At 31.9% G+C, this 57671-nt stretch carries 44 protein-coding genes (1 of these 44 running past the window's edge); 11 read left to right on the top strand and 33 right to left on the bottom strand.

All coding sequences use genetic code 11. The features are described from left to right. Window positions 1-306: 306 nt before the first annotated feature. The 4 genes from pnpS to HMPREF3241_RS04140 all read right to left on the bottom strand — a co-directional run bounded on the left by pnpS (window position 307) and on the right by HMPREF3241_RS04140 (window position 5561). Window positions 307-2004 carry a two-component system histidine kinase PnpS gene (gene pnpS, locus HMPREF3241_RS04155; RefSeq protein ID WP_002446656.1) on the bottom strand — a complete coding sequence of 566 codons (1698 nt, stop codon included), beginning with the start codon at window positions 2002-2004 and terminating at the stop codon, window positions 307-309. Then, window positions 2004-2714, bottom strand: coding sequence for a response regulator transcription factor (locus tag HMPREF3241_RS04150; protein ID WP_001830897.1), 711 nt, complete (start codon window positions 2712-2714; stop codon window positions 2004-2006). Before HMPREF3241_RS04150 ends, pnpS begins: the two co-directional genes overlap by 1 nt. 414 nt (window positions 2715-3128) lie before the next feature. After that, a complete protein-coding gene (gene icd / locus HMPREF3241_RS04145) occupies window positions 3129-4397 on the bottom strand; it encodes an NADP-dependent isocitrate dehydrogenase (protein WP_002495721.1) in 1269 nt (422 codons plus the stop codon). A gap of 42 nt (window positions 4398-4439) precedes the next feature. After that, a complete protein-coding gene (locus HMPREF3241_RS04140; RefSeq protein ID WP_002446658.1) occupies window positions 4440-5561 on the bottom strand; it encodes a citrate synthase in 1122 nt (373 codons plus the stop codon). Window positions 5562-5908: 347 nt separating this feature from the next. On the opposite strand from HMPREF3241_RS04140, the gene HMPREF3241_RS04135 reads away from it, so the two are divergent. Continuing rightward, on the top strand, window positions 5909-7267 hold the full coding sequence (locus tag HMPREF3241_RS04135; RefSeq protein WP_002446659.1) for an amino acid permease: 1359 nt from the start codon (window positions 5909-5911) through the stop codon (window positions 7265-7267). Window positions 7268-7716: 449 nt separating this feature from the next. Here the strand turns inward: HMPREF3241_RS04135 and pyk are convergent, their stop codons facing one another. The 8 genes from pyk to HMPREF3241_RS04095 form a co-directional block, all read right to left on the bottom strand. Beyond that, the gene (pyk, locus tag HMPREF3241_RS04130; protein WP_002446660.1) at window positions 7717-9474 is read right to left on the bottom strand and encodes a pyruvate kinase; all 1758 of its coding nucleotides are present in this window, start codon (window positions 9472-9474) and stop codon (window positions 7717-7719) included. Window positions 9475-9497: 23 nt separating this feature from the next. Next, entirely contained in the window at window positions 9498-10466 is a 969-nt protein-coding gene (gene pfkA, locus HMPREF3241_RS04125; RefSeq protein WP_002446661.1) for a 6-phosphofructokinase, read from the bottom strand. 176 nt (window positions 10467-10642) lie between these two features. Beyond that, complete coding sequence (locus tag HMPREF3241_RS04120) at window positions 10643-11587, bottom strand: acetyl-CoA carboxylase carboxyltransferase subunit alpha (protein WP_002446662.1); 945 nt, start codon at window positions 11585-11587, stop codon at window positions 10643-10645. Further along, entirely contained in the window at window positions 11587-12444 is an 858-nt protein-coding gene (gene accD / locus HMPREF3241_RS04115; RefSeq protein WP_001832673.1) for an acetyl-CoA carboxylase, carboxyltransferase subunit beta, read from the bottom strand. Before accD ends, HMPREF3241_RS04120 begins: the two co-directional genes overlap by 1 nt. 97 nt (window positions 12445-12541) lie before the next feature. Continuing rightward, a complete protein-coding gene (locus HMPREF3241_RS04110; RefSeq protein WP_002446663.1) occupies window positions 12542-13771 on the bottom strand; it encodes an NADP-dependent malic enzyme in 1230 nt (409 codons plus the stop codon). A 303-nt stretch (window positions 13772-14074) separates the two neighbouring features. Then, a complete protein-coding gene (locus tag HMPREF3241_RS04105; protein ID WP_002446664.1) occupies window positions 14075-17272 on the bottom strand; it encodes a DNA polymerase III subunit alpha in 3198 nt (1065 codons plus the stop codon). 23 nt (window positions 17273-17295) lie between these two features. Then, window positions 17296-18234 (bottom strand): DHH family phosphoesterase, encoded by a 939-nt coding sequence (locus HMPREF3241_RS04100; protein WP_002457815.1) that lies wholly within the window; start codon window positions 18232-18234, stop codon window positions 17296-17298. A 34-nt stretch (window positions 18235-18268) separates the two neighbouring features. Further along, window positions 18269-19567, bottom strand: coding sequence for a DRTGG domain-containing protein (locus HMPREF3241_RS04095; RefSeq protein ID WP_002446666.1), 1299 nt, complete (start codon window positions 19565-19567; stop codon window positions 18269-18271). 197 nt (window positions 19568-19764) lie between these two features. On the opposite strand from HMPREF3241_RS04095, the gene HMPREF3241_RS04090 reads away from it, so the two are divergent. After that, the gene (locus HMPREF3241_RS04090) at window positions 19765-20178 is read left to right on the top strand and encodes a universal stress protein (protein WP_002446667.1); all 414 of its coding nucleotides are present in this window, start codon (window positions 19765-19767) and stop codon (window positions 20176-20178) included. 261 nt (window positions 20179-20439) lie between these two features. Here HMPREF3241_RS04090 and HMPREF3241_RS04085 read toward each other — a convergent pair whose 3' ends face one another. Further along, window positions 20440-21129, bottom strand: coding sequence for a metal-dependent hydrolase (locus tag HMPREF3241_RS04085; RefSeq protein WP_002446668.1), 690 nt, complete (start codon window positions 21127-21129; stop codon window positions 20440-20442). A 171-nt stretch (window positions 21130-21300) separates the two neighbouring features. Here HMPREF3241_RS04085 and HMPREF3241_RS04080 point away from each other — a divergent pair, with 171 nt between their 5' ends. Continuing rightward, a complete protein-coding gene (locus HMPREF3241_RS04080; RefSeq protein WP_002474995.1) occupies window positions 21301-22356 on the top strand; it encodes a M24 family metallopeptidase in 1056 nt (351 codons plus the stop codon). A 62-nt stretch (window positions 22357-22418) separates the two neighbouring features. On the opposite strand, the gene ald is transcribed toward HMPREF3241_RS04080, so the two are convergent. After that, window positions 22419-23534 carry an alanine dehydrogenase gene (gene ald, locus HMPREF3241_RS04075; RefSeq protein WP_002446670.1) on the bottom strand — a complete coding sequence of 372 codons (1116 nt, stop codon included), beginning with the start codon at window positions 23532-23534 and terminating at the stop codon, window positions 22419-22421. Between the two features lie 147 nt (window positions 23535-23681). Here ald and HMPREF3241_RS04070 point away from each other — a divergent pair, with 147 nt between their 5' ends. Next, window positions 23682-24182 (top strand): universal stress protein, encoded by a 501-nt coding sequence (locus HMPREF3241_RS04070; protein ID WP_002457820.1) that lies wholly within the window; start codon window positions 23682-23684, stop codon window positions 24180-24182. Window positions 24183-24319: 137 nt separating this feature from the next. On the opposite strand, the gene HMPREF3241_RS04065 is transcribed toward HMPREF3241_RS04070, so the two are convergent. From HMPREF3241_RS04065 to ezrA, 7 genes are all read right to left on the bottom strand, one after another. Continuing rightward, window positions 24320-25573, bottom strand: a complete 1254-nt coding sequence (locus HMPREF3241_RS04065; protein ID WP_002496778.1) for an acetate kinase — start codon at window positions 25571-25573, stop codon at window positions 24320-24322. 88 nt (window positions 25574-25661) lie between these two features. After that, the gene (locus HMPREF3241_RS04060; protein ID WP_002474990.1) at window positions 25662-26609 is read right to left on the bottom strand and encodes a class I SAM-dependent methyltransferase; all 948 of its coding nucleotides are present in this window, start codon (window positions 26607-26609) and stop codon (window positions 25662-25664) included. Between the two features lie 128 nt (window positions 26610-26737). Beyond that, on the bottom strand, window positions 26738-27232 hold the full coding sequence (gene tpx, locus HMPREF3241_RS04055) for a thiol peroxidase (RefSeq protein WP_002446674.1): 495 nt from the start codon (window positions 27230-27232) through the stop codon (window positions 26738-26740). Window positions 27233-27471: 239 nt separating this feature from the next. After that, window positions 27472-28236 carry a TSUP family transporter gene (locus HMPREF3241_RS04050; RefSeq protein WP_070853478.1) on the bottom strand — a complete coding sequence of 255 codons (765 nt, stop codon included), beginning with the start codon at window positions 28234-28236 and terminating at the stop codon, window positions 27472-27474. Between the two features lie 39 nt (window positions 28237-28275). Continuing rightward, window positions 28276-29499, bottom strand: coding sequence for a tRNA uracil 4-sulfurtransferase ThiI (thiI, locus tag HMPREF3241_RS04045; RefSeq protein WP_002446676.1), 1224 nt, complete (start codon window positions 29497-29499; stop codon window positions 28276-28278). Further along, window positions 29499-30638, bottom strand: a complete 1140-nt coding sequence (locus tag HMPREF3241_RS04040) for a cysteine desulfurase family protein (protein WP_002457826.1) — start codon at window positions 30636-30638, stop codon at window positions 29499-29501. Before HMPREF3241_RS04040 ends, thiI begins: the two co-directional genes overlap by 1 nt. 329 nt (window positions 30639-30967) lie before the next feature. After that, on the bottom strand, window positions 30968-32662 hold the full coding sequence (gene ezrA / locus HMPREF3241_RS04035) for a septation ring formation regulator EzrA (protein WP_070853477.1): 1695 nt from the start codon (window positions 32660-32662) through the stop codon (window positions 30968-30970). A gap of 134 nt (window positions 32663-32796) precedes the next feature. On the opposite strand from ezrA, the gene HMPREF3241_RS04030 reads away from it, so the two are divergent. Together HMPREF3241_RS04030 and rpsD are read left to right on the top strand one after the other, a co-directional pair. After that, window positions 32797-33267 (top strand): GAF domain-containing protein, encoded by a 471-nt coding sequence (locus HMPREF3241_RS04030; protein WP_002474952.1) that lies wholly within the window; start codon window positions 32797-32799, stop codon window positions 33265-33267. A 220-nt stretch (window positions 33268-33487) separates the two neighbouring features. Continuing rightward, on the top strand, window positions 33488-34090 hold the full coding sequence (rpsD, locus tag HMPREF3241_RS04025) for a 30S ribosomal protein S4 (protein WP_001830798.1): 603 nt from the start codon (window positions 33488-33490) through the stop codon (window positions 34088-34090). A gap of 270 nt (window positions 34091-34360) precedes the next feature. Here the strand turns inward: rpsD and HMPREF3241_RS04020 are convergent, their stop codons facing one another. After that, window positions 34361-35107, bottom strand: a complete 747-nt coding sequence (locus tag HMPREF3241_RS04020) for a glycerophosphodiester phosphodiesterase (protein ID WP_070853476.1) — start codon at window positions 35105-35107, stop codon at window positions 34361-34363. Between the two features lie 77 nt (window positions 35108-35184). On the opposite strand from HMPREF3241_RS04020, the gene HMPREF3241_RS04015 reads away from it, so the two are divergent. From HMPREF3241_RS04015 to serA, 3 genes are all read left to right on the top strand, one after another. Continuing rightward, window positions 35185-35625, top strand: a complete 441-nt coding sequence (locus HMPREF3241_RS04015) for an SACOL1771 family peroxiredoxin (RefSeq protein ID WP_060545911.1) — start codon at window positions 35185-35187, stop codon at window positions 35623-35625. A gap of 126 nt (window positions 35626-35751) precedes the next feature. After that, complete coding sequence (locus tag HMPREF3241_RS04010; protein WP_070853475.1) at window positions 35752-36915, top strand: pyridoxal-phosphate-dependent aminotransferase family protein; 1164 nt, start codon at window positions 35752-35754, stop codon at window positions 36913-36915. Beyond that, window positions 36905-38500, top strand: coding sequence for a phosphoglycerate dehydrogenase (gene serA, locus HMPREF3241_RS04005; protein ID WP_070853474.1), 1596 nt, complete (start codon window positions 36905-36907; stop codon window positions 38498-38500). The genes HMPREF3241_RS04010 and serA overlap by 11 nt, the downstream gene beginning before the upstream one ends. Window positions 38501-38579: 79 nt before the next feature. Here serA and HMPREF3241_RS04000 read toward each other — a convergent pair whose 3' ends face one another. The 3 genes from HMPREF3241_RS04000 to HMPREF3241_RS03990 all read right to left on the bottom strand — a co-directional run bounded on the left by HMPREF3241_RS04000 (window position 38580) and on the right by HMPREF3241_RS03990 (window position 42105). Beyond that, window positions 38580-39704 carry an HAD family hydrolase gene (locus tag HMPREF3241_RS04000; RefSeq protein WP_070853473.1) on the bottom strand — a complete coding sequence of 375 codons (1125 nt, stop codon included), beginning with the start codon at window positions 39702-39704 and terminating at the stop codon, window positions 38580-38582. A gap of 95 nt (window positions 39705-39799) precedes the next feature. After that, window positions 39800-41272: an N-acetylglucosamine-specific PTS transporter subunit IIBC gene (nagE, locus tag HMPREF3241_RS03995; RefSeq protein WP_002446686.1), complete on the bottom strand. Its 1473-nt coding sequence runs from the start codon at window positions 41270-41272 to the stop codon at window positions 39800-39802. A gap of 209 nt (window positions 41273-41481) precedes the next feature. Further along, window positions 41482-42105 (bottom strand): lysophospholipid acyltransferase family protein, encoded by a 624-nt coding sequence (locus HMPREF3241_RS03990; RefSeq protein ID WP_002446687.1) that lies wholly within the window; start codon window positions 42103-42105, stop codon window positions 41482-41484. 279 nt (window positions 42106-42384) lie between these two features. Here HMPREF3241_RS03990 and HMPREF3241_RS03985 point away from each other — a divergent pair, with 279 nt between their 5' ends. Then, entirely contained in the window at window positions 42385-43623 is a 1239-nt protein-coding gene (locus tag HMPREF3241_RS03985; protein WP_002446688.1) for a S1C family serine protease, read from the top strand. Window positions 43624-43813: 190 nt separating this feature from the next. Here the strand turns inward: HMPREF3241_RS03985 and tyrS are convergent, their stop codons facing one another. After that, window positions 43814-45079, bottom strand: coding sequence for a tyrosine--tRNA ligase (gene tyrS, locus HMPREF3241_RS03980; protein ID WP_002446689.1), 1266 nt, complete (start codon window positions 45077-45079; stop codon window positions 43814-43816). 390 nt (window positions 45080-45469) lie between these two features. On the opposite strand from tyrS, the gene HMPREF3241_RS03975 reads away from it, so the two are divergent. Next, window positions 45470-46375, top strand: coding sequence for a transglycosylase domain-containing protein (locus tag HMPREF3241_RS03975; protein WP_002446690.1), 906 nt, complete (start codon window positions 45470-45472; stop codon window positions 46373-46375). An 89-nt stretch (window positions 46376-46464) separates the two neighbouring features. Here the strand turns inward: HMPREF3241_RS03975 and HMPREF3241_RS03970 are convergent, their stop codons facing one another. The 7 genes from HMPREF3241_RS03970 to HMPREF3241_RS03940 form a co-directional block, all read right to left on the bottom strand. Then, window positions 46465-48132, bottom strand: coding sequence for a formate--tetrahydrofolate ligase (locus HMPREF3241_RS03970; protein WP_002446691.1), 1668 nt, complete (start codon window positions 48130-48132; stop codon window positions 46465-46467). Window positions 48133-48549: 417 nt separating this feature from the next. After that, window positions 48550-49539 (bottom strand): catabolite control protein A, encoded by a 990-nt coding sequence (ccpA, locus tag HMPREF3241_RS03965; protein ID WP_002446692.1) that lies wholly within the window; start codon window positions 49537-49539, stop codon window positions 48550-48552. Between the two features lie 255 nt (window positions 49540-49794). Then, the gene (locus HMPREF3241_RS03960; RefSeq protein WP_001830908.1) at window positions 49795-50886 is read right to left on the bottom strand and encodes a bifunctional 3-deoxy-7-phosphoheptulonate synthase/chorismate mutase; all 1092 of its coding nucleotides are present in this window, start codon (window positions 50884-50886) and stop codon (window positions 49795-49797) included. A gap of 434 nt (window positions 50887-51320) precedes the next feature. Beyond that, window positions 51321-52544 carry a YtxH domain-containing protein gene (locus HMPREF3241_RS03955; RefSeq protein WP_002495713.1) on the bottom strand — a complete coding sequence of 408 codons (1224 nt, stop codon included), beginning with the start codon at window positions 52542-52544 and terminating at the stop codon, window positions 51321-51323. A 77-nt stretch (window positions 52545-52621) separates the two neighbouring features. After that, window positions 52622-53113: a DUF948 domain-containing protein gene (locus HMPREF3241_RS03950; RefSeq protein WP_001830868.1), complete on the bottom strand. Its 492-nt coding sequence runs from the start codon at window positions 53111-53113 to the stop codon at window positions 52622-52624. Window positions 53114-53187: 74 nt separating this feature from the next. Further along, window positions 53188-54501, bottom strand: coding sequence for a UDP-N-acetylmuramate--L-alanine ligase (gene murC / locus HMPREF3241_RS03945; RefSeq protein WP_002446694.1), 1314 nt, complete (start codon window positions 54499-54501; stop codon window positions 53188-53190). A gap of 20 nt (window positions 54502-54521) precedes the next feature. Next, window positions 54522-57671, bottom strand: partial view of a DNA translocase FtsK gene (locus HMPREF3241_RS03940; protein WP_070853472.1) — the 3' portion only. It continues 360 nt past the right edge of the window; the window shows 3150 of its 3510 coding nt (coding positions 361-3510); the start codon falls outside the window, past its right edge; the stop codon is at window positions 54522-54524.

Raw genomic sequence — 57671 nt, 5'->3', positions numbered from 1 at the left:
TACGTAACCTCCAGAACAGATTTACATATATTTTAGCATATATACAAATACATAACGAGTAAGCGAGTTTAGTACTCACTACGCATTAACTATTACTAATAGTTAACTTATAAATGCTAAAAAAATATTAAGTTAAATGCTTCTTAAAAATTTCCCATCTATGAGTTTGCACTCATCTTATGTCTGTCAATGACAATATGTATTTTGATTTTAATTAATAGCATGAGTCTTAACATTATATTTCTAAATAATCACTACAACAAAGGACACCACTTTGTCTGTACCAACAATGTAGTGCCCTCAAATTTAATTATCATTAAATAGAACTTTGAATATCGAACCTTTGCCAGGTTCACTTTTAACGTCTATTCTACCATTGTGTGCTTCAACAATATGTTTTGTTATAGAAAGACCAAGTCCTGTACCGCCTGAATCTCTACTTCTAGCTTTATCTACACGATAGAAACGTTCAAATATACGCTTTTGATCTGTTTCACTTATACCAATACCATAATCTTGAATCTCTAAATAAACTTTATTGTCATTTCTATATACTCTTACTATTACCTTATTATCTTCTGAGGAATAATTTATAGCATTTGATAGTAAATTAGTAATAACTTGCGCTATTTTATTTTCATGTGCCTCAATGATGACATCTTTTTCGATTTCAGATTGTATTTTGATTCTCTTATTTTGTGCTTGTGTTTGCAAATTATCTATTATATTAATAGCTAATTCAGACAAATTCATGTAATTTATTTCAAGTTCTTTTTGCTGTTCAATATGTGATAAATCTAATAAGTCTGTAACCAATGACTCTATTCTATTAGATTCTTTTAAAATAATATTTAAAAACATATCAAGCGATTGTTCATCATTTTTAGCACCTTCAATCAGAGTTTCTGCAAAACCTTTGATTGAAGTAATCGGTGTTTTGAGTTCATGTGACACATTAGCAACAAATTCCCTTCTAAGGTTTTCTAATTTCTGCAAATTAGTAATGTCATGAAGCACAACCACCATACCTTGTAAATTTTTTTTAGATTTAGTTAAAATGGGGATGCAAGATACATCGAAATATTTAGTATGTACGTTATTAATATCAACTTCTAATTGTTCATAGATAACTTTTTCAGTTCTAAAACTTTCAATAATCAATTTTTCGATACTATCATCTATGAAACCAATGTAACTTTTATTTTCTACCATTTGATCAGGGTTAAACACCTGATAATAAGCATGATTAGCAACTACAATTTCTCCATGTTTATCAATCATCAGTACTGAACTCGGTATATTTTCTAAGGTAGTTTTTAATCTATTGGATTGAATTTTTTGACTATTGTTTAATTTTTGCAATCGTCGCGCTAAGTCATTTGTAGTCACAAATAATGCTCTAGTTTCCTTCACATTACTTTCTGGAACACGAACATGGTAATATCCATCTGCAAGAAGTGATGTAGCATAAGTTACTTCATTGATAGGTCTAATATATGTTCGATTGATACTTCTACTTGCTAAATAAACCGTAAATAATACAATGACTCCAACAATAGACAAATATTTCCATAAATCCTTTTGTAAATCAATAATTTCATTATTAATTCCACTTATGTATATTGTTTTATTATCTATTGTATTCTTATAGGTGTAACGCATACCGAGTTTTGTATTTTTATTGATTAATTTCGAAGGATTAGCTTCATTATCAATTCTATGGTCAATATTTTTAATATTTCCACTTGAGTAAATAATTTTATCTTTATCGTTCTCTTTTATTAATATGATATTTTTTTCATTATGAGCTATATTAGTGATTTCTTTCTCTTTATTATTATTAAAGAGATTAATATAATTACGAGCTTCACTATCTAAGCTTTTAATTTGATTACTAGTTAATGTTTGATAAATTGTGTTGTGAATGATAGCGCCTAAACCAATAAAACTAATGATTGTAATAGTACTAATTAATAGTAATAAACGCAGATGAAACTTCAACATTAAGCTTTAGGTCTCTCCAGTTTATAACCTAAACCTCGTACAGTCTTTATCAATTTAGGTTGCTTAGGATTTTCTTCCAATTTATCTCTTAAGTGGCTTATATGTACATCAACAATTCGAGAATCTCCAGCGAATTCATAATTCCACACTGAATTCAACATATGTTCTCGGGTAATAACTCTTCCTTGTCTTTCAATTAAATATAATAACAATTCAAATTCTTTTGGCGTCAATTCTAATAATTCATCTTCTTTATAGACTTCAAAGAATTCAGGTCGTATTCTAATTGAACCAATGATAATATCTTCATCATCAACATCTTCTTTTTCAATTTCATTAACAAATTGAGAACGTCTTAATATTGCTTTAACTCTGGCAACTACCTCTCTAGGTGAAAATGGTTTTGTCATATAATCATCAGCACCTAGTTCTAGTCCTAAAACTCGATCAAATTCATCGTCCTTTGCTGTCAACATTAAAATCGGTACTAAATTTTTATCAGACCTGATTGTTTTACATACTTCTATACCATCTTTTTTTGGCAACATAACGTCTAATACAATTAGTTCCGGTTGTTCGGTTTCAACTTTTTTCAATGCCTCTTCACCATCATAAGCGACTTCGACTATATACCCTGCTGTTTCTAAATTATATTTTAGTAAGGTCACGATGGATTGCTCATCATCAACCACTAATATTTTTTGTGACATAGTGTGCCTCCTAATCTTTTTATACATTTATATTATAACTGATATTTAAATGGAAATAATATAGCTATACATCAAATTTACATAATCTTAATAAAAGTTATAATTTTACCCGTAAAAATTATACATGATAGTAACGTCGACTTATATTTTCTTGAAGGAAACTTTATTAAAAGAAATATGAAATTTAAACAGAGTGATTGTTCAAGATAAGAAGTGGGTTAAATTTGTATTAAATAAACATTTCTATCCCAATTCCAACTTGCTGTGTTTGTACAATTTATTGATGATATTCTATCTACTGGGTCGCAATGAAGTAAAAAAATGTTAGGATTATTTTAAATTCATTGATCATACAAAAAAACCTGAGACACTAATATTTTATGTCTCAGGTTCTTTGAAATTTTTATAAAAAAGTTATCTAATATTCTTAATTAGTTCATCAGCAAAATCAGATGTTGAAACTTTTTTTGCACCATCCATAAGACGTGCAAAATCATATGTTACGATTTTTGAAGCAATTGTTGCTTCAATAGAGTCAGTGATTTTATCTGCGGCTTTTTGCCAACCTAAATGTTCCAGCATTAAAACTGAACTTAAAATTTCTGATGACGGATTAACCTTATTTAAACCAGCATATTTAGGTGCAGTACCATGTGTTGCTTCAAAAATAGCATGTCCAGTTTCATAGTTAATGTTAGCACCAGGCGCAATACCAATGCCTCCAACTTGAGCTGCGAGAGCATCAGAGATATAGTCACCATTTAAATTCATAGTTGCCACAACATCATGTTCAGCTGGACGTGTTAATATTTGTTGTAAGAAGATATCAGCGATAGAGTCTTTAATAATAATTTTACCTTCTTGTTCAGCTTTACTTTGTGCTTCATTCGCAGCATCTTTACCCTTTTGTTCAACAATTTCATCATATTGTTGCCATGTAAACACTTTATCACCAAATTCATTATGAGCTAAATCATAGCCCCACTGCTTAAATGAACCTTCAGTAAATTTCATAATATTACCTTTATGAACTAAAGTTACTGATTTACGATCATTATCAATTGCATATTGAATAGCCGCTCTTACTAGACGTTCTGTACCTTCTTTGGATACTGGTTTTATACCAATACCAGAAGTTTCAGGGAAACGAATATTTGTTGCTCCCATTTCATTTTGTAAGAAATCGATAACTTTTTTTACTTCTGATGTACCTTGTTTAAATTCTATCCCTGCGTATATATCTTCGGTATTTTCACGGAAAATAACCATATCAACATCTTCAGGTCGTTTAACCGGTGAAGGAACGCCTTTGAACCAACGTACCGGACGTAAACAAGTAAATAAATCTAACTCTTGTCTCAGTGCTACGTTTAACGAACGAATTCCACCACCAATTGGAGTTGTTAAAGGACCTTTAACAGCAATTAAATATTCTTTAATTGTTTCTAACGTTTCTTGTGGCAACCATTCTCCAGTTTCATCGTAAGCTTTTTGACCTGCTAAAACTTCTTTCCATTCTATACGTTTTTCTCCATTATACGCTTTTTCAACAGCTGCATCGATTACTCGGCTAGCTGCTTTCCAAATATCAGGTCCAATACCATCACCAATAATAAACGGAATAATAGGTTCGTTAGGTACATTTAAACCATCTTTACCCTGTGTTATTTTTTCTGCAGACATACAATTAACCTCCATATTTTTAAGTTATAATACTAATTTATTTTATGATCTTTCTTCAATAGGCACATATTTACGATTTTGTTCACCTATATATTTAGCTCTTGGTCGCATAATTCTATTGTCTCGATATTGCTCTAAAATATGAGCAATCCAACCAGAAGCACGACTTACTGCAAATATTGGTGTGAATAAATCATGTGGAATATTCATACTATGATAGACTGTAGCACTAAAGAAATCGACATTAGGAATAAGTCCTTTTTCTTCTTTCATTCTCTTCTCAATGGCTAATGACATTTCAAACAGTTCACTTTGCCCTGTTTCTTCAGTGATTTTACGGCTCATTTCTCTTAAATATTTAGCTCTTGGATCACCATCTTTATAAACACGATGACCAAAGCCCATAATTTTATCTTTATTTGCAAATCTTTCATCTAAATAGTGATCAACATTATCAATGCTACCTATTTCTTTAAGCATTGACATCACTCGTTCATTTGCGCCACCATGTAATGGTCCTTTTAATGAACCAATAGCTGCAACAACACCTGAATACATATCTGATAACGAAGATACTGCGCAACGTGCTGTAAATGCAGATGCGTTAAGTTCATGATCAGCATGTAAAATTAATGCCTTATTAAATGCTTCAACTTCAACTTCTGTTGGTAGTTCTCCCCTTAACATATATAAGAAATTTGCTGCATAACTAAGTTCAGAATTAGGTTTAACAGGTTCTTTACCGTCTCTAACTCTAGCGAAAGCCGTTACTAAAGAAGCGATTTTAGCTTGAATACGAATAGCTCTATCATATTTATTCTCATCAGATTCATTTTCCGCTTCTGGATCAAAATGAGCTACATAAGATACTGATGTACGTAGAGCAGTCATTGGATGGACATGATCTGTCACATACTCCTCAAAATGCTTGTATACTCTAGTGTTAAGAGTCATATAATCAAATAATTTTTCTTTTAATTCACTTAGCTCTTTTTCATTAGGAAGTCTATAATTCCATAGTAAAAAAATTATTTCTTCAAATTGCGCGTTTTCTGCGAGATCGTCAATATCATAGCCCGCATATGTTAACTGACTGTCAATTATTGAGCTAATTTTAGTTTCAGCTGCAATAACCCCTTCTAAACCTCTTTTTAATTCTGCCATGATAAATTTCCCCTTTACTGTTTCTTTATGAAATGGCTTTCAATAAATATTATAGCTAAATTCAAACAATTTGTGAAACATTAAAAACATTCTCATATCAGTACAAGAAAAATCACTAGTCACCACTTATAATATTTGCCTTCTAAAACCCCTAACAACACAGGTTTCCCCATACTTATCTCCTCCAAAAAATCACAATTGATTATGTCTTTTCGTTTAGTTATCAAGAATGATTAAAAAATATTAATAATAATTATGGTGAATTTTCACACTTTTTTTCGAAAAGAATTGTATAAATTGCATTATAAGTGCATAATATATATATCTTATAGTAAGGGAGTTGTCTTATGGCTGAGAATTTACAAAGAGAATTGAGCAATAGACATGTTCAATTAATTGCCATCGGAGGTGCTATAGGAACTGGTCTGTTCCTAGGTGCCGGACAAACTATCGCAATGACTGGTCCCTCAATATTACTTACTTATATTATTATAGGGTTCATGTTATTTATGTTCATGCGTGGATTGGGAGAAATTATTATTCAAAATACGAACTTCAAATCTTTTGCTGACGTGACCAACACATATATAGGACCGTTCGCAGGATTTGTAACTGGTTGGACTTACTGGCTATGCTGGATTATTACTGGTATGGCTGAAGTGACTGCAGTTGCCAAATATATAAGTTTTTGGTTCCCAGATATACCTAATTGGATTAGTGCTTTATTTTGTGTACTTATTCTAATGTCTTTCAATTTATTAAGTGCAAAGTTGTTTGGTGAGCTTGAATTCTGGTTCGCAATCATCAAAATAGTTACAATCATTGCATTAATCGTTATAGGTGTAATCATGATTTTATTCGCATTCAAGACACCATTTGGTAACACAAGTTTAACTCATTTGTATCAACATGGAATTTTTCCAAAAGGAGCTTCTGGATTCTTTATGTCATTCCAAATGGCATTGTTCTCATTTGTTGGTATTGAAATGATTGGTGTTACTGCAGGCGAGACAAAAGATCCAGAAAAAACTATACCTAAAGCTATCAATAGTGTACCTATTAGAATTTTAATCTTTTATGTAGGTGCATTAGCAGTCATCATGTCTATTATTCCATGGGATAAAGTAGATCCAGATAATAGTCCATTCGTTAGATTGTTTGCATTAATTGGTATACCATTTGCAGCAGGAATAATTAATTTCGTTGTTTTAACAGCTGCTGCCTCTTCATGTAACAGTGGTATTTTCTCAAACAGCAGAATGCTTTATGGACTTTCAAACCAAAATCAAGCACCACCAACATTTGCTAGTACTAATAAACATGGTGTGCCACATAAAGCGATCATTGCATCATCAGCTTTATTGTTAATTGCAGCGCTACTGAATTACATATTCCCTGATGCAACACTTGTATTTACTTATGTAACTACGATTTCTACAGTATTATTTGTTGTGGTTTGGGCATTAATTATTATTGCTTATATTAACTATAGTCGTAAAAATCCAGAACTTCATAAGAAAGCAACATATAAACTACCAGGCGGTCAATACATGGGATACCTTATTCTTATTTTCTTTGTTTTTGTATTTGCCTTGTTATTTATTAATGTTGATACAAGAAGAGCGATTTACTGCACGCCTATTTGGTTTATTTTATTAGGTTTAATGTACTTAAGATACAAAAAAGCTAATAAAGAAGCACGATAAAATTTACATCGACACTTAGTAATTTCTGATTACTAGTGTCGATTTTTTAATTTGTTTTAGTGATATACTTTTCTTACTTTTTACTAATTGATGTCATCTAGAAGCCTCTGATCTTATCTTGTTAATTTCTTCAATTTTTATTTTTCAATGAATCATTCTTCTATTACTTTTATTAGTCAAACATAGAAAAATCCCTATATATTTAATTTTTTATAATTTGTTTTGTAAGTTATAAAAAGAATAAATTAGGATACAGATGACATTTGATTTTTTACCTTAAAATCGATAACTAGTATTGAAAAAGGTTGATTTAATCATTTTTAATTTCAATAATTAACTACCCTAATAATAAGAGCCTGGAACATAAATCAATGTTCCAGGCTCTCTTATGAATAGCTTTAAAGCTTTGTGATTATCAAATCTTCTTTTTTAATTTATCATTTGTTAAATTAAAGAACGTTAGCATAACCTTCAAACACTTTACCTTGTGACGCATCTAAAGTCACTAACATATCATTTTTAATTTCTTTAGTTGCTTGTTCTACACCAACAACAGTAGGTATACCTTTTTCTAAACCTATAATTGCGCTTGGTGAAGTAATACCATTTTCTTCTGTAATTAGACCTATAGCTTTTTCAACATATGGTACTAATGTTTCATCAACAGAATTTGTAATGATAACTTTATCAGATAAATCTTTACCTTCTAAGTCACTTGCACTATCTGCAACAATTGCGTGGCCTACAACAGATCCTCTACCAACACCTTGGCCTTTAGCAATCTCATCACCTACTAAGTGGATTTTCATCATATTTGTAGTTCCTTTTTCTCCAGTAGGTACACCAGCAGTAATAATAATTAAATCTCCGTTTGAAACTCTACCAGTTTCGACTGCTGTTGCTACAGCATTATTTAGTAAAGCATCAGTTGTTTTACGTCCTTCTTTAACTACAGGATTTACTCCCCATACAATTGCACATTGTCTAGCAGTTTTTTCACTAGGTGTTACAGCAATGATATCTGAATGTGGACGATATTTAGAAATTGTACGTGCTGTTGAACCACTTTCAGTTGCTGCTACTATAGCTTTTACATTTAAGTTTAAGGCAGTATGTGCAACAGAAACACCAATTGCATTGACTAATGATGTTTCAACTAATTTAGTACGATCACTTAATAATTTTTTATAGTCTTGCGCTGCTTCAGCAGAAACTGCAATATTGCGCATAGTTTTAACAGCTTCTTCTGGATATTGACCTGCTGCAGTTTCTCCTGATAACATTACCGCGTCAGTACCATCGTATATTGCATTAGCTACGTCACTTGCTTCTGCACGTGTCGCACGTGGATTACGTTGCATAGAATCAAGCATTTGAGTCGCAGTAATTACAGGTTTTCCTAATTTATTACATTTTCTAATTAAATCTTTTTGAACCATTGGTACGCTTTCTGGCGGAATTTCAACCCCCATATCACCACGTGCTACCATTAATCCATCAGATACTTCAAGAATTTCTTCAATATTATCGATACCTTCTTGGTTTTCAATTTTAGGGAAAATTGTTATTTCTGCTTTTTCTTCTTCAAGAATTTGACGGATATCTAAAACATCACTTGGACGTCTTACAAAACTTGCAGCTATAAAGTCTACATTTTCCTTTATACCAAATCTGATATCATCGGCATCTTTATCAGTGATACCAGGTAAATTAACTTTAACACCAGGTAAGTTAACACCTTTTTTATTTTTTAATTCACCAGTATTTAAGATATCACATTTAACTTCGCCTTTATCTTTATTAATTTCTTTGACTTGAAGTTCAACTAGACCATCATCTAATAGTATATATGAACCAATATTGACATCATTGATTAGATTTTCATATGTTACAGAGAATTTTTCAGGTGTTCCTTCAACTTCATCCATACTTACAATGACTTCTTTGCCTTTTTCTAAAACAATAAGCCCATCTTTCATATTGTGCGTACGAATTTCTGGCCCTTTAGTATCCAATAACAAGCCAATTGTTTTATTTAAACGTTTAGCAACTTTACGAATTGTATCAATTCTTGCTTTATGTTCTTCATGACTACCATGTGAGAAATTTAAACGCGCAACGTTCATTCCTGCATTCATTAATTTTTCGAGCATTTCCTCTGATTCTGAAGCTGGTCCTATTGTACATACAATTTTAGTCTTTCTCATTTTTATAATCCTCCCAAATAAATTTAAATTGATAATTCTTTTGCTAATTCATACATTTGACTATTAAATTTGCGATCATTTTCAGCAAAAATTTCATCAAACGGTGTAGAAGTTAATTGATTATTCCTAATGCCAACACCTTTAGCTGTCTCGCCTTGTTTTAAAAGTTCAATAGCATATCCGCCAAGTCGAGAAGCTAATACTCGATCAGCACCAGATGGGCTACCGCCACGTTGAATGTGACCTAACACTGAAACTCGTGTATCAATGTTAATATACTTCGTTAACTCATCTGCACATTCTTGGCCGCTCATACAACCTTCTGCAACCATAACGATAGAATGTTTTTTTCCTCTTTTGATACCCTGTTCAATCTTTTCAGCTACATCTTTAATATCTGTATTGACTTCTGGTAAAACAATCGTTTCAGCTCCTACAGATAATCCAGCCCATAATGCTAAATCTCCACAATCACGCCCCATAACTTCAACAATAAACGTTCTTGCGTGACTTGATGCCGTATCTCTAATCTTATCGACTGATTCAATAATAGTGTTTAATGCAGTATCAAAACCAATTGTAAAATCCGTACCATTAATATCATTATCAATTGTACCTGGAATACCAATTGTTTGAATTTCTTTACATTCCTCACTAATTCGTTGTGCCCCTCTATAGCTGCCATCTCCTCCAATGACAACTAAACCTTCGATACCACGCTTACGTAAATTCTCAATAGCTTTCTTACGTACATCCTCTTCTTTGAATTGAGGGCACCTTGCGGAAAAGAGAAACGTTCCTCCTCGTTGTATTGTATCCCCTACTGAACCCAATTCAAGCTTATGAATATCATCATCAAGTAAACCTTGGTAACCTTGATAAACACCATAAACTTCAATATTATTGTAAATTGCTGTTCGAGTCACTGCACGAACAGCAGCGTTCATACCCGGAGAATCTCCTCCGCTAGTTAAAACTGCAATCTTCTTCATGACGACATACCTTTCCTTAACTAGATTTATCTTCAACTCTAAATTACCATAAATTTTTTTAACGTTCCATTAAAAGAAAGACAATTCATAGATGTAAACGTTTTAAAAATGTAATTTTTATTACAACATAAAAAAAGAGCTAAAAGCCTAACAATTAGACTAATAGCCATACAAAATTACTCCACAACCGAACCAATTTGTCTAAATTTTTCAAAACGATCATTTGCTAATTCTTCAGGTGTGAGTTGCTTCAATTCATTTAAATGTTTAAGGAACATTTTCTTAATTGATAAGGCTTGCGCTTCTTCATCTTTTTGTGCACCACCAAGAGGTTCATTAATCACTTCATCTATGATACCTAAATCTAGTAAATCATGTGCAGTGATTTTCATAGTTTCAGCGGCAATTTGAGCTAAGTTACTATCTTTCCATAAAAGTGCAGCTGCACCTTCAGGTGAAATAACTGAATAAGTACTATTTTCAAGCATCAGAACACGATTTGAGATTCCAATACCTAAAGCACCGCCACTTCCACCTTCACCAATAACAATAGCAATAACTGGTACAGTTAATGAAGCCATTTCCATCAAATTTTTTGCAATTGATTCACTTTGACCTCTTTCTTCAGCTGCTTTACCCGGATAAGCACCTTTAGTATCTATAAAAGTAAATACTGGACGATTAAATTTCTCTGCTTGTTTCATTAAACGCAAAGCTTTTCTATACCCTTCAGGGTGAGCCATACCAAAATTACGATAAATATTATCTTTCGTGTCTTTACCACGTTGTTGGCCTATAACTGTTACTGGCTTACCATCTAGATAACCAATTCCACCAATCATTGCTGGATCATCCCTATAAGTTCTATCGCCATGTAACTCAATAAATGAATCAAAAATATAGGAAATATAATCTAATGTGGTTGGTCTTTCTGGTAAACGAGCGATTTGAACACGATCCCAAGGTTTCAGATTAGTATAAACTTTTGTTGTTTCTCTTTTTAATGATGCTTCCAGCATATCTATTTCATCTTGAAGATCAACTTCGTTTTTTTCTTGAGATTCTTTTAAAGAATCAATTTTATTTCTAATTTCAAAAAGTGGTTTTTCAAAATCTAACATTAGTTACTCACCTCTTGATGGATTTTTAAAATATTTGATAAAGTCTCACGCATATCTTTTCGATGAATGACTTTATCAAGTTGACCATGCTCTAGTAAAAATTCAGCAGTTTGGAAATCATCAGGCAACTTTTCATTAATTGTTTGTTCTATAACACGTCTACCAGCAAATCCGATTAGTGCTTTAGGTTCACTTAAATTAATATCCCCAACCGAAGCAAAACTTGCAGAAACCCCTCCAGTAGTGGGATTAGTTATGTAAGAAATATATAATAGTCCTGCATCAGAATGTCTTTTTAAAGAAACACTAGTTTTCCCCATTTGCATTAAAGAAATAATTCCCTCTTGCATTCTAGCTCCACCACTCGCAGAAAACAGAATAAATGGCAAACGATGTTCTGTACAATAATCAATAATTCTACATATTTTTTCACCAACTACTGAGCCCATGCTTCCCATTCTAAAACGAGCATCCATAACTGCAACACCATATTGTATTCCATCTAATTTCGCAGTACCAGACACTAACGCTTCATTAAGTCCAGTCTTCTGCTGATCTTTTTCAATTTTTTCTTCATATCCAGGAAAGTCTAATGGGTTAGCAGATGTCATACCTCTATCAAATTCTATAAATGACCCTTCGTCTGAAATTGCTTCTATTCTTTTATATGCGGTTAAAGCTATATGATGATCACAATTAAAGCATACATTTAAATTTTCATTCAATTCTTTTGTATACATTATTTTTTTGCATTTAGGACATTTTGTCATTATACCAGCAGGTACATCATTTTGTTTAGAATCTTGAACTGTTAAATATTTCTTTTTCTTACTTCGATTAAAAAAATCTTTAAACATTGGTAAACCTCCAAATATCCTCTGTTACTTCATTTAAAAAGACTTTACATATTTTGTAAAAGTCGTAATAGTACTAAAATATAGCTATTCGTTTAATCTATTTTAAGTCAGTAAGTTTCATAGTTTTATCAAATATTTCTTGTGTATCAATTTTAATTCTTGCTACACCGGATTCCATAGCAGCTTTAGCTACATTTTTGGCTACTGATGGAGCTACTCTTTTATCAAATGGTCCTGGTATACAATAATCGGGATGTAACTCATTTTCGTCGATTAAATGAACGATAGCTTCTACAGCTGCCTTTTTCATATGTTCGTTAATATGAGTAGCTTCAACGTCCAAAGCGCCTCTAAAAATACCTGGAAAAGCTAATACATTATTAATTTGGTTCGGAAAATCAGATCGACCAGTACCCACAACCTTTGCACCTGCCTGTTTGGCTTCATTGGGATTAATTTCAGGATTAGGATTAGCCATAGCAAAAATAATTGGGTCATCAGCCATTGTCTTCACCATATTTTGCGTCAATATATCCGCTACAGATACACCTATAAAAACATCTGCATCTTTAATCACTTCTTCAAGTGAACCTTCAACTTTATCTTTATTCGTCCACTTTGCTACATATGTTTTTGTATCATTCATACCTAAATTTCTGCCAGAATAAATAGCACCTTTTGAATCGCACATAATCATATTATTCACGCCATAAGCATGAAGTAACTTTACTATAGCGATACCTGCTGCACCTGCACCATTTAATACAACTTTTATATCCGTTAACTCTTTATTTACAATTTTTAAAGCATTGATTAACCCAGCCATAGTAACGATAGCTGTACCATGTTGATCGTCATGGAAAATAGGTATATTGGTCTCTTTCTTTAAGGTTTCTTCAATTTCAAAACAGCGAGGAGCTGATATATCTTCAAGATTAATTCCACCATAGTTGGGTTGAATAAGTTTAACTGTTTTTATGATTTCTTGAGTATCCGTTGTATCTAATGCTATCGGCACACCATTAATACCCGCAAAACTTTTGAACAGTGCTGCCTTTCCTTCCATTACTGGAATACTTGCTTCTGCTCCAATATTCCCTAAACCGAGAACAGCAGTTCCATCCGTTACAACAGCAACTGTATTTCCCTTAATAGTGTACTCATACACTTTTCTTGGATCTTCATGGATTTCTTTACAAGGTTCAGCAACGCCAGGTGAGTATGCTAGGCTTAATTGTTGCTTATTTGTCACTTTAACATTTGGTGTAATTTCTAGTTTACCTTGGTTCTCTCTATGCATTTCTAAAGCGTCATCTCTTAAAGACATTTAATCAACCCCTATTTTATTTTGTGAGAAGTCATTGAACTATATGTATTCAGTACATAAATCAATCCATGAATAGAAAACTGAATCATTTTAAATATACACGATTTACTAGTAAATATGTAGAACAATAGTACAATCATTGAAAGTAAATTGATTTTTAGATGTTGCAATTCAAATTATTTCTTCTGCTGATAAAACAGATTTAGTGTGTTAAATCAGAACAAAAAATAATTATAAAAGAAAAACTGATGATTAAGAAATAATCATCAGTTAACTATATCATAATTTAAAAATCGTTAAAAGTTAAATAAACCTAATATCAGCTGGTGAATAAGTTTGTATTAATAGATCAAAATTTTGAGGTTGACGTTCAATTTGTCCCAACATTGTCATCTTATTTGCACATTCGTCAAAACCATAAATATTTAATGCATGTTGTTTATTAGATTGCACTTTTGAATGTTCAAATTGTGGTTCAAGATGGGTTACATTACGTAAAATAACTTTTTTCGAATTAGACAATTTTGTTTGTTCATACGCTTCAACTTCAAAAAGTTGATTGATGATAAGTTGCATTTGCTGATTACGCTTTTCAAATTTACCCAATACGATATACATCTGTTCCTTTGAAATAGAAGTTTCGTATTTTTTAAACTTATCTGGGAAAATCACTCCATCCATCATCGTTCTTCCATCATTCATAGTTACAAATGCCATATTTTGACCATTCTTCGTTCTTATTTGTTTGATATGGTCAAATTGAACAAGTATAGGTTGATAGTGACTTCCATTAGACAATTGAAATATACCTAAATATTGTTTCTTTTCAAATTTCTTTTCAACTGGATGTTTACTAATATAGAATCCTAGGTATTCTTTTTCATAATCACTTAATAATTGATCAGGCAGTTCCTCTTTTTCTTCATATGATTGTTTAGGAGTTAAAAGATCGAAAAGCATATCATCTTGTTCAACATCAGAATTTAAATCTAATACTTGATCAATTGCTTGTAATAATGTCGCTCTAGTTTTGCCAAAAGTGTCGAATGCGCCTACTAAGATAAGAGACTCAAGTAATTTTCTATTTTTCACCCTTTTAGGTATACGTCTTGAAAAATCAAAGAAATCTCTATAAGGTCCATTCTGCTGGCGCTCATCAATAATTAATTTAACGCTTTGATATCCAATTCCTTTAATTGTACCTAAAGACAAATATATTCCTTTATTACTTGCCTTATAATACCAATGACTTTGATTAATATTGGGAGGCAAAATGCTAATTCTTTGATGCTTAGCTTCGTCAATTATAGCTGCAGTCTTTTTTTCACTTCCTATTACATTACTCAAGATATTTGCATAAAAATAATGAGGATAGTGCACTTTTAAATAGCTCATTATGTATGCAATTTTTGAGTAACTAACAGCATGGGCACGTGGGAACCCATAATCAGCAAACTTAAGTATTAAATCAAAAATTTGCTTACTTATCTGTTCACCGTAACCATTATTTTTTGCACCATCTATGAAATGTTGACGCTCACTCTCTAAGATTGCACGATTCTTTTTACTCATTGCTCTTCTTAAAATATCTGCTTCACCATAACTAAAGCCAGCAACTTGACTTGCAATCTGCATAATTTGTTCTTGATAAATGATAACACCATATGTGTTTTTTAAGATTGGTTCTAAATCAGGATGTAAATAAGCAACTTGGTTAGGATTATGTCTACGGGTTATATAAGTTGGTATTTCTTCCATTGGCCCTGGTCTATATAATGATGTGACAGCTACGATATCTTCAAAATGTTCAGGTTGCAATCTTTTTAATACGCTTCTAACGCCTTCTGATTCCAATTGAAAAATACCTGTAGTGTCCCCATTTGATAATAAATCAAACACTTTTTTATCATCATAAGGAATGGCTTCTATATCAATATTTATATTTAAATCCTTTTTAACTTGTAAAATAATTTGATGAATAATTGATAGATTGCGTAATCCCAAGAAATCAATTTTTAATAATCCTATACGTTCCGCTTCTGTCATAGTCCACTGCGTTAATAATCCTGTATCACCAGTTGTTAATGGCGCAAATTTGAATAATGGTTGATCATTGATAATGATACCTGCAGCATGTGTCGACGTATGTCTTGGTAAGCCTTCTAACTTTTTACTTACTTCAAACCAACGTTCATTTCTATGATTACGATGAACAAATGCTTTAAACTCTGGCTTCTGGTATGCTTCTTCAAGAGTTATACCTAATTTATGTGGAATAAGTTTTGAAATCTCATTTAAACTCGTTTCATCAAAACCCATTATTCTTCCTACATCTCTAGCAACAGCACGGGCTAACAGATGTCCAAATGTCACAATACCTGATACATGATGTTCACCATATTTATCTTGTACATACTTAATTACTTTTTCACGTCTCGTGTCTTCAAAATCAATATCAATATCTGGCATAGTTACACGTTCAGGATTAAGAAATCTTTCAAATAAAAGATTATATTTTAACGGGTCTATCGTAGTAATACCTAATAAATAACTTACCAATGATCCCGCTGATGAACCACGACCTGGCCCAACCATCACTTCATGTGTTTTAGCAAAATGAATCAAATCACTTACAATAAGAAAATAATCCTCGAAACCCATATCAGTAATAATTTTATATTCATGTTTCAACCGATCGAAATAAGTTTTGTCATTAAGTTCCCATTTTTGTAACCTATGTATAAGTATTGTCCAAAGATAATCTTTCGAAGTCTCACCATTAGGTGTCACAAATTGTGGCAACAGTGATTGATGGTATGCAATTTCTGCTTGGCATAATTTTTCAATTTCATTCGTGTTAGCAATCATATCTTCACTAAGATTTAGTGTTTGAAGTTCTTCCATACTAGGAAAATGTTCATCAAGTGTTTCTTTCTCATGTATTAAATCTAACTTAGTATTATCTCTTATGGCATGTAAAGCTGGAATGGTTTCAGCATCATCTTCATTTAAATATCTTGCAGATTGCATCCATACACGTTTGCCAGTCAATGTATTATTACTATTATGATTTAAATACAATTCTTTCTTACCTTCAAACGCATCAATGATTTGCTTATGAGACAACTCAGCCTCTTTAAATATGATAATTAAATGTTTATCATATTTTTTTAGCCATTCAATAGGTACTTCTTCTTTATTTTTCATCATTATAGCAGAAGAAAGTTGGTATAATGACTTGAGTCCTTGATTATTTTTTGCTAAAACAACTGTTTCAATAGTATAGAGACCATCCGTTAAATATATAGTCATACCAAATATGGGATGTATGTGGGCTGCAATACAAGCATCATAAAACTTTGGATAACCGTACAATACATTTGTATCGGTTATTGCAAGCGCACGGTATCCTTCTTTTTTAGCTTTATCTATTAATGCATCAATTCTCAAACTAGAATCTAACAGGTCAAAAGAAGTATGAATATTTAAATGTGCTTCCATGGTCTCTTACCTCCTTTTAAAAATTATAACTTGTCGTTTAAAGCTTCGGCGAGTTGCTCGAATTGCTCCCAACTATTTACTGAAACTCCAGATGCATTTGGATGTCCACCACCACCAAATGTATTAGCGACATCATTAATAATAATATGACCTTTAGAACGCAACCTACATCTGATTTGATCTCCTTCATCAACGCCAAACATCCATATTTTTAATCCTCGAATATCGGCGATTGTATTTACAAATAAAGACGCTTCATTAGGTTGTATTTGAAATTTTTCAAGTATGTCTTTAGTTATTTTAACTTTGCAGAATCCCTTATCATTTAAATCAAAATTTTGCAATATATAGCCTTGAAATGGTAATAGTTTCGGATCTTTTTCAGACATTTTGTTTAATTCTTGGTTGTGATCAAAAGGATATGTAAGTAATTTTCCAGCAATTTGCATTGTCCGTGGTGTAGTATTATTAAATAAAAAACGTCCAGTATCACCGACGATGCCAAGATATAACAATCTAGCAACTTGTTCATCAATGATATGTTCATCGTTGAAATGTGAAATGAATTCGTAAATTATTTCACTAGTGGAAGAAGCTTTGGTATTAACATAGTTTATATCTCCATACTGATCAGTAGCAGGATGATGATCAATTTTTAAAAGTTTGGTACCTGTATCATAACGTTGGTCATCTATTCTTGGTGCATTTGCCGTATCACATACAACTACAGTCGCTTTCTTATACATATCATTGTCAATTTCATCCATCAAACCTATAAATTTCAAAGAATCTTCATTAGTTCCTACAGCATAAATTTGTTTATCTGGAAACTTCTTTTGCAAGTAATATTTCAAACCTAATTGCGAACCATATGCGTCTGGATCAGGTCTTAGATGTCTGTGAATAATAATTAACTCACTTTGTTCTAATGCTTCCATTATTTCATTCATTTTTACTTCCATTTTAATTACTCCCTTTAAATTTCTAAATATTATTTTAAAACCCATCAAACATTTGACAAATTACTAAGGCATTAGCAACTTTTTCACCATTATTAATCATAGTAACTTCTAATTTAGCAAAATATCGTCCAACATCTAACATTTCATAATGTACTTCAATAGAAGATTCAATTGGTACAGTCTTAATATAGATAATACTCATACTTTCTATCATGACATTACCTTTTTTATACTTTCTCATTTCGTGACGAATCGTTTCCTCAATAATTCCAACAAATACTGCTTTACTTAAAGTACCGTAATGATTTGTAATGAGTGGAGATACGTCGACATTTATTCCTTGTTGATGTATTGAAATATGTTTAGCAATTTGATCATTCACTGTTTCACCAATTTGAGGTTGTCTACCTAATAATTGCATTGATTTTAAAACATCCTGTCTGTTAATTACACCGACAGCTTTTTTATTATTATCAGTTACTGGTAATAATTCAATCCCTTCCCAAATTAATAAATGGGCACAACTAGCAACCGTATTTGTTAATTTAACACTCAATGGATTTTTAGTCATAACCTTACCTAATAGATCTTCTTCGTTCATATTGATGATTTCTCTACTTGTTACTATACCTACTAATTTAAATTCTTCGTTTACTATAGGAAACCTTGTATGGCCAGTTTCATTTGCTATTTTTTTGTAATCATGAATTGTCATTGAATCAAATAACACTGATAATTCATTGATTGGTTTAACTATATCCTCAACCACAAGTATTTCTTTGCGTATTTTCTGATTAAACATTGCTTTATTGATGATATTAGCAACTAAGAATGTATCATAACTTGAAGAAATAATTGGCAATTCATGCTCATCTGCATATCGTATAATTTCAGCACTTGGACGAAAACCACCTGTGATGAGTATTGAAGTTTCTCGTTTTAAAGCTTCAATCTGTACATTTTCTCTATTTCCAACAATTAATAATGTGTGTTTGCCTATATATTTCAGAATATCATCAAATTGCATTGCTCCTATTGCAAATTTTGAAACTGATTTATTAAGTCCAGCTCTACCGGCAAGTATTTGACCCTCAACAATATTTGCAATTTCATTAAACGTTAAGTTATCTAAATTTTCTCTATTTCGTTTCTCGATTCTAACAGTACCAACTCTGTCAATAGTTGCTACAATTCCAAGTTGACTCGCATCTTTAATTGCTCTGTACGCAGTACCTTCAGACACATTAAGATCTTTAGCAATTTTTCGCACAGAGATTTTAGAGCCTATTGATAAAGATTCAATATGTTTAATTATTTGTTCATTCTTTGTCATCCCGTTACCTCTTATATCTTTATAACAGTCTTTTTATCATTATAACTTTTAATGTACAAAAAATCATTGTTCAATCATTCTAAAATACTAAATATTAATCAATATAAATTACCGTTAAAGATTATATTCAAAATATTTAAATATTAATGGAAATCACACTAAAACTTTACTAAAATAAAGTTGAGGAGGGATGATTTATGTATAAACATATTCTACTTGGGGTAGACACTCAAATTAAAAATGAGAAAGCTCTTAAAGAGGTGTCTCGTTTAGCAGGTGAAGGTACTATCGTCACAGTTTTAAATGCCATTAATGAGCAAGATGCTCAAGCGTCAATCAGAGCTGGCGTACATTTAGATAAGCTAACCGAAAAACGTTCTAAAGGTTTAGAAAGTACACTTAAAACTTTAGAAGACTACGGCATTGATTATGATGAAGTTATTGTGAGAGGCAATGCTAAGGATGAGCTATTAAAATTTGCGAATAGTGGTAAATATGAAATTGTTGTTCTTAGTAACCGAAAAGCTGAAGACAATAAGAAATTTGTTTTAGGTAGCGTAAGTCATAAAGTAGCTAAACGTGCTACTATTCCTGTTTTAATAGTTAAATAAACGACATACTCGTAACCTAAAATACCAAAACTATAATAAATGAGTTAGTATTTGTATTAAAAGGTTTGATATAATTTCAATTTTTATTCAGCAATCGACTTGCCACAACATTAGGAAGCCTGAGACATTATGTGTGTCTCAGGCTCTTATTTATATTTCTTAAATTCAAAATATCAACTTACTACTGTTAAATTTTAATTAACGTTGTACTTTTAGAAAATGACTTAAAAACCAAAAGCTATATGTCATTTAGACAAATAATTAAAATTCCACTGATTCTCCTGGATTGAGAATTTGCACTTCCCCTACCTGAACTGCATCCTTAAATTGCTCTGGATCTTGTTCAATTAACGGGAATGTATTGTAATGAATAGGAACACTGATTGTAGGCTTAATAAATTCATTAATAGCGTAACTAGCATCTTCTATTCCCATGGTAAAGTTATCTCCAATAGGAACAAAACATACATCAACTGGGTGTCTATCTGCTATCAATTTCATATCACTAAATAATCCTGTATCCCCAGTATGATAGATAGTCTTACCTTCAGCTTCGACAATTATTCCCATAGGCATACCTAAATATACGGGCACACCATTTTCATGTGTAAAACTAGAACTATGGAATGCTTGAACAAATTTGACTGTTCCAAAATCAAATTTAGCTTTCCCACCAATGTTCATGCCATGAACATTTTCGACTCCGTGATAAGTAGATAAATATCCTTGTAATTCTGCCGAACCAATCACAGTTGCATGGTTACGATTGGCCAATTCAACTACATCACCAAAATGGTCAGCGTGACCATGTGTTAAGATAATGTAATCTACCTCTAACGTTTGTTCATCTAGGTCACATTTATCGTTGCCAGAGATAAATGGATCAACTATAACTTTCTTGCCGTTACCTTCAAAATAAATTGTTGATTGACCATGAAATGAAAGTTTCATAAGAGTTTCCCTCCTAAAAGTAATATCTTTTAACAGTATACCCTAACAGTCACATTTATAACACTAGTGAGCTATTTAGCTTGTTTAGTTCAATCAATAACTCTTACTTTTTGAAAACTATATCTTATTAGCATAGAATTAATATATCATCACATGATGGAGGTTCATTATATGACTAAAATAGAAGAAATCAAAAAAGTTTTACAACAAGAAGATGCTGATGCAGCATGGATTACGACACCCTTAAACATCTTTTACTTTACTGGGTATCGAAGTGAGCCACATGAAAGACTCTTCGCTTTGCTCATTCCATCAAATGAAGAGCCTGTTTTATTTTGTCCAAAAATGGAAGTTGAAGAAGTAAAACAATCACCGTTTAAAGGTAAAATCGTCGGTTATTTAGATACTGAAAACCCATTCGACAAATACTCTAAAACTTTCTCTAAAATGCTCATTGAAAGTGAACATCTTACAGTTAAACGTCAAAGAGAATTAACAAAAGCGTTTAATATAGAACACTATCAAGATGTTGATCAATCAATCAAGGACTTACGTAATATCAAATCAGAAGATGAAATTATCAATATAAAAAAGGCAGCTGCGTTAGCTGATAAATGTATTGAAATTGGTAAATCCTTTCTTAAAGAAGGTGTAGAAGAAAGAGAAGTTGTCAACCATATCGAAAATGAAATAAAAAAATATGGCGTTAATGAAATGAGTTTCGACACGATGGTACTCTTCGGTGACCATGCTGCTTCACCACATGGTACACCCGGTGACAGAAAATTAAAGCAAAATGAGTTTGTACTATTTGATTTAGGTGTTGTATACCATCATTATTGCAGTGATATGACACGCACAATTCATTTTGGCAAACCTAATAAGGAAGCACAAAATATATATAACATTGTTTTAAAAGCAGAAACGGAAGCAATTAAATCTATTAAACCAGGAGTTACCATCAAAGATATTGATAAAATAGCAAGAGATATAATCCAAGAAGCAGGTTATGGTGATTACTTTCCGCATAGACTAGGTCATGGATTAGGCCTTGAAGAACATGAATATCAAGATATATCAAGTGTAAATAATAATAAACTTGAAGCAGGAATGGTTATTACTATAGAGCCTGGCGTATATGTCCCTCATGTGGCTGGTGTTAGAATTGAAGATGATATTTTAGTAACTGAAAATGGTTATGAAATATTAACTCAATACGAAAAATAACAAAACCACAATAAGCCCCAAGCTTCATTCACATGAATGAAGCTTGGGGTAAATTTCACGCATTATTTCAATGCATCTTCAATTGAAGTATATTCAAAATTAAATGTATCGGCTACATTCTTATTAGTCACGTGTCCATTAAATGTATTTAGACCTAAAGATAATGGATGATTTACTTTGAATGCTTCACGATAACCTTTATTAGCCAATAATTGCGCATAAGGTAATGTTGCATTGTTCAATCCAATTGTAGATGTACGTGGAACGGCGCCTGGCATATTAGCCACAGCATAATGCACGACACCATGTTTAGTATAAGTTGGGGCATCGTGCGTTGTAATTTTATCAGTAGTCTCAAAGATTCCACCTTGATCTATCGCAATATCTACAATCACTGATCCATCTTTCATTTCTTTTATCATATCTTCAGTCACTAAGTTTGGCGCTTTAGCACCTGGAATCAGAACTGCTCCAATGACTAAATCACTTTCTTTTACATACATTTCTATATTTAATGGATTGGACATTATTGTTCTTACTCTGCCATCAAACAAGTCCTCTAATTCTTCTAAACGTTTAGGGTTAACATCTAAAATTGTCACTTCAGCACCTAACCCTAAAGCTATTTTAGCTGCATTTGTTCCTGCTTGACCGCCACCAATAATAGTGACTTTACCTTTAGGCACTCCAGGTATGCCACCTAGTAAGATACCCATACCTCCATTAAATCTTTGTAAAAATTCAGCTCCCACTTGTGCAGACATTCTACCAGCCACTTCACTCATTGGTGTTAATAACGGTAAAGAACCGTCTGGTAATTGTACAGTTTCATAAGCAATAGATATAACCTTGTTGTCCACAAGTGCCTGAGTTAATTTCTGTTCATTCGCAAGGTGTAAATAAGTAAATAAGATTAACTCTTCTTTAAAGAATTTGTATTCTGATTCAAGTGGTTCTTTGACTTTGATGACCATATCAACATCCCAAGCTTTTGACTGCTCATCAACAATTTTGGCACCGGCTTCTTGATAATCACCATCTTCAAAGTAAGATCCTAGACCAGCATTTGTTTCTACTAAAACTTCATGTCCTTGGTCTACAAGTGCATGTACACCACTTGGTGATAACCCCACTCGATTCTCATTATTCTTTATTTCTTTAGGAATCCCAATTTTCATATTATCTACCTCCAACCTTATCGTATCGTGTCCTTATCAAAACGGCAAACGATAACATATAATGACATAATTTTGTAATTATTATTAATTAAATATTCTGTTTATTGTGTTAAAATAGAATTAAGAAAGATAAAGGGGGCAATAATGATGATTTCTTATAAAAATATATTAATCGCAGTCGATGGATCTCATGAAGCAGAATGGGCTTTTAACAAAGCTGTCGGTGTTGCTAAACGTAACGATGCTCAATTAACTATTGTGAATGTAATTGACTCACGTACGTATTCTTCTTATGAAGTATATGATGCTCAATTCACAGAAAAATCAAAGCATTTCTCCGAAGAATTACTTAAAGGTTATAAAGAAGTAGCCACAAATGCAGGTGTAAAAAATGTTGACACACGTTTAGAATTCGGCTCACCTAAAGCAATTATACCTAAAAAATTAGCGCATGATGTTGGTGCTGATTTGATTATGAGTGGTACATCAGGTTTAAATGCGGTAGAACGTTTTATTGTTGGCTCTGTATCAGAAGCGATTGTTCGACATGCACCTTGTGACGTATTAGTTGTACGTACAGAAGAAATGCCTGAAGATTTCCAACCTCAAGTAGCAACATCTCAATTACGTGAAAAATATCAAGATTAGTCACTGTTATAGATAAAATAAAAAATACTGCCGGTTGTAGTTTACTAACTTAACCGGCAGTATTTTTATATGTACTAAAATTTTTTAATACATATAGAAAAAGATACTATTTGAATTCATTAATCCTATTTTTAAAATTAATTCACTTCGATACTTTCGTTGGTATTAAATTCTTCTTTTTTGGGTGTATTATCATTAAGTTTACCATATTTAATCACGTCACGAGATATCATTACTTCTTCATCAGTAGGTACAACAAGTACTTTTACAGGTGAATGTGGATAATTAATATAACCTTCTTCACCATGTAAACTTTCATTCTTCTTAGGATCCCAATAAACACCCATAAACTCAAGTCCTTCTAAAACTTTACCACGAATAATATGTGAGTTTTCACCTATTCCTGCAGTAAATACAATAATATCTACACCATGCATTCTAGCTGCATAAGAACCAATATATTTGTGAATTTTTGAAGCAAATAAATCTAGTGCAACACGTGAACGTTGACGTCCATGTTTTGCTTCTTCAGTTAAATCACGCAAATCACTTGATGTCCCAGTAAGACCTAATAATCCTGATTCTTTATTAAGTATTTCTAATACTTCATCAGCTGTTTTACCTGTTTTTTCCATAATGAATGGTATTAAAGCTGGATCAAGATTCCCCGAACGAGTCCCCATTGTTACACCAGCAAGTGGTGTGAATCCCATAGATGTATCAATAGATTCTCCACCGTCTATAGCTGCAATAGATGCACCGTTACCGATGTGACAAGAAATAATTCTTAAATCTTCAATTGGTCTACCAACAATTTGAGCAGCTCTACGAGATACATATTTATGACTTGTGCCGTGGAAACCATACTTACGTATACCATAGTCTTCATAGTAATGATATGGCAAGCTATATAAATAAGCTTGTTCAGGCATAGTTTGGTGGAAAGAAGTATCAAACACCGCAACATGTGGGATTTCTGGTAATAACTTTCTAAAAGCTCTAATACCCATTAAATTAGCTGGATTGTGTAAAGGTGCTAATTCACTTAATTCTTCAATTTGAGATTCTACATCATCAGTAACAACAACTGATTTAGGGAAAGTTTCGCCACCGTGCACAACACGATGACCTGTTCCTTGAATATCAGTGATGTCTTTAATCATTTCATGTTCTTTAAAACTATCTAACATTATATTAACGGCTTCTTCATGATTATGGATATCTCTGATATCAGTAAGCTTCTCGCCATTAACATGAATGGTGAAAATAGAATCGCTTAAACCAATACGTTCTATCACACCTTTAGTTACTAGTTTTTCTTCAGGCATCTTAATTAGCTGGAACTTTAAAGATGAGCTACCAGCATTTACCGCCAAAATTAATTTTGACATAAGACATTGTCCTCCATCATTTGTTTAGTTATATTTTTCACATAATCATTTTATCATTAATACAGTTTGAATACTATATTGTTACAGACTATTTTTTTGTATGATTTGTGACTATCCACTGATTCAATTCAGAAATGAAACCTTGAAATTGTTGAGGATTTTTAAAATCAGGGATATTTGCTAATAAGACTTCAACTGGTCGAGTTTCTCCTGATTTTTTCTTTTGTAAAATCAATATAGATTTACGTGCTTTTTCATTTTTAAATAAAGTTTTAGGTAAATTTAAAAATGCTTGCATCTCAGTCTCTGTAGCAATGAAATTTTCCAACTGTTTCACTTTATCATCTTCAAAGAGATGACTAGGAACAACTAAAAATGCATAACCTGCCCCTTTTAGCGCATTAATAGATTGTTCGATTAACAGATGATGGGAATAACTGTGTCCCTCTTCGAAACCTAACTTCATTTCTCTACTACGTTCATCTAAAGGATAGTATCCTATTGGGAAATCTCCAATCACGACATCTGCCTCTTCCAATGGTAATGGCATAATCGCATCTTGAGGATAAACGTCAAATGGTATCTCTAAAAAATTGGCCAAATGCACACTTACACGTGATAGCACTGGATCGACCTCTATCAGATGGTGCATAATTGTTTTATCAGAAAGTACTTCTTTCACTGCTGCACTTAGATGACCTGCCCCACTTGCAATATCTACAATGTGCATTTCCTCTTTATGTTCTAAAAAGCGTTGAACAAGAAAACCGAGAATGAGTCCAATAGAATCAGGCGTAATCTGATGATTAGCTTGAATATTTTCTTCTTGTAATAAACTTAAATATGCAAATTGAAAAGCTTTCCTTCTATCTTGAAGCGTTGCTTGCTCTAAAAGTTCTCTTTGGTTTGTATATATATCTTCCATAGCTAGCCCTAAATTTTCGATAAAACTTTGTCCATTTTCTTTGTTTAAGACTTTAGCTTTATCGTCTAATGTATGAAATAGACGTTCCATTATAGTGTTTTCTTCAGACATAAAATATCCCTTTCTATTTAAAAAAGTGTCCATCCGTGATTGATAGTATGAATTAACTCTAAATAATTAATTTACTACTCGAACAAGTATGGACACTAAAACTTTTTACTGTCAATAGTTCAATATGACTAAATATTTCTATATGCTTTTAATGCGGCTTCAAAATCAGGGTAATTCGTACCTTCACTGACAATTTCCTTATATACTACTTTATTGTTTTCGTTTAACACAAATACCGAACGTGCAAGTAAGCGTAATTCATCCATTACAAGTCCATAATTTCGACCAAAAGATAAATCTTTATGGTCACTTAAAGTAATTACATTTTCTAATCCGCTTGATGCACACCATCTTTTTTGGGCGAAAGGTAAATCTACTGATATCGTTAAAACTACGCCATCTTCAGCTGAAGCTTCTTCATTAAACTTTCGAGTTTGACTATCACATACTCCTGTATCAATAGATGGTATAACACTAATTAATTTCTTCTTGTTTTTATAATCATCTAAAGTAATTTGATTCAAACTATTATCAAGAACTGTGAAATTTGGTGCGATATCACCTTCATTAACCTCAGAACCTGATAATTTAATGGGATTATTTTTAAATGTAATTTGAGTCATCGTAACGACCTCCTATCAACTTAGTTAATTATAATGATACGACAAAGAACGTATGGTTTTCAATTTTTTTAGCCATTATCTATTAAAAAATGAAAACCTTTCCAAAAAAATCGTTGTTTGTAATATAGTAATAAAAGAGGCCAAACAAATTTGCAAACATTAACTCGACAAGATAAGCAATACACACTCATTTAAAGTTTGTCTACAATTTCATTTGAACCTCTTAATCTAACAATTATTTACTGCACAATAAAATCGTAGAGATTTTTTATAATTAATATTGCAGTAACTACTATAAATAAAGCTTTTACATACCTTACCCCTTTTTTCAAGGCAAATTGAGCACCTAACAAAGCACCTATCATCATGCTAAAAGCCATAATAATACCATAAAAATAATTGACCTGACCTAAAATCATGAAAAATAATAACGCACCACAATTAGATGCAAAATTTAAAACCTTTGCATTACCAGCTGCGCTTAAAAAGTCAAAGCCAAATAATAAAAGTGTAAATAGCATAAAGGAGCCCGTACCACCACCTAAAAAACCATCATAAAATCCAATAACAATAAATATTAATGTAAATAATACTGCTTTTGTAAAAGTAAAATCGGTAAATGTTCTTACATTTCCCCAATCTTTTTGTATGATGGTATAAATAAGAACTAATGACAGTGCTATAATGATTAGCGGTTTTAAAATAATTGCTGGTATGTATGTCGCAATGATAGCACCACCACCGGAAGCAACAAATATTAATGGAAACATCTTTCCTACTATTTTCAAGTCAACTTTACCTGAACGTAAAAATTTTAATGCACTTGTTAATGTACTAAAAGAACTCGCAAATTTATTTGTACCTAAAGTAACAGATGGTGGCAAGCCAACTGCAAGTAATGCAGGGGTTGAAATTAGTCCACCCCCACCAACTACAGAGTCGACGAATGAAGCGATAAAACCAAAGGCAACAATCATCAACATAATCGATAAATTCCAATCCATACTAAGCCTAACCCCTTTGTTTTTATTACATTACGAATTTTAGAATAAATCTTTAATCAATGAATCTGTAGATTGTTCTTTCGCACTCTTATAATTTTGATCTATTGTTAATGTTTCAATATTTTCAACTGCATTTTCTATCATTTCATCAAAATTAAATACACTTTCATATTTTACTACTTTGTCAAAATCCGGTTCAGTTACAGGATTTTTCGGAGTAAATATTGTACAACAATCTTCATAAGGTTGAATAGATGTTTCAAATGTACCGAGTTCTTTTGCTTTCTTAATAATGTCTTCTTTATCTAACGTTAATAGAGGTCTTAAAACAGGTGTAGCTGTGACATGATTAATAGCGTACATACTCTTTAGTGTCTGACTTGCTACTTGACCAAGATTCTCTCCATTTACGATGGCATTAGCATTTATTTGATGTACAACTTTATCAGATATACGCATCATCATTCTTCTTGTAGAAGTCATTGTATAACGAGGATGTACAACTTTATTAATTTGCTTTTGTATTTCTGTAAATGGTACGAGATGCAGCTTAATAGGACCAACACGTTCCGCTAAAATTCTTGTTAATTCGATAACTTTATCTTTAGCTTTTTCACTCGTAAATGGTGGACTATGAAAATGTATTGCTTCAACAGTTACGCCACGTTTCATTACTTCTATTCCTGCTACAGGAGAATCAATACCACCACTTAACATAAGTAATGTCTTACCTCCTGTACCGACTGGCAGTCCACCTGCACCAGCGATTACTTTTTCATAAATATAAATAGTATCCATTCTTACTTCTATTTTAATTTCATAGTCAGGATTTTTAACATTCACTGTTATATTATTATTTTCTTTTAGTATTGCTCCACCGACTTGACGTTGCAATTCATACGTATCCAATCGAAATGACTTATCAACGCGTTTTACATCTACCTTAAAAGTTGAACCTTTTACAAAGTCTTGAGATAACTGTATCGCTGATTGATTAATTTTCTCTTCGTTTTTATCAATTTTTATGACTGGACTGATTGATTTTATACCATAAACTTTAGATAAGCGGTGAATGATCTCATTTATGTCTGCTTCAGGGGATAATTCTATGTACATTCTATCCCTCTTTCCTTTGAGATGATAACCACGCAATGGAATAAGTGCGCGTTTCACATTGTCTTTAAGTTGATTAACAAACATTTTTCTATTCGTACCTTTAAGCGTAAGTTCTCCATATCTAACTAATAAATGATCAAATTGCATTACTTTAACAGCTCCTTAATTTCCTTATATACAGTTTCAAATGCATTCATAAAACTTAATATATCGTTTTCAGTCGTATGTGCCCCTAAAGAAATTCTTATACTACCTTCTATTTTTGACTCTGCAATTTCCATAGCAAGTAAAACCTCATTTAATTTATTCATCTTAGAAGAACAAGCACTTGTAGTTGAAACCATTACGTTTTGTTTGGAAAAAGCATTAACAAGTACCTCACCCTTAACACCTGGAAATCCTATATTTATAATGTGGGGTGATGCATTTTGAGGAGAGTTGATAAATACATTTTTGTATTCTGCTAAAAATGAAAGTAATTTATTTTTATAATTGCTTAAACGTAAATTAAGCTCGTATGTTTGATCAACAGCATTCTTTATAGCTCTAACCATAGAAATAGCCATTGGTAAATTAACTGTACCACTTCGTAAACCATATTCTTGTCCACCACCATGGACAATAGGTTCTATGTTTTGAATATTTTTTAAAAGTAATAGACCCTGACCTTTGAGTCCATTAAACTTGTGACCACTTAAACTTAAACTATCAACATGATTGATCTGCATAGGTACCTTACCTAAAGCCTGGACTGCATCAACATGAAAGTGTGCACGTGGGTAATTTTTTACAATATTTGCTATTTCTTCAATAGGTTGAATTTGTCCCATAATATTATTGACATACATACATGTCACAAGTCCTACTTTATCTGTCATTAATAATTTTAAGTGTTCTGTGTCCAACTTACCTTCTTTTGTCACATCAACATATTTTAATTTAAAACCTTTTTCCCTTTCCAAATACCTCATTACTTCCAAAACTGAGGGATGTTCTAAGACTGATGTGATAATCTCATTAGCAGTTTCTTTTTTCATATACGCAATACCTTTTAGCAGTATATTATTCGATTCAGTTGCGCCACTTGTGAAAATGATATCAAACTGATTATTTAAGCTTAATATACGATTGATTTCACTTTTTGCTTTCAATAATAATTGTTCGGCTTGAACCCCTGCATGATGAGGACTATTTGGATTGAAGTATAATGTTTGGTTCACTTTTACGAATGAATCAACAACATCTTGATCAGCTTTGGTAGTGGCTGCATTGTCTAAATAAATCACTGATAACACTTCTCTTTCAAATTTTAATTAAATCTTGTTTTAAAAATGAATTGCTTCACTATAAATTTACAAATTAAGATACTCAAGCATTATACTATTTTCTCACAAAATTAAAAGAGTGTGACCATGAATTTTAATTCACTACTAATAGAACACTAAAAAACCTGAGACATTCATTATTGTCTCAGGTAATTCTGATGCATGGAGAGTCGATGACTGCAGAAAGTTACATTTATACTAATCTTTGACTCTATCAATTATGATTAAAATAAGATAGTAAATCTCAAGTAGATTTACCTCACAGTTGTATAATATTTATACACAAATTACTATTCTTTAATCACTTGCTCTTCAATATGTTTGGTAATACCAGGTTCAACACTTTCTAATGCTTCTTCGGCTATCTCTATCGCACGTTTATATCGGTTATTTTTAAATAATCGTTCTGCTTCATTTAAGCTTTTATCAACATGATGATGATCCTTACGATATCTATTACCATATTGGATAAGTTTTTCTGCGTATACAGCATTTACAAGTACATCGTTAGCTTCATCTTCAAATGTATTCATTTGAATAACAATTTTTGCTACTTTATCCTTTAGTTGTTTAACATGAATTGGACGTTCGCTAAATTGATCATTTACTTCTCTTACTTCATTATCAATTTCATTTTTCATGATAATGAAACGTTCTGGAACGCTAGTTAAATTAGAAGCTAATAAACGTCGGTATACTTCTTCTTTCTTAGATTGTACTCTTAATAAATTATCTTCTGCTTCAGCTTCATCTTCGCGTAATTGAATGAGATGATTTTGAAGTTTATCTTGTTCTTTGTTAATCACAGATACATGATCTTCAAGGTACTGTAAATTATCTTGTACTTCACTATAACGTACCGCAGATTTAGAAGTTTCTTTTAAAATATCATCATAAACTGAGATGAGACTTTGAATTTCATTTTCAAATTGTCTTACACTTTGAGCATCTGATTCATTAATATGGTAATTTTCACGAACATATTCAATTTCGGTTTGTAATGTATAGTTCATATCTTTGGCTTTAAATAAGTCATCAGTAATGATATCTTTCGTTTCTTCAACTTCATTTTTAGCTTTTACTTCATATTCAATAAGATCATACATTTCATCTAATTTATCATTAATATTTTCAAGTTTATTGTTAGCTTCATCTAATTCTAATCGACTAATCATTGGTTCAACAAAACTTAATTCTGTCTTAAGACTTTGTATTGTACCATCGACTTTGACATGATCTAAATCATAGCCTTCAACCTTTAAGTCTCTGCATCCATATTTTAAATCTTGAAACTGTCCTGGTAATTCTTTTTGAGTTTCTCGAATTAATTCTGGAATTTCATCCATATAAAATTTTAAATTTTTAATTTGATCCTGTAAAGCAGCAATGTGATTATGGGCTTGAACATAGTTACCTTCACTTTTTAAACTCTCATATTCATTTAACTTAGGCTCATAATTTTCGATTTCATTTTCAAGTGGTTCAGCTGCTTCACCAAATTGATGACGATTTGCTAATACATCACGTTTCATTTCACGATAGTCAACTTTACACTTTTCATACAATGCTTCATTTTCTTTATGTAAGTTTATAATGTCGTCCACTTGAGTTACTTGATGCTGATAATTCTTTTCGTATTGATCCATTAATTCGTGAGCATCATCAATTTCAGTTTGTGCTGCTGTGAATTTAAATTTCTCTAAAAACTCTTCAGCATTTTGAATTTTTTCTTCTACTGGAGCTAAGTATTTATTTGTAGTTTCTGTGTTGTCTTTTTTCATTGCATCATACTTAGTCTTTGTTTCACCTTTTAAATTTAAACCAGTAAGTTTTCTTAGGTTATCATCTAAAGGTAATTGTTCAATTTCGTTCTTACGCTCTTCTGTTTTTTCAATTAAATTTCTTTTGTTTGAGCGCATATAAAACAATACGCCAATAGCAATTAAAATAACTACTAATATTGCTAATATGATAAATAACACCATATACTTCTCCTCCTATTTTATCATCTTACATTATAACGTAATTTTGTGCGTCGTTAAATCACAAAATCAATTAATTGATAGATTATTTTTAAAAGCTTATACTAAATTAAAAATTGTAGTAACGAGGTATGACGATGACAATGAATATTCCAACAAATTATAAACTGATATCAAAACAACTTGCTAGTTTAATCGAAGATGAAAAGAATTTAATTGCAATATTAAGCAATACTTCTGCTCTTCTTAACGATACAATTGATCATATTAATTGGGTAGGTTTTTACCTTATTGAAAATAAGGAGCTTATTCTTGGACCATTTCAAGGCCATCCTGCCTGTGTACATATCGCTATCGGCAAAGGGGTTTGTGGCACTGCCGTTTCATCTGGTGAAATACAACGTGTTAAAAACGTCCATCAATTCCCTGGTCACATAGCTTGTGACGCAAATAGTCAATCAGAAATTGTTATTCCATTACATCAAAACGGCCAGATTATCGGAGTATTAGATATTGACGCTCCTATAAAAAATAGATTTTCACAAGATGATCAAGAAGGACTTGAATCTATTGTAAAAACTTTAGAAAAACAACTCAATCAAATTTAAAATAATCTTGACACTTTCTTTTAAAATGATAAAATAGGCTTTGTGTGAATTAACGAAAATAGCAGTTATATATTATCTAGCTCTATGTTGTTCCCAATGTGGACGTGTCGCGTAACTGTCGCTATAAGGTGAAGACACATAAAACAATATATCTCGATAAGCATGTAACACTCTTTTTTGTTTTTTCATAACAACAAAAAAGAAAAAGGAGGAGTCTCACATGGCTCGATTCAGAGGTTCAAACTGGAAAAAATCTCGTCGTTTAGGTATCTCATTAAGCGGTACTGGTAAAGAATTAGAAAAACGACCATACGCACCAGGACAACATGGTCCTAACCAACGTAAAAAATTATCAGAATATGGTTTACAATTACGTGAAAAACAAAAATTACGTTACTTATATGGAATGACTGAAAGACAATTCCGTAACACATTTGATATTGCTGGTAAGCAATATGGTGTACACGGTGAAAACTTCATGATATTACTTGCTAGTCGTTTAGATGCAGTTGTTTATTCATTAGGTTTAGCTCGTACACGTCGTCAAGCACGTCAATTAGTAAACCACGGTCACATTGAAGTAGATGGTGGACGCGTAGATATCCCATCTTACTCATTAAAACCTGGTCAAGTGATTACAGTTCGTGAAAAATCACAAAACTTAGATATTATTAAAGAATCTGTTGAAATTAACAATTTCGTACCAGAATATTTAGACTTTGATGCTGACAACTTAAAAGGTACTTTCGTTCGATTCCCTGAACGTAGCGAGTTACCAGCTGAAATCAATGAACAATTAATCGTTGAGTACTACTCAAGATAATCGATTTCTACTTTTTACACCCAATTCCAATTTTGGATTTGGGTGTTTTATTTTATGTAAAAATTTCTATCTTGTTTTAGTTTTCAAGTATTTAATTGTATGATGCATTTTGTTTAATAAAAACTGGGATATTAATCAATATTCCAGTTTTTATTAACAATGATCAATACTCAACTTAATTGAAAATACACTCTTATTTATTATTTTTTGAAGCAAGTTTTGATTGTACGTATTGAACTTCGCGTTCTATACTTACATTTTCTCTCATACTTATAGCTCGAATAAATCTTCAGGTACATCGGAAATAATACCGTCAACACCAATATCTACTAATTTTTGTGATTCTTTTAATTTATTTACAGTATAAGGTAATACTTTTAACTCTTCATCATGAGCAAGTTGCATAAATTTTTGCGAAACAATTTGATAATTTGGATTTGCATAATCAGCAACTTTGGCAATTTTTTTGAAATTCGGTAACTTGTGCCAATATTTTTTCTTACTAATTAATAAACCTAATTCATAATCTAAATTCATTGCCGACAATTTTTTTATACAATCAAAATCGAATGATTGTAAAATCACTTTAGATTTAGATATTTGTCTTTCCTTCAATTTATCAACGATCATATTTTCAATATTTGGATACTGACTAGGTTTTTTTATTTCTATTAATAATTTTTGCGAAAAGTTATCTGCTAAATCTAACACTTCATCAAAAGTCGGTATACTCTCCCCTTTAAATTTCTCTCCTTTATAGAAACCAAAATCTAATGCTTTTAATTCTTTTAAAGTAAAGTCAGAAACCTTGCCTTTACCATTTGACGTACGATCGATAGTATCATCATGTATAACGACAAGCTCTTTATCTTTTGTGTAATGTACATCAATTTCCAACATATCTATATGTAACATGAGCGCATGTCGATAAGCGATTAAAGTATTTTCAGGATAATCTTCAGGTAATCCTCTATGCGCTACGATTTGGAAATGTTGATTTGGACGTCGAATTTTCATCAAAGTCACCTTTCTTTTAAACTTATTTAATTTGCCCTAAACTTAAATTACCATAATTAAATTGGAGGTCAATTCATATGGTTAAACATGATTTTAAAGTTAAAACTGAGTGGCTAGGTGGACGCGAAGAAGTAGGTAAACTTCGAGGAGATATTATCAATGAAAATATATCCATCCCCTCTTCACTCGGTGGCAAAGGAAAAGGCACAAATCCAGATGAATTACTAGTAAGTGCAGCATCATCTTGTTACATTATTTCACTCGCTGCAACACTAGAAAAGAGTGGTTTTACTAATGTAAAAATTAATCAACAGTCAATAGGTACAGCCTCATTTGAAAATAAAAAATTTAAAATGGAACGTATTACACATTATCCCTCAATTGAAGTGCCCTCTTCTCAAACAGAAAAGCTTAAAAGTATTTTAGATAAATTATTAGTGATTGCAGATAAAAATTGCATGATATCTAATGCAATACGGAATAATGTCATTATTTCAATTGAGCCTAATTTAATATAAATCATATAGCTATCACAAATTTTAAACATGTAAACGTTTTAATTATGTGATAGCTATTTAATAAGGGTTTTAAATATTCAGAATTTTTGCTAAAATAAATAAATCTTATTGTGGGAGGAATGTACAATGCAGTATTACCAACCTTTATTATTAACACCTGGACCAACTCCTGTACCGGAACAAATCTTGAGTGCCGTACAATTACCAATGGTAGGTCATCGTTCTACTGACTTTGAGGAAATTGCTAGTGAAGCATTTAAAGGTTTAAAGCCAGTATTTGGTAGCAAAAACGAAGTACTTATTCTTACATCTAGTGGCACTAGCGTATTAGAAGCAAGTATGCTTAACATCGCAAATCCTGAGGATCATATTGTGATAATTGTTTCTGGTGCATTCGGAAATCGCTTTAAACAAATCGCACAAACTTATTATAATCATGTACATGTATATGATGTTAACTGGGGTGAAGCTGTAGTAGTTGATGACTTTATTAATTATTTAAAGCAATTAAATGTACCAGTCACTGCAGTATTCACTCAATTTTGTGAAACGTCTACTAGTGTCATACATCCAGTTCACCAATTAGGTCATGCACTTAAAGCTTTTGATAATTCCTTATATTTTATTGTTGATGGTGTAAGTTGTATCGGTGCAGTGGATGTTGATTTAACAAAAGATAAAATCGATGTATTAGTTTCGGGAAGTCAAAAAGCTATCATGCTACCACCAGGTCTAGCATTTGTTGCTTATAGTGATAGAGCAAAAAAACGATTTGCTGATGTAGAAACACCAAGATTCTATTTAGATTTAAATAAATACATCAAATCACAAGAGCAAAATTCAACGCCCTTCACACCTAATGTTGGTCTATTTAGAGGAATAAATGCTTATGTAGAACTTGTAAAAAAAGAAGGATTAAATCACGTTATTTCACGCCATTTTAAAATACGGGATGCCTTAAGAACGGCACTAAAAGCACTTGAATTAGAATTATTAGTAAAAGATGATGCTCATGCCTCACCTACTGTAACCTCATTTGTTCCAAAAAATCAAGAAGAACTTAATATCATTAAAAATCAACTTAAATCTCAATTCAATATAACTATTGCTGGAGGACAAGGTCACTTAAAAGGACAAATTTTGAGAATTGGTCACATGGGAAAAATATCTCCTTTTGATATTTTAGCAGTCGTGTCTGCATTGGAAATTATTTTAACTTCTAATAGAAATGTCAATTATATTGGAAAAGGGATAACTCAATTTATGGAGGTTATTGGACATGAGTCATAAAATATTAGTATCAGACCCAATTTCTGAGGATGGTTTACAAAGTATTTTAAAACATCCAGAATTTGAAGTAGATGTACAAACAGATTTATCTGAGAATGATTTAGTAAATATGATTTTAACATATGAAGCTCTTATCGTACGAAGTCAAACCCAAGTAACAGAGCGAATTATTAACGCTGCAACAAATTTGAAAGTCATTGCAAGAGCTGGTGTAGGCGTGGATAATATTAATATAGAAGCAGCGACTTTAAAAGGTATTCTAGTAATTAATGCTCCCGATGGTAATACAATTTCTGCTACAGAACATTCAGTAGCCATGTTGCTAGCAATGGCACGAAATATTCCTCAAGCACACCAATCTTTACGTAACAAAGAATGGAACCGTAAAGCATTTAGAGGTGTTGAACTTTATGACAAAACGTTAGGTATTATCGGTGCTGGTAGGATTGGTTTGGGTGTCGCTAAACGTGCTCAGAGTTTCGGTATGAAAATTTTAGCTTTCGATCCTTATTTGACAGAAGATAAAGCGAAGTCATTAGATATTCAAATTGCAACTGTTGATGAAATTGCCGAAAAATCTGACTTTGTAACAGTTCACACGCCATTAACACCTAAAACTCGAGGAATTGTTGGATCATCTTTCTTTAATAAAGCTAAACAAAATTTACAAATCATAAATGTTGCCAGAGGGGGGATTATAGATGAAACTGCACTTATTGAAGCATTGGATAATAACTTAATAGATCGTGCAGCTATTGACGTATTTGAACATGAACCTCCTACTGATTCTCCCCTCATTCAACATGATAAAATTATCGTCACACCGCATCTTGGCGCCTCAACTGTAGAAGCCCAAGAGAAGGTTGCAGTCTCTGTATCTGAAGAAATAATTGAAATTCTAACTAAAGGGAATGTGGAGCATGCCGTGAATGCTCCAAAAATGGATTTAAGTAAAGTTGATGAAACAACGCAAAGCTTTATAGGTTTAAGTACAACTATTGGTGAGTTAGCTATTCAGCTCCTCGATGGTGCTCCAAGTGAAATTAAAGTTAAATATGCTGGTGACTTAGCTCAAAATAACACTAGTTTAATTACAAGAACAATTATAACGAACATCTTGAAAGAAGATTTAGGTAATGAAGTCAATATTATTAATGCATTAGCAATACTTAACCAACAGGGTGTCACCTATAATATAGAAAAACAAAAGAAACATTCTGGCTTTAGTAGTTACATTGAGCTAGAACTAGTTAATGATCAGGATAAAATTAAAATTGGCGCAACGGTATTCGCAGGTTTTGGGCCAAGAATAGTACGTATTAATGATTACTCACTTGATTTTAAACCTAACCAATATCAATTAGTGACATGCCATAAAGACAAACCTGGTATAGTAGGCCAAACAGGAAACCTATTGGGAAGTCACGGAATTAATATTGCGTCAATGACTTTAGGCCGTAACGATGCAGGTGGAGATGCTTTAATGATTCTTTCTATTGATCAACAAGCAAGTGAGGAAGTTATAAAAATTTTAAATGAAACAAGCGGATTTAACAAAATTATTAGCACTAAGTTAACAATTTAATTAATTACTTTCGTCTTTTTATAAACCAATAAAAATGCCTCAGATTGAAATTAATATACAATCTGAGGTCATTTTTTGTCTATAATAAAATTTTTCGAATCTTAGTTATATCTTCTACTACATAATCTGCTCCATTTGCAACTAATTCAGCGTGAGCAGCTTTACCTTTTAAACCAGTTAAAGTACCAATGAACGTTGCTCCTATCTTCTTCGCACTTAATAAATCAGCTAAAGAGTCACCTACTATGTAGACCTCATCTTTATTTACGATATCTTCTTGATTTGTCGCATATCGTTCATATTGGTCGTTATAATTTCCATTTAAAGTAGCGATGTAACTAAATGGGTTAGGTTTTCCTAAAGGTTGATATTGAGGAAATTGCTTCTCTGCTAGCAACACCTCACTTGCCGTTACGATATGTTCATCTTTAAAATAAGATTTTAATCCCAATGATTGAAATGGAATTATTGTTTCAGTTCGTGGTCTTCCAGTTGCTATCGCAATTTGATATCCCGCTTCTATTAGATTTTGAAGTAATAATTGAATTTCATCTATAGGTTTAAGAATGACCTCATCATAAATGAAACCTTTCTTAAAATCTTGAATATCTTTTTTATATTCAACTTGATTAAACAAAACTTTTCCTAAATACCATTCTTGATATATATCTTTTGCTAATGTCCATAAGGAACTTTTCAATTTAAATAAACTAGTGTTGTTAAGTTCTAATTGATTTTTAGCGTAAACTTCCAAATCTTCGTAAATAGCATCTTTACCATTTCTAAACGAAGCTATCACATCATAAGGTAAGCTATAATTTATCGTTTTATCAGTTAAATACTTTGCTATTTCCTTTAAAGTCTCTTTGGTAAACAATGATTCATCAAGTAATTGCTCTCGTAATGATGGTTTTAATTGTTTAGCTTTATCAATTAAATGAATACTAAATACAATAAATAGCATATCCCAATTTGAATTTAAACCTAGTGACTTTAGTTGATTTAGTATTCGGTCATGATTGAATACGTTTTTACGTATTTTGTTTATATCGTTTTCAGTTAAATTACCATCAAAATGAATATCTATACCACAATTTAAGAAATCTGGACTCGATAAAAGTTCAGCTACAGTAATTGCTGAAACATCAAAACATCGTTCCTCACTTAAAAATACGCCATCTACATCAAATAATATAGCCTTCATGCCTTACCCCTTTCATTTCAGAAAATTCTGATATAACTATATTACATGGTTCAATTAAAAAGGGCAAACTCATTACGAGCCAGCCCTTTCACATACTAATTCATTTGGCGATCCATTTCATTGGCAACTTGTTGTACGTGTGTTCCAATAATCACTTGGGTATAATGCTGTCCATTTTGAGTTATACCAATAGCTCCAGCATTTTTAATTTTCTGCTCATCTATAATTGAATTGTCTTTAAGCTCCAATCTAAGTCTTGTTGCACAATGATTTAAACTAATAATATTTTCTTTACCACCTAATCCATCTAAAATACGTTTAGCATTTTGATAATATTTACTTGTAGTGGTTTTGTTCTGTAATACTTCCATTTCAGAAGTATCATTTGATGTTGGATCGATAAGTTCATTATCTCCCCTTCCTATAGTATTTAAATTAAAGACTTGTATGACAACTCTAAAGATAACGTAATAGATAATAAAAAAGACTACACCCTGCAACAATAACATCCAAGGGTGATTAGATATCGGATTAACTAATGAAAGCACATAATCTATAAGACCTGCACTAAATGAAAAACCTGCTGTCCATTGAAACATTGCTGCTATAAATAATGATAATCCAGTTAAAACTGCGTGAATAACAAATAAAACTGGAGCTACAAACATGAATGCAAACTCTATAGGTTCTGTTACACCCACAAAGAATGCCGAAACTGAACTTGCTAAAAACCAAGCATAAACTTGTTTTTTTTGATTCGTCTTCGCAGTATGATACATCGCCAAAGCTGCTGCCGGTATACCAAACATCATAACTGGGAAAAATCCTGCTTGGTATCTGCCAGTAATTCCCTTAATAGCATTTTTACCACTTTGAAATTTACCTATGTCATTTATTCCAGCAGTATCAAACCAAAATACATTGTTGAGCGCATGATGCAACCCAGTAGGTATTAATAATCTATTAAAAAAACCATATAATAATGCACCGAATGGCCCCATACCAACAATCCACTTACCAAAAGTAACTATGCCATTAAAAACTGGAGGCCAAATCAATAATAAAATAACCGCTAAAATTGTACAAAAGAATGCTGTCATGATTGGAACAAGTCGTTTCCCACTGAAGAATGATAAGGCCATAGGTAAATTCGTTTCACTAAATTTGTTATAACTATATGCAGCAATCAAACCTATAATAATTCCTACAAACACATTTCCATTATTCATTTGACTAAATGCTAAATCAATCTTAGATTCTTTAATTTGTAATAAAGTTGCTAATTTTTCTGGAGATAGTACTACCGTAACTATAAAAAAACCTAACGCTGCTGCTAATGCTACTGCGCCATCGTTCTTCTTAGCCATACCGATAGCTACACCAATAGCAAATAATATACCTAATTGCTCTAATATAGTGATCCCAACACTTGTAAAAAAGAGAGCAGCTTGAGGCAGTATGTTTAAAGCATCTAAAGTATGACCTATACCTACAATTATTGCAGCTGCTGGCAGAACAGCTACAGGTAACATGAGAGATCTACCCAAATGTTGCAAAAATTTATACATTTATATCATCCCTTATTTTTATTATCAAACGTTAAAACACTGCAATGCAAAATCGTTTTCTATACCATACATTAAAGTCAAATTATTTACTCTAGAAAAATAATTATCCACTTTAATGTAAACGCTTAATTATAATCTAAAAGAAAGAACGTCTATACAAATCATTTAATTGTACGACGTTCCTCAATAGTAATGATATCTATATTACTCTATTTCTTTAAACTACGTGAAATTTCATTAAGTTCTTTTTGTAATTGAGTTGTGCGTCTTTCAATTTCTTTGGTTAGGAAATCAACTTTCTCATTACGTTTCAAATCCTTTGGAATATCATCCATCTCAATTGGTTTACCGATTTTGATTAATGCTTGACCTGTAATCAAACCATGAATTTTTTTGGGACCCACATAAGCCGCTGGTAAGATAGGCGCCTTCCCTAGCATTGCTATAGTAGCTGCACCACGTTTTAATGGGGCTCCCTCTACTGAAGTACGATGACCAGTCGGGAAAATACCTATAGTTTTATGTTCTTTAAGTAAATTCACTGGTTTTTTTAATGTACTTGGACCAGGATTTTCTCTATCAACTGGAAATGCATTTAGTGATTTCAAAAATTTGCCAGCCCACTGATTCCTAAATAATTCTTTTTTAGCCATATAATGGATTTGATTAGGGAGTAATGCCATTCCTAACATGATTACTTCGTTATAACTTTCATGCGTACAAGTTACAACATATTTACTATCTTTAGGTATATTTTCCTTACCAATAACATATAATGATTTAGACATTTTCACTAAAATAACATCTAAAATCTTACTTATAAAATTGTACATAATGTCACCTGCTTATTTTCTTTATCATAATGATTTTATCACTATCAAATTCATAGAACAATACAACACATGTTTTCTTTAGTCATTTGATAACTATAGCACTGAAATAAATAACAATATGACTACAAAGTTATTTTTATCAAGCATTGATTCTTCCAAATCTTAAAGACAACAATAGCATTTATGATAATACTCCTAAAGTCGTATAGTTGATTGCTAGCAAATTTTATACAAACGATACATAATAGTAATACAGACTACAAATTATGGAGGTAACAAATGTCAGAACAAGAAAAGAATCAACACCACTATCGAAATTCTTCACAGAAGCGACACACTTTTCCATGGATTAAAACAATTATTGTTGCAATAATCGCTGGAATTATTGGAGCACTTCTCGTCTTAGGTATTGGTAAACTCCTTAATAAAACTGGTTTTAACAATGAAGGTGCTACTGTTCATCAAGTTTCAAATAGTCATGGTGGCAATCAGTTAGATGGTAAAAGTAACCAATACAAATCAGTACATGACATGATTAAAGACGTTTCTCCCGCAATTGTCGGCGTAATAAACATGCAAAAATCTACAAACCTTGATGATCTATTCAATGGTAAGGCATCTAAATCAAAAGAAGCGGGGATTGGTTCCGGCGTGATTTATCAAATAAGTGATGGTTCCGCATATATCGTTACAAATAATCACGTTGTTGATGGTGCTTCGGAAATTAAAGTTCAACTACATAATACAAAACAAGTAGATGCCAAATTAATAGGTAAAGATGCCCTAACAGATATTGCTATTCTAAAAATAAAGGATACAAAAGGAATAAAATCAATTCAATTTGCTAATTCATCAAAAGTTCAAACTGGCGATAGTGTTTTTGCAATGGGTAATCCACTAGGATTAGAATTTGCAAATTCTGTTACATCAGGAATTATCTCAGCTAACGAACGTACAATTGATGCCAATACTTCTGCTGGTAATACTAAAGTTAATGTTTTACAAACAGACGCTGCAATAAATCCTGGTAATTCAGGTGGTGCATTAGTAGATATTAACGGAAATCTCGTTGGTATCAATTCTATGAAAATCGCTGCAGCACAAGTAGAAGGTATAGGTTTTGCTATACCTAGTAATGAAGTTAGAGTGACCATTGAACAACTCGTTAAGCATGGTAAAATCGAACGACCTTCAATCGGTATAGGTCTTATAAACTTAAGTGATATTCCTGAAAACTATCGTAAAGAACTACATACTCATAAAGACAAAGGTGTTTATGTAGCTAAAGTAGACAGTGATAATGCCATTAAAAAAGGTGATATTATTACTGGAATAGATGGTAAACAAATAAAAGATGATACAGATTTAAGAACTTATTTATACGAAAGCAAAAAACCAGGTGAAATGGTTACTCTAAAAGTTATCAGAGATGGTAAGACACAAGATATTAATGTGAAATTAAAAAAACAAGCATCTGCACCTGAATCATCTCAATCACAAAGTCAATTTGCTCAATAAAATATTTTCACTTTATACTTATTGATTTTAAGCTATTTTAGTTGACCGATTTTAAATAAAAACTCTGAGTATACTTCATTGTAAGAGATACTCAGAGTTTTACTTTTATAGTTATTCCTTTTTAAATAAATCTTTTAATTTTTACAATATACATAGAATATTTTTATATAATCAAATAATTTTTTGTCATTTATGATTGGTAATTAACCATGAAATATTTTTTCTTTCCACGTCGAATTATTGTAATTTCATCTTCAATGAGGTCTTTACTACTTAACTCATAATCTACTGATTGTTGACGTTCACCATTAATATATATTGCACCGTTGTTTACATCTTCACGAGCTTGACGTTTAGATGAAGCAATACCTGTTTCAATAAGTGCTTCAATTATATTTGTCGTTTTTGTAGATAACGTTACTTGAGGTACATCTTTAAACCCTTCTTTAAGTTCTTTAGCAGATAACGATTTTAAATCTCCACTAAACAGTGCTTTTGAAATGCGTATAGCGTCTTTTAAAGCTGCTTCTCCATGAATAAATTTCGTCACATTTTCAGCTAGTGCTTTCTGTGCTTCACGTAAGTGAGGCGCTTCATTTTTTGATTGTTCTAATCGATTAATTTCTTCTTTTTCTAAAAAAGTAAAATATTTTAAGAATTTAATTACATCTTCGTCAGATTGATTAATCCAAAATTGATAAAATTCATATGGACTTGTCTTTTCAGGATCTAACCACACAGCTCCAGACTCTGATTTACCAAATTTCTTCCCATCCGATTTAGTTACTAATGGGATTGTTAGTCCATATGCTTCAGTTTGTCCATACATTCGTCGCATTAATTCAATACCACTTGTAATATTACCCCATTGATCGGAACCGCCTACTTGAATTTTACAATTTAACTCACGATTTAAATAACCAAAATCAATAGCTTGTAAAATCGTATAAGTAAATTCTGTATAAGAGATACCATGTTCTAAACGAGTTTGAATAGAATCTTTTCCTAGCATATAGTTAACGCCTACATGTTTACCATAATCTCTAAGAAAACTGATCAACGAAATTTGACCAAGCCAATCTTTATTATTGACTAATTGTGCCCCTTTATCACTGTCAAATTCAAATAATCGATGCATTTGATTAGACAGGCCTTTGACGTTAGCTTCAACTTGTGATTCTGTTTGTAACACACGCTCTTCAGACTTTCCAGAAGGATCACCTATCATACCAGTACCTCCACCAATTAAGACGATAGGACGATGCCCATGTTCTTGGAATCGTCTTAATGTTAAAAAAGGTAACAAGTGACCAATATGTAAACTATCAGCTGTAGGGTCTGCGCCGCAATATAATGTGACCTGTTCCTTATTTAATAATTCTTCGATACCTTCTTCATCTGTCTGTTGATAAATTAACCCTCTCCATTTTAAATCTTCTATTAAAGCATTAGTCATTGATAAAATCCTCCTAATTTTTTAAATTAAAAAAGTTAAAGATATTTAATAAATATAGTGATTTATCCAAACCTATTAAAAAGCGCCCCTACAAAAATGTAAGGGCGCTTATGCACGGTACCACCATACTTAGATAGAGTTCGTTACTCATAAATATCTCTATTAATGATACGTTCATTAATAAAACGTTGAATAATAAAAATAGCAAGGTGTATTCACCAATAAGAAACTACTAGTTCACAGCCACCACTAGTTCTCTTTAAGCTTTCTCAAAAGTTACTTGTCCTTTATATTCAAAACATATTGAATTGAATATTATTATAGTTAACATTATTTTAAAAGTCAAATTTCAAGATGTGGTATACTATATCTAACTTTAGGAGGTATCTAATGCATTTCAACAAGTATCAAATACTAACTACAGATAAATATACTAAATTTGAACATTTATATAAAAAAGTCAAACATATATGTGTCATGATTTTTTTGGTGTTTTTTTTGATTGGTTTTATCATACTGTTGTCATTAGTATTTTACTTCCAACAATTAACAAAAGATGCTTCGTCAATAAGTGATAAAGATTTGAAAGCAAAAATCCTTCATATACCTGGCGATGAGCTAATAAATCATAATAATCAAATTTTGGAAGAATATGATCATTCACAAAATACACTTATAGTTGGACCGAACCATGTAAATTCAAATATTATACATGCACTTACAGCCTCTGAAGATACATTATTTTATAAACATAACGGTATCATGCCTAAAGCACTTTTAAGAGCGATGCTTCAAGATATCACAAATTCAAACCAATCTTCTGGTGGTAGTACGATCACGCAACAATTAGTAAAAAATCAAGTGCTCTCAAACAAAAAAACTTATAGTCGTAAAGCAAATGAAATTATCTTGGCTACACGGGTCGAAACTTTATTATCAAAAGATGAAATCATATATACGTATTTAAATATCGTTCCTTTTGGTCATGACTACAACGGTGCCAATATAACTGGTATATCTTCCGCTTCATATAGTCTGTTTGGTATACCTGCAAAAGATTTGAATGTTGCACAATCAGCGTATCTCATTGGCTTACTGCAAAGTCCATATGGCTATACGCCTTATGACGAACATGGCAAAATAAAGCCTCACCATCTTTTAAAATTGAGCATGAAACGTCAACAATACGTACTTAAACGAATGCGTGTTGAAGGAAAAATTTCTAAACAACAATACAAAAATGCTGAAAAATACAATATTAAACAGCACTTGCTGAAACAATCGAAAGACGAATAAAAATCAAATATATTTATCAAAATTTTTGTAATAAAAAGAGAGCGAGCAATATTTATTAACAACACTGACTCACTCTCTTTTCTATTTTCTTAGAAAAGACCTATTGCTTTACCATCATCAGTAACATCCATATTTAGTGCAGCTGGTTTCTTCGGTAAACCAGGCATAGTCATTATAGCACCTGTTAATGCAACGATGAATCCAGCGCCTGTTTTAGCTTCAAGTTCTCTAATTGTTATTTCAAAATCATTTGGGGCACCTAACAATGTCTGATCATCACTAAATGAATATTGAGTTTTAGCCATACAAATCGGATATTCATCCCAGCCATTCTCTTTAAATTGCTTTAATTGCTTTTGTGCTTTACTACTGAAATTTACTTTTGAACCTCCATAAATTTCTTTAACAATCGTTTCAATTTTAGCTTCGAGTGGTTGTTTTAAATCATATAAAGGCTTAAAGTTTTGAGGTTCCTGCATTACATCGAACACTTGATTAGCAAGTTCAATTCCACCTTCTCCACCTTTTTCCCATACTTCTGTTAAAGCAATACGTACTTGATTATCTTTAGCCCATTGTTTCACACAAGCTGTTTCAGAAGCTGTATCATGAATAAATGCATTTAAAGCTACTATGGGTTCGACCCCGTATTTTTTAATATTATTCACATGTCTTTCAAGATTAACGAGTCCCGCTTCAACTGCCTCTATATTCTCATGTTGAAGTTGGTCTTTTGCAACACCACCATGCATTTTTAAAGCACGAATCGTTGCTACAACAACAACTGCTGAAGGATCGAAACCTGCTTCGCGAGCTTTAATGTTCATAAACTTTTCGGCACCTAAATCTGAACCAAATCCTGCTTCTGTAACAACAATATCTGATAAGTTTCTTGCAGTTTCAGTTGCTAATATAGAGTTACAACCATGAGCAATATTGGCAAAAGGGCCTCCGTGAACAAGAGCTGGAGTTCCCTCAATTGTTTGAACCAAATTTGGTTTAATCGCATCTTTAAGTATTAAAGTTAATGCACCTTCTACTTTCAAATCAGAAACTGTTATCGGTTTGTGATGACGTGTATAACCAATGGTAATTCGACTTATTTTTTCTTTTAAGTCTTTGATATTTCGGCTTAGACATAAAATAGCCATTATCTCTGACGCAACTGTTATATTAAAACCATCTTCTCTAGGTACTCCGTGAGTTGGACCACCTAATCCTACGTTAACATGACGTAACGCACGATCATTCATATCTAAAACACGTTTCCATTCAATTCTTCGTTGATCAATTCCTAATTCATTTCCTTGATGTAGGTGGTTGTCGATAAATGCAGAAAGTGCATTGTTTGCAGTAGTAATTGCATGAAAATCACCATTAAAATGTAAATTAATATCTTCCATAGGAAGTACTTGAGCATAACCACCACCAGTTGCGCCTCCTTTAATACCAAAAGTTGGTCCTAAGGCAGGTTCTCGTAATGCAACGGTAACATTATGATTCAACTTGTTAAATGCATCAGCTAAACCTACAGTTACTGTGGATTTTCCTTCACCAGCAGGTGTTGGGCTCATAGCAGTTACTAATACGACTTTCCCTTTTTTCTCCTGTTCTTGTATCTGATTAATATCTATTTTAGCTTTATAGTGGCCGTATGGTTCTAAAGCGTCCTCAGTAATTCCTACTTTTCTTGCAATTTCACTTATTGGTTTAAGTTTTGATAAGTTTGCTATTTCTAAATCTGATAAATGTGCCAAAATATTCAGCCCCTTGATTATATATAATTAACGAGTTATATGAATCATGATAACCGACTTACATTTAAATGTCGAATATTTTAATGTATTTAGTACTAAAAGTTCGTCATTTAAGAAATGCTCATGCTATTCGTATTCTGGATACATAAGAAATTTTGCAAAAGTTACACGAATCACAAAACTTGTAATTCGTTGATAATATGATAATCATATTCATCCATAAAATTAATAAATATTTAATTGTAATAACAAGAACAATTACAAAGTTATTCCTTAGTAATATCTGTTAAAGTGAATTTATATAGAAAAATTGAATGATTTAGATACAATAAAAGAATATGAAAAACACTCTATAATGAAAATATTTTTTTCACTATAGAGCATTAATCTAGATATCTAATATGTCACTCATTATTTTTACTGAGTTGTCCCACGATATTCTATTCTATGAGGCAATATGACATTAGGATTTTCAATTTCTTCATCATTCATGTATTTAGTCAGTAATCTCATTCCAACAGCACCAATATCATACAATGGTTGAATAACACTAGATAACTGTGGTCTCACCATTTCAACTAAACGTGTATTGTTAAAGCTAATAATCTGTAAATCTTCAGGTACTTTCACACCAGCGTCTTGTGCACTATGTAATATACCAATTGCTTGCTCATCACTGATACAAAGAACAGCATCTGGTAAATTCGATTGTAATTGTTCAAATGTTTTTATACCTGATTTGTAACTTTCATTGCCAGATAAATGTAATGTATCGTCTAATTTTAGTTGATGCTGACTTAAAACATTTTTAAGACCCTCTAAGACATCATCTTGTGCCTTTATAGAATATTCTCCACCTATTAAAGAAAAAGTTTTAGCACCCTTCTCTATAAGATATTGTGTTGCTTCTTCGGCTGCTTGTTTAAAATCAATATTTACAGATGCAATATGATCATCCTTACCATCCGTTCCAGAAACTACGACTGGTACAGATGATTGATTAATAAGACTTTTAATTTCTTCAGAAATAGTTCCACCTAAGAAAATAATACCGTCGACTTGTTTACTTAATAAATTATTAAAAATTTCTTTTTCTTTTTCTGGATCATTATCTGAGTTTGAGATAATTGAGTGATATTTGTACATTGTTGCAATATCTTCTAAACCTCTTGCAAGTTGAGAGTAATAAACATTTGAAATATCTGGAATAATAACTCCGACCGTCGTTGTACGTTTACTTGCAAGACCTCTTGCAACTGCGTTAGGTCGATAGTTTAACCTTTTAATGACTTCATTTACTTTATTACGTGTTTCTGGTTTAACATTCTGGTTTCCATTTACTACACGTGAAACAGTTGCCATTGATACCCTGGCCTCTCGGGCTACATCATAAATTGTAACTGTCATAACTTCCTCCTTGTAAACGTTTTATTTGTTATTATAACGTGTTTTCATATCATTTTCAAAGTTTATCATATTTGTATAGTTTGTGAAATCATTTTATGTTTTTGTCACAATTCTGTTAAAAACTTCGTTACATTTAATATTTTTCATGTGATTTTTTATTAATGAGTTGGTATAAATAAAATTTCCCATAGCTCAAAATATATAGAACTATGGGAAATTATTACTTATTTAATTGTATAACGATACATTGATCTACTATTTCAGTTTCTTCGAATTGTACATATCAGCAAGTGGTTTTAATTCATGATAAAATTGATTGAATTCATTAAGATCCATTTGTTGACCAGCATCACTTAAAGCAACAGAAGGATCTGGATGAACTTCGGCCATAACTCCATCAGCACCAACGGCTAAAGCCGCTTTCGCTGTCGGTAACATAATATCTTTTCTACCTGTACTATGCGTTACATCAACCATAACAGGTAAATGTGTTCCTTGCTTTAAAATAGGTACAGCTGAGATATCTAATGTATTTCTAGTTGCTTTTTCGTATGTACGAATACCTCTCTCACATAAAATAATATTTCGGTTACCTTGTGAAGCAATATATTCAGCTGCATAGATAAATTCTTCTATCGTTGCTGATAAACCACGTTTCAATAAAATAGGTTTGTCTGTACGACCAGCTTCTTTAAGCAACTCAAAATTTTGCATGTTTCTAGCACCAATTTGGAAAACATCCAAATAATCTGAAGCGATTTCGAAATCATTTGGATTAACTATTTCACTTACTACATTTAAGTTATATTTATCTTTAACATTTTTCAAAATTTTAAGACCTTCTACTCCAAGACCTTGGAAATCATAAGGAGAAGTTCTAGGCTTAAACGCTCCACCACGAATAAATTTCTCACCTTTGGCCTGCAAATCTTGTGCTACAGCATCAACTTGTTCTTGTGATTCTACAGAACAAGGACCAAATACAAATGATTTATTACCATCACCAATGATTCCGCCATTATCAAATTTAACAATCGTATCTTCAGGTTTCAATTTACGTGATACATAAAGATGTTTTTCATTTTCTGATTTTTGTAAATCTGTAGAGGCTTTAAAAATTTCTTTAAATAATTGCTTAATCACATTGTCGTTAAATGGACCTTTATTTTTATCTAATAGCTGATTAATCATTTCCTTTTCACGCTGAGGATCATATACTCGTGTACCTTGCTTAATTTTTTCTTCACCAATTTTCTGTGCTAATTCTCCTCGCTTCGATAGTAATTCTAATATTTGATCATTTAAGGAAACAATTTCTTCTCTATACTGTTCTAGTTTATTCGTCATTTCTACTCACCTCTAAGATATAGTTCCGCATAAAGTATGTTACTTTAAAGCGATAAAATTAAAAATATTCAAATCTAATTTTAACAATTTCACATTTATAGTTCAAGCGTTAATTTACAGAAAATACTAAATCTTCTGTAAATTTATGTAAATAATAATTTATTAAATAATGACATTCCAATATTATTTAAATGTTAAAAGAGATAGGAACGAACTGAATATAAATTCGTCGTCCTACCTCTAGATGTCTGATATTATTTAAATATCTAAAATTAAAGTGAAATAATATCTTAAATTAATGACTTACATTTAAAATTTAACATAATAATTACAATAGTTTATAAATCGTGTTAAGTAGATAAAGAATATAACTTTTACAATGTTCAATACACTTCATTGTACTCTTTATCATTGTTAATATTTAACACTCGAGATTAATCATTAAATGTTCGTTTTTCAATTTTGCTACTAGTTTTTTCTACTTTTTGCTGTTTATTGCGTTTGTTTTGATTAGGTGTATGTTGCTGTTTGCCTTCGGAATCCTCTTTAGTTGCTGTGATGTTTTTAGTCTGATTAGCATTTTTTTGGATGTGTGAATTATTTGAATTTTGTTTAGATTCAGTAATAAGTGTAGGGATACGCTTCAATTTTGTTTGAGCTTTAGCAATTGATGGTTCTTTTAACAATGATTCTGTAAGTTGTGTTTCTTTAGAACCATTTGTGAGCTTAGATTTTTTCTCTTTTGCTGCCTGTGCTAAGCGATAAGCATCTGAATTAGTACCTGATGCTTGAGATTGATTTAAATTAGTTACAAGATTTGGAACATCAGAGTTATTTGAATGTTTTATAGATTCTTCTTGCATTAGGTTTTTCGTGTTACTAGCAACTTTATTATTGTTATTTATTTTATCTCTTTTTGCTTTTGCCGCTGCAGCTAATTTTTCTGTTTCAGTTTCTGACTTACTTTTAGTATCTTCTACACTTGCAGATGGGTTTGCTAAATTATGGCTACGTACTTCTTCTTTAACTGCCGTTTGAGCAATTGCAATTTCTTCAGCAGAAGGTTCTTTCTCACTATCTATGTGTGTCATAGATGTTTTATTGTTTGAATCAACTTCACTTTTAGCTTCTTGAATTGCCTGAGCTTCTGGTGATTCATCCGCTAAATGCGTTTCGCGTTGTATCGCATTTTGTTGAGCTGCTAATTCTGTTGCTGATGGTCTCACACCATCCGCTTTTTTTGTTTCTTTTTTTGCTTCTTGAATTGCTTGAGCTTCCGGTGATTCATCCGCTAAATGCGTTTCGCGTTGTATCGCAGCTTTTTGAGCTTGTAATTCATCTGCATGTATATTATCTTTGGAATCATTTTTTAATTGCTCAACTTTAGATTTAACAGAAAACATTGTATCTTCCGCTCGTTGTTTATAGTCTTCAACTTTACTGCGTAAATCTTGTTCTTTTTCTTTCAATTCATCCGTTTTTTTATATATTTTATTTTTATAGTACAATCCAACAGCAGAACCTACTATCGCACTTGCTATGAAACTAACTACGAAATCCTTGCGTTTCAATGAGTTAGATTGTGAACGAGATGAGCGATGATACAATTCTTCGCTTGTATGGCTTTTCTCGAAATTATCACGATTATAATGTTTCATAAACTTTCCTCCTAAAACAAAAGCACTTAAATAAGTAAAAGCCTCATTTAAGTGCATTTGTCATTAAATAGTATTAATTATTTATTAACACGAGAATTGTAGCTATGATTTGCATCATCTGCTACAGTGTTTGTTTTGTAGTTTGCACTTCCTCTACGATTGTATCTGTTTTGCCATTTGTCAGCAATCTCCATTGCAACATTTGACCACTGTACAACTTGAGAAATTTTATCTTCATTTTGAGAAATATTGTGCGTAATTGAGTTTGTAACTCTATCTACAGATCCATTTAAGTTTTGTACTGAGTCTCCAATGCCCTTAACAGCATCAACTACAGAATTTAAACGATCAACTTTACCTTGAATATCTTCAGTTAAGCGATTCACTTTATGAAGTAAATCAGTCGTTTCACGAGTAATACCTTGAACTTGGCCTTCAACACCATCCAGTGTTTTAGCCACATAGTCTAAATTCTTTTTAACAGAAATAAGTACCACGACGATACCGATACATAGAATTAAAAACGCTATCGCAGCGATGATTCCTGCAATTGGTAAAATCCAATCCATTAAAAACGCCTCCTAATTACCATAAAATAAAAGTCATTAATATTTAATACCCATGATGCTTTTATATAAACATATTAAAAATCATTTTTTACGCCTAATTTTTCAAAATAAGCTTTTAGTAACTTTTGAATGTCACCTGCGCCCATAAATAAAATTACAGCGTTATCAAATTTTTCTAATACGTCAATACTATTTTCATCTATAAGCGTCGAGCCGTCAATACGATTGATTAAATCTTTTATAGTTAAATCTCCCGTATTTTCTCTTATTGAACCGAATATTTCACATAAAAATACTTGGTCTGCCTTATTTAAACTCTCAGCAAATTCGTTTAAAAATGCTTGAGTTCTTGAGAACGTATGTGGTTGAAAAACGGCAACAACATCTTTTTGTGGATATTTTTTTCGCGCTGTCTCAATTGTAGCACTAATTTCTCTTGGATGGTGTGCATAATCGTCTACTAATACTTGATTTGATACTTTTGTTTCATTAAAACGACGTTTTACACCACCAAATGTTATCAGGGCTTCTTTAATATTCTCTACATTCATGTCTTCTAAATAACTAATTGCTATTACAGCAAGTGCGTTTAGAATGTTGTGATTTCCAAATTGTGGGGATAAGAATTGATCATAAAATTCACCTTGAATATATACATCAAATTGCGTACCCTTTTCAGTAATTTGAATATTTTTAGCATAGATGTCATCTGTTTCTTTAAAGCCATAATAATAAACCGGAATATCCACATCTAATTTACGTAAATATTCATCATCACCCCAAGCAATAATTCCTTTTTTAACATTTAACGCCATATGTTGGAATGCATCATAAACATCATCGATATTTTTAAAATAATCTGGATGGTCAAAATCAATATTAGTCATAATTGCATAATCAGGATGATAACTTAAGAAGTGCCTACGGTATTCACAAGCCTCAAAAGCAAAATAGTCACTTCCTGGTAGTCCCATACCTGTACCATCACCGATTAGGAATGAGGTCTTTTTATCTCCATTCATCACATGTGATAACAAACCAGTTGTAGACGTTTTACCGTGTGCGCCTGTAACAGCAACAGATGTATATTGATTTATAACATGACCAAGAAAGTCATGATACTTAATGACATCAAGCTTTAATTCATGTGCTTTAACAATTTCTTCATGATTATCAGGAAATGCATTACCTTGGATGACAACCATTTCTTTTGTAATATTATTTGCGTCAAAGGGTAAGATTTTTATCCCTTTATTTCTTAAGGCAACTTCTGTAAAAACGTAAGATTCTATGTCTGAACCTTGTACTTCATGACCGAGGTCATGCATGATTTGTGCTAATGAACTCATGCCTGAACCTTTAATTCCGACAAAATGATAGTGTGTCATTTCAATACTCCTTACTCATTTTATTCTTTATTTAAATCCGCTTCTGTAATATAAACATCCCTTGGTTTAGAACCATTAGCACCTGAAATATATCCTAATTGTTCTAGCTGATCGATAATTCTTGCCGCTCTGTTATAACCAATTTGGAAATGTCTTTGGATAAGAGAAGTAGAAATATGTCCCTCTTCAACCATAAACTCACATACATCATCAAATAAATCATCTTGTGCTTGAGTTTGTGTTTTCTTTAATAATTCTTTTTCTTCAAATAAATATTCAGGATCACGCTGTTGCTTAATAAAGTCAACAACTTCATCTATTTCGTCATCTGAAACAAATGTACCTTGAACACGTATAGGTTTATTCATACCGCTACCTAGATAAAGCATATCGCCATAACCTAATAATCTTTCAGCGCCACCACTGTCTAAAATCGTTCTAGAATCAACACTCGATGAAACCATAAATGCAATTCTAGTAGGTATATTAGCTTTAATAAGACCAGTGATTACATTCACTGATGGTCGTTGTGTAGCAACTAACATATGGATACCACAAGCTCGAGCTTTTTGAGCTATACGTGCAATTGATTGTTCTACATCTTGTGGTGCCATCATCATGAGATCAGCTAACTCATCAATAACTATAACAATTTTAGGCATTCTTTGCTCATAAGGTGCTTTTTTATTGAAAGCAGTAATATTTCTGACATGATATTGAGCAAACAATTTATAACGTTTTTCCATTTCTTCAACAGCCCATTTTAAACTTTGTGTAGCTGCTTTTACATCTGTTATTACGGGTGATACAAGATGTGGTAAATCGTTATACGGTGCAAGTTCTACCATTTTCGGATCAATGAGTAATAAACGCAATTCTTCTGGATGATTTTTATAAAGTAAAGACATTAAGATACTATTGATACATACTGATTTGCCTGACCCTGTAGCACCAGCGATAAGTGCATGAGGCGTTTTAGCGATATCCATCAATAAGGGTTCATTATTAATTCGATATCCCATTGCAACCGTAAGTTTGGACTCTGTATTTTTAAATTTAGGAGATTCAATAATTGACCTTAAATTCACTTTCGTAGGATTTTGATTTGGCACTTCAATACCTACTAAACTTGTACCTGGAATTGGTGCTTCAATTCTAATATCTTTAGCAGCTAAAGCCATTTTTATATCATCTTGTAATGCAGTGATTCTTGATACTTTAACACCTTTTTCAACAGATAATTCGAATCGAGTAACACTCGGTCCTTCTGTTACATTTTTCACTTCCGCAGGCACGTTGAAATAATATAATGCGTCATTTAATTCTTGCTTTTTATTATCTATCCAATCTTGATCTTTTTCATGTGGTTCTGGTTCTTCCAATAATTGATAGCTCGGCAATTTAATATTCGGGCCTTTACGAATACGTTGAAAATTTTGATTTGATGTACTTGAATTTGAAGTTTGTGTATCAATATTTTCACTTTCATTTGTTGAATATTGCGCCCGTTTTGAATGACTTATATTACTTTGATTGCCAGTTTCATTTGAATTGTTAGTTTTAGCATGGTTTGGGTTCTCAAAATGAAAATCATCTTGTAGCTTTTGTATTTGCTCATCGTGTTGTTTGGATGATGTTTCATGTACGCGATGATCACTTGCTGAATTAATATCATGCTCAATGCCATTAGCTTCATTACTATTAGAATCCGTTTTTCTATTAGTATTGATTTGTTTAAATTCTTCAGATTTATTAGATTCCCTGTCTTTTCTATGATTTGCATTCGCTTTTCTTTCAGGTGTAAGCTCTGGAACACTTATTTTTTTGTGTTTTTGATCCATCATTCTCTTTTTATCTGACGGTGTCATTAAAACATTAAACGGTCTACTACCACCAAAACGTTGTTTTCTTGTTTGAACTGTATCAGAATTTGAAGATTTTGATGAATTTACATTTTTTAATTTTACATTCTTATCTTGTTCTAAATAATTGTTTGTATTAGATTTAGTCTTCTCGTCACTAACTTTTGCACTTGTTGTTTCATCTAAGTGTGTAATTTCTGTATCATTTTTATCCTCATTTGGTTTAGCTCTTTCAGTGTCATTATCTACACTTGCACTGATTGCATTATCATCCATATTTGAATTAATTGATTCTGAACTAATTATATCCTCTTGGGACTTACTTTGGTTTTGTTGTCGGTTATCATCTAATTCGTGATATTCGGCATCTTCTACTTCCGAATCATCATTAGAATGATAATGATTAGATGATACTAAATCTTCATCAATTTTAGATTCAGTTTCTTCTTCATTAACTTTATATACATCTGTTGTCGCATCTAAGTCAATTTCTTCGTAGTTAAATGAAGGTGCATTATTTTTCACTTCTTTATTGTCTATGTTGCTGCTGTTTGTTTGTTTCTCAAGGCTATTAGGTGACGAATCTTGATTGCTTTCATTTTCTAAATCCAATGAACTTTCGCCTGTATAATGTTGGGCTTGCTTCGCATACATTTCATCAATAGCTTTTTGAATTGAATCTTCTTCTGACTGTTGATTTTGTTGACGTTTTTGTTGTAAGGCTTTCTTAAAACGTCGTTTCTGAAGAACTTTACGTTCTCTTTCTCTTCTGATTTCTTCTACAATTTGTGAAGCATAGATGTTTTCAATATTAATCGTATTATCTACTTTAGAATAATTTGGTGTTTTACGCTTAGTAGTTTGATAATTTGACTTTTCAACATTATGAATATTTTCTGATGATGACTCAGTTTGAGCAGTTGTTTGTTGTTTTTTCTGTTGATTTTTTTCAACATTATCATCGTTACTATTAGAAACATTTATTGACGCATCTACTGATTTCGTTGAATGTGAGACTTCATCCTTTTGAACAATCTCTTTATCATTTAATTCCTTATCTTCTGGTGGTATGACACCATTCTCAATCGGTCTTCGTTTTTTTGTACCAAAAATCGCTGAGGGTACTTCACTTGATTTAAAACCATGATTTAAATATGTAAATCCAGGAGATGTCGACGTATTCTTAGTGTTTGCTTTGTTTTTAATATTTTCAGATTGTATTGATTTGCGTTGTTGTGAAGATTTCTGATTGTCGTTTTGATTAAAAACACTGTTATTATTTGTATAATTATTATCTGCAAATTGCTT

It is taken from the genome of Staphylococcus sp. HMSC34G04 (assembly GCF_001838765.1).
Classification (GTDB): Bacteria; Bacillota; Bacilli; order Staphylococcales; family Staphylococcaceae; genus Staphylococcus; species Staphylococcus epidermidis.
This window is presented reverse-complemented; position numbering and strand designations above follow the sequence as displayed.

Bases quoted from the DNA above. Each gene is read 5' to 3' on its own strand.
- pnpS (WP_002446656.1), bottom strand. From the start codon at position 2,004: ATGTTGAAGTTTCATCTGCGTTTATTACTATTAATTAGTACTATTACA.
- HMPREF3241_RS04150 (WP_001830897.1), bottom strand. From the start codon at position 2,714: ATGTCACAAAAAATATTAGTGGTTGATGATGAGCAATCCATCGTGACC.
- icd (WP_002495721.1), bottom strand. From the start codon at position 4,397: ATGTCTGCAGAAAAAATAACACAGGGTAAAGATGGTTTAAATGTACCT.
- HMPREF3241_RS04140 (WP_002446658.1), bottom strand. From the start codon at position 5,561: ATGGCAGAATTAAAAAGAGGTTTAGAAGGGGTTATTGCAGCTGAAACT.
- HMPREF3241_RS04135 (WP_002446659.1), top strand. From the start codon at position 5,909: ATGGCTGAGAATTTACAAAGAGAATTGAGCAATAGACATGTTCAATTA.
- pyk (WP_002446660.1), bottom strand. From the start codon at position 9,474: ATGAGAAAGACTAAAATTGTATGTACAATAGGACCAGCTTCAGAATCA.
- pfkA (WP_002446661.1), bottom strand. From the start codon at position 10,466: ATGAAGAAGATTGCAGTTTTAACTAGCGGAGGAGATTCTCCGGGTATG.
- HMPREF3241_RS04120 (WP_002446662.1), bottom strand. From the start codon at position 11,587: ATGTTAGATTTTGAAAAACCACTTTTTGAAATTAGAAATAAAATTGAT.
- accD (WP_001832673.1), bottom strand. From the start codon at position 12,444: ATGTTTAAAGATTTTTTTAATCGAAGTAAGAAAAAGAAATATTTAACA.
- HMPREF3241_RS04110 (WP_002446663.1), bottom strand. From the start codon at position 13,771: ATGTCTTTAAGAGATGACGCTTTAGAAATGCATAGAGAGAACCAAGGT.
- HMPREF3241_RS04105 (WP_002446664.1), bottom strand. From the start codon at position 17,272: ATGGAAGCACATTTAAATATTCATACTTCTTTTGACCTGTTAGATTCT.
- HMPREF3241_RS04100 (WP_002457815.1), bottom strand. From the start codon at position 18,234: ATGGAAGTAAAAATGAATGAAATAATGGAAGCATTAGAACAAAGTGAG.
- HMPREF3241_RS04095 (WP_002446666.1), bottom strand. From the start codon at position 19,567: ATGACAAAGAATGAACAAATAATTAAACATATTGAATCTTTATCAATA.
- HMPREF3241_RS04090 (WP_002446667.1), top strand. From the start codon at position 19,765: ATGTATAAACATATTCTACTTGGGGTAGACACTCAAATTAAAAATGAG.
- HMPREF3241_RS04085 (WP_002446668.1), bottom strand. From the start codon at position 21,129: ATGAAACTTTCATTTCATGGTCAATCAACAATTTATTTTGAAGGTAAC.
- HMPREF3241_RS04080 (WP_002474995.1), top strand. From the start codon at position 21,301: ATGACTAAAATAGAAGAAATCAAAAAAGTTTTACAACAAGAAGATGCT.
- ald (WP_002446670.1), bottom strand. From the start codon at position 23,534: ATGAAAATTGGGATTCCTAAAGAAATAAAGAATAATGAGAATCGAGTG.
- HMPREF3241_RS04070 (WP_002457820.1), top strand. From the start codon at position 23,682: ATGATTTCTTATAAAAATATATTAATCGCAGTCGATGGATCTCATGAA.
- HMPREF3241_RS04065 (WP_002496778.1), bottom strand. From the start codon at position 25,573: ATGTCAAAATTAATTTTGGCGGTAAATGCTGGTAGCTCATCTTTAAAG.
- HMPREF3241_RS04060 (WP_002474990.1), bottom strand. From the start codon at position 26,609: ATGTCTGAAGAAAACACTATAATGGAACGTCTATTTCATACATTAGAC.
- tpx (WP_002446674.1), bottom strand. From the start codon at position 27,232: ATGACTCAAATTACATTTAAAAATAATCCCATTAAATTATCAGGTTCT.
- HMPREF3241_RS04050 (WP_070853478.1), bottom strand. From the start codon at position 28,236: ATGGATTGGAATTTATCGATTATGTTGATGATTGTTGCCTTTGGTTTT.
- thiI (WP_002446676.1), bottom strand. From the start codon at position 29,499: ATGCAATTTGATCATTTATTAGTTAGATATGGAGAACTTACGCTTAAA.
- ezrA (WP_070853477.1), bottom strand. From the start codon at position 32,662: ATGGTGTTATTTATCATATTAGCAATATTAGTAGTTATTTTAATTGCT.
- HMPREF3241_RS04030 (WP_002474952.1), top strand. From the start codon at position 32,797: ATGACAATGAATATTCCAACAAATTATAAACTGATATCAAAACAACTT.
- rpsD (WP_001830798.1), top strand. From the start codon at position 33,488: ATGGCTCGATTCAGAGGTTCAAACTGGAAAAAATCTCGTCGTTTAGGT.
- HMPREF3241_RS04020 (WP_070853476.1), bottom strand. From the start codon at position 35,107: ATGAAAATTCGACGTCCAAATCAACATTTCCAAATCGTAGCGCATAGA.
- HMPREF3241_RS04015 (WP_060545911.1), top strand. From the start codon at position 35,185: ATGGTTAAACATGATTTTAAAGTTAAAACTGAGTGGCTAGGTGGACGC.
- HMPREF3241_RS04010 (WP_070853475.1), top strand. From the start codon at position 35,752: ATGCAGTATTACCAACCTTTATTATTAACACCTGGACCAACTCCTGTA.
- serA (WP_070853474.1), top strand. From the start codon at position 36,905: ATGAGTCATAAAATATTAGTATCAGACCCAATTTCTGAGGATGGTTTA.
- HMPREF3241_RS04000 (WP_070853473.1), bottom strand. From the start codon at position 39,704: ATGAAGGCTATATTATTTGATGTAGATGGCGTATTTTTAAGTGAGGAA.
- nagE (WP_002446686.1), bottom strand. From the start codon at position 41,272: ATGTATAAATTTTTGCAACATTTGGGTAGATCTCTCATGTTACCTGTA.
- HMPREF3241_RS03990 (WP_002446687.1), bottom strand. From the start codon at position 42,105: ATGTACAATTTTATAAGTAAGATTTTAGATGTTATTTTAGTGAAAATG.
- HMPREF3241_RS03985 (WP_002446688.1), top strand. From the start codon at position 42,385: ATGTCAGAACAAGAAAAGAATCAACACCACTATCGAAATTCTTCACAG.
- tyrS (WP_002446689.1), bottom strand. From the start codon at position 45,079: ATGACTAATGCTTTAATAGAAGATTTAAAATGGAGAGGGTTAATTTAT.
- HMPREF3241_RS03975 (WP_002446690.1), top strand. From the start codon at position 45,470: ATGCATTTCAACAAGTATCAAATACTAACTACAGATAAATATACTAAA.
- ccpA (WP_002446692.1), bottom strand. From the start codon at position 49,539: ATGACAGTTACAATTTATGATGTAGCCCGAGAGGCCAGGGTATCAATG.
- HMPREF3241_RS03960 (WP_001830908.1), bottom strand. From the start codon at position 50,886: ATGACGAATAAACTAGAACAGTATAGAGAAGAAATTGTTTCCTTAAAT.
- HMPREF3241_RS03955 (WP_002495713.1), bottom strand. From the start codon at position 52,544: ATGAAACATTATAATCGTGATAATTTCGAGAAAAGCCATACAAGCGAA.
- HMPREF3241_RS03950 (WP_001830868.1), bottom strand. From the start codon at position 53,113: ATGGATTGGATTTTACCAATTGCAGGAATCATCGCTGCGATAGCGTTT.
- murC (WP_002446694.1), bottom strand. From the start codon at position 54,501: ATGACACACTATCATTTTGTCGGAATTAAAGGTTCAGGCATGAGTTCA.